Source organism: Paraburkholderia sp. FT54, assembly GCF_031585635.1.
Lineage (GTDB): Bacteria > Pseudomonadota > Gammaproteobacteria > Burkholderiales > Burkholderiaceae > Paraburkholderia.
The window spans coordinates 1,143,879-1,201,549 of the sequence record NZ_CP134195.1 but is presented as its reverse complement, the minus strand read 5'-3'; the positions used below and the strand labels follow the sequence as shown (position 1 = coordinate 1,201,549).

50 protein-coding genes, 3 tRNA genes and 1 pseudogene are annotated in these 57,671 nt (G+C 62.1%); 20 read left to right on the top strand and 34 right to left on the bottom strand.

Features of this window, described 5'->3' with window-relative positions; genetic code table 11:
* Positions 1-241: 241 nt before the first annotated feature.
* Complete coding sequence (locus RI103_RS05630) at positions 242-625, top strand: DUF427 domain-containing protein (RefSeq protein ID WP_310814389.1); 384 nt, start codon at positions 242-244, stop codon at positions 623-625.
* Positions 626-741: 116 nt separating this feature from the next.
* Here RI103_RS05630 and RI103_RS05625 read toward each other — a convergent pair.
* The 6 genes and pseudogenes from RI103_RS05625 to RI103_RS05600 form a co-directional block, all read right to left on the bottom strand.
* Positions 742-958, bottom strand: a pseudogene (locus tag RI103_RS05625) (IS5/IS1182 family transposase); the annotation flags it as partial.
* Between the two features lie 37 nt (positions 959-995).
* A complete protein-coding gene (locus RI103_RS05620; protein ID WP_310814388.1) occupies positions 996-3,095 on the bottom strand; it encodes a hypothetical protein in 2,100 nt (699 codons plus the stop codon).
* A gap of 12 nt (positions 3,096-3,107) precedes the next feature.
* Entirely contained in the window at positions 3,108-4,379 is a 1,272-nt protein-coding gene (locus RI103_RS05615) for a phosphatase PAP2 family protein (RefSeq protein ID WP_310814387.1), read from the bottom strand.
* 113 nt (positions 4,380-4,492) lie between these two features.
* Positions 4,493-6,253, bottom strand: a complete 1,761-nt coding sequence (locus RI103_RS05610) for a tetratricopeptide repeat protein (protein ID WP_310814386.1) — start codon at positions 6,251-6,253, stop codon at positions 4,493-4,495.
* A 349-nt stretch (positions 6,254-6,602) separates the two neighbouring features.
* The gene (locus RI103_RS05605; protein WP_310814385.1) at positions 6,603-6,839 is read right to left on the bottom strand and encodes a hypothetical protein; all 237 of its coding nucleotides are present in this window, start codon (positions 6,837-6,839) and stop codon (positions 6,603-6,605) included.
* An 8-nt stretch (positions 6,840-6,847) separates the two neighbouring features.
* Positions 6,848-7,039 carry a hypothetical protein gene (locus RI103_RS05600; RefSeq protein ID WP_310814384.1) on the bottom strand — a complete coding sequence of 64 codons (192 nt, stop codon included), beginning with the start codon at positions 7,037-7,039 and terminating at the stop codon, positions 6,848-6,850.
* A 556-nt stretch (positions 7,040-7,595) separates the two neighbouring features.
* On the opposite strand from RI103_RS05600, the gene RI103_RS05595 reads away from it, so the two are divergent.
* Positions 7,596-9,188, top strand: coding sequence for an ABC transporter substrate-binding protein (locus RI103_RS05595; protein ID WP_310814383.1), 1,593 nt, complete (start codon positions 7,596-7,598; stop codon positions 9,186-9,188).
* A 314-nt stretch (positions 9,189-9,502) separates the two neighbouring features.
* On the opposite strand, the gene RI103_RS05585 is transcribed toward RI103_RS05595, so the two are convergent.
* The 4 genes from RI103_RS05585 to RI103_RS05570 form a co-directional block, all read right to left on the bottom strand.
* Positions 9,503-10,639 carry a hypothetical protein gene (locus tag RI103_RS05585; protein WP_310815290.1) on the bottom strand — a complete coding sequence of 379 codons (1,137 nt, stop codon included), beginning with the start codon at positions 10,637-10,639 and terminating at the stop codon, positions 9,503-9,505.
* Positions 10,640-11,346: 707 nt separating this feature from the next.
* Positions 11,347-11,423: transfer RNA gene (locus tag RI103_RS05580), tRNA-Arg, on the bottom strand.
* Between the two features lie 288 nt (positions 11,424-11,711).
* Positions 11,712-12,542, bottom strand: a complete 831-nt coding sequence (locus RI103_RS05575) for an undecaprenyl-diphosphate phosphatase (RefSeq protein WP_310814382.1) — start codon at positions 12,540-12,542, stop codon at positions 11,712-11,714.
* 323 nt (positions 12,543-12,865) lie between these two features.
* Positions 12,866-13,201, bottom strand: coding sequence for a hypothetical protein (locus RI103_RS05570; RefSeq protein WP_310814381.1), 336 nt, complete (start codon positions 13,199-13,201; stop codon positions 12,866-12,868).
* On the opposite strand from RI103_RS05570, the gene RI103_RS05565 reads away from it, so the two are divergent.
* The 3 genes from RI103_RS05565 (at position 13,200) to RI103_RS05555 (ending at position 15,564) form a co-directional block, all read left to right on the top strand.
* A complete protein-coding gene (locus RI103_RS05565) occupies positions 13,200-14,108 on the top strand; it encodes an aldose epimerase (protein WP_310814380.1) in 909 nt (302 codons plus the stop codon). The two genes, RI103_RS05570 and RI103_RS05565, sit on opposite strands and share 2 nt — an antisense overlap.
* 206 nt (positions 14,109-14,314) lie before the next feature.
* Positions 14,315-15,025: a peptidoglycan DD-metalloendopeptidase family protein gene (locus RI103_RS05560; RefSeq protein WP_310814379.1), complete on the top strand. Its 711-nt coding sequence runs from the start codon at positions 14,315-14,317 to the stop codon at positions 15,023-15,025.
* 212 nt (positions 15,026-15,237) lie between these two features.
* Positions 15,238-15,564: a hypothetical protein gene (locus tag RI103_RS05555; RefSeq protein ID WP_310814378.1), complete on the top strand. Its 327-nt coding sequence runs from the start codon at positions 15,238-15,240 to the stop codon at positions 15,562-15,564.
* An 806-nt stretch (positions 15,565-16,370) separates the two neighbouring features.
* Here the strand turns inward: RI103_RS05555 and RI103_RS05550 are convergent.
* Positions 16,371-17,099 (bottom strand): pentapeptide repeat-containing protein, encoded by a 729-nt coding sequence (locus RI103_RS05550; protein ID WP_310814377.1) that lies wholly within the window; start codon positions 17,097-17,099, stop codon positions 16,371-16,373.
* 108 nt (positions 17,100-17,207) lie between these two features.
* Here RI103_RS05550 and RI103_RS05545 point away from each other — a divergent pair, with 108 nt between their 5' ends.
* Both RI103_RS05545 and RI103_RS05540 read left to right on the top strand, forming a co-directional pair.
* The gene (locus RI103_RS05545; protein ID WP_310814376.1) at positions 17,208-17,516 is read left to right on the top strand and encodes a DUF2288 domain-containing protein; all 309 of its coding nucleotides are present in this window, start codon (positions 17,208-17,210) and stop codon (positions 17,514-17,516) included.
* Positions 17,513-18,880: an MATE family efflux transporter gene (locus tag RI103_RS05540; protein ID WP_310814375.1), complete on the top strand. Its 1,368-nt coding sequence runs from the start codon at positions 17,513-17,515 to the stop codon at positions 18,878-18,880. Before RI103_RS05545 ends, RI103_RS05540 begins: the two co-directional genes overlap by 4 nt.
* A 327-nt stretch (positions 18,881-19,207) precedes the next feature.
* Here RI103_RS05540 and RI103_RS05535 read toward each other — a convergent pair whose 3' ends face one another.
* Positions 19,208-19,375, bottom strand: a complete 168-nt coding sequence (locus RI103_RS05535; protein WP_310814374.1) for a hypothetical protein — start codon at positions 19,373-19,375, stop codon at positions 19,208-19,210.
* A 180-nt stretch (positions 19,376-19,555) separates the two neighbouring features.
* Here RI103_RS05535 and RI103_RS05530 point away from each other — a divergent pair, with 180 nt between their 5' ends.
* The 5 genes from RI103_RS05530 to RI103_RS05510 all read left to right on the top strand — a co-directional run bounded on the left by RI103_RS05530 (position 19,556) and on the right by RI103_RS05510 (position 22,305).
* Entirely contained in the window at positions 19,556-19,729 is a 174-nt protein-coding gene (locus tag RI103_RS05530) for a hypothetical protein (RefSeq protein WP_310814373.1), read from the top strand.
* A 413-nt stretch (positions 19,730-20,142) separates the two neighbouring features.
* Positions 20,143-20,301 carry a DUF3309 family protein gene (locus RI103_RS05525; RefSeq protein WP_091792618.1) on the top strand — a complete coding sequence of 53 codons (159 nt, stop codon included), beginning with the start codon at positions 20,143-20,145 and terminating at the stop codon, positions 20,299-20,301.
* A 94-nt stretch (positions 20,302-20,395) separates the two neighbouring features.
* Positions 20,396-20,472: transfer RNA gene (locus RI103_RS05520), tRNA-Pro, on the top strand.
* 227 nt (positions 20,473-20,699) lie between these two features.
* The gene (gene sixA, locus RI103_RS05515; RefSeq protein ID WP_310814372.1) at positions 20,700-21,158 is read left to right on the top strand and encodes a phosphohistidine phosphatase SixA; all 459 of its coding nucleotides are present in this window, start codon (positions 20,700-20,702) and stop codon (positions 21,156-21,158) included.
* A gap of 334 nt (positions 21,159-21,492) precedes the next feature.
* Positions 21,493-22,305, top strand: coding sequence for a GNAT family N-acyltransferase (locus RI103_RS05510; RefSeq protein ID WP_310814371.1), 813 nt, complete (start codon positions 21,493-21,495; stop codon positions 22,303-22,305).
* 113 nt (positions 22,306-22,418) lie between these two features.
* Here the strand turns inward: RI103_RS05510 and ppx are convergent, their stop codons facing one another.
* Positions 22,419-24,044: an exopolyphosphatase gene (gene ppx, locus RI103_RS05505; RefSeq protein WP_310814370.1), complete on the bottom strand. Its 1,626-nt coding sequence runs from the start codon at positions 24,042-24,044 to the stop codon at positions 22,419-22,421.
* Positions 24,045-24,242: 198 nt separating this feature from the next.
* Here ppx and ppk1 point away from each other — a divergent pair, with 198 nt between their 5' ends.
* A complete protein-coding gene (gene ppk1 / locus RI103_RS05500) occupies positions 24,243-26,306 on the top strand; it encodes a polyphosphate kinase 1 (RefSeq protein ID WP_310814369.1) in 2,064 nt (687 codons plus the stop codon).
* Between the two features lie 92 nt (positions 26,307-26,398).
* Here the strand turns inward: ppk1 and phoR are convergent, their stop codons facing one another.
* The 11 genes from phoR to RI103_RS05445 form a co-directional block, all read right to left on the bottom strand.
* Positions 26,399-27,712: a phosphate regulon sensor histidine kinase PhoR gene (gene phoR / locus RI103_RS05495; RefSeq protein ID WP_310814368.1), complete on the bottom strand. Its 1,314-nt coding sequence runs from the start codon at positions 27,710-27,712 to the stop codon at positions 26,399-26,401.
* 116 nt (positions 27,713-27,828) lie between these two features.
* Entirely contained in the window at positions 27,829-28,530 is a 702-nt protein-coding gene (phoB, locus tag RI103_RS05490) for a phosphate regulon transcriptional regulator PhoB (RefSeq protein ID WP_006051991.1), read from the bottom strand.
* Positions 28,531-28,556: 26 nt separating this feature from the next.
* On the bottom strand, positions 28,557-29,261 hold the full coding sequence (phoU, locus tag RI103_RS05485; protein ID WP_106283720.1) for a phosphate signaling complex protein PhoU: 705 nt from the start codon (positions 29,259-29,261) through the stop codon (positions 28,557-28,559).
* Positions 29,262-29,290: 29 nt separating this feature from the next.
* Positions 29,291-30,139 (bottom strand): phosphate ABC transporter ATP-binding protein PstB, encoded by an 849-nt coding sequence (pstB, locus tag RI103_RS05480; RefSeq protein WP_310814366.1) that lies wholly within the window; start codon positions 30,137-30,139, stop codon positions 29,291-29,293.
* A 17-nt stretch (positions 30,140-30,156) separates the two neighbouring features.
* The gene (gene pstA / locus RI103_RS05475) at positions 30,157-31,053 is read right to left on the bottom strand and encodes a phosphate ABC transporter permease PstA (protein ID WP_310814365.1); all 897 of its coding nucleotides are present in this window, start codon (positions 31,051-31,053) and stop codon (positions 30,157-30,159) included.
* The gene (gene pstC / locus RI103_RS05470) at positions 31,050-32,051 is read right to left on the bottom strand and encodes a phosphate ABC transporter permease PstC (RefSeq protein ID WP_310814364.1); all 1,002 of its coding nucleotides are present in this window, start codon (positions 32,049-32,051) and stop codon (positions 31,050-31,052) included. The genes pstA and pstC overlap by 4 nt, the downstream gene beginning before the upstream one ends.
* Before the next feature lie 148 nt (positions 32,052-32,199).
* The gene (gene pstS / locus RI103_RS05465; protein ID WP_310814363.1) at positions 32,200-33,231 is read right to left on the bottom strand and encodes a phosphate ABC transporter substrate-binding protein PstS; all 1,032 of its coding nucleotides are present in this window, start codon (positions 33,229-33,231) and stop codon (positions 32,200-32,202) included.
* A gap of 320 nt (positions 33,232-33,551) precedes the next feature.
* Positions 33,552-34,910, bottom strand: coding sequence for a phosphoglucosamine mutase (gene glmM / locus RI103_RS05460; RefSeq protein WP_310814362.1), 1,359 nt, complete (start codon positions 34,908-34,910; stop codon positions 33,552-33,554).
* Between the two features lie 28 nt (positions 34,911-34,938).
* Positions 34,939-35,751, bottom strand: coding sequence for a dihydropteroate synthase (gene folP, locus RI103_RS05455; RefSeq protein ID WP_409076974.1), 813 nt, complete (start codon positions 35,749-35,751; stop codon positions 34,939-34,941).
* 170 nt (positions 35,752-35,921) lie between these two features.
* Entirely contained in the window at positions 35,922-37,811 is a 1,890-nt protein-coding gene (gene ftsH, locus RI103_RS05450) for an ATP-dependent zinc metalloprotease FtsH (RefSeq protein WP_006051983.1), read from the bottom strand.
* Positions 37,812-38,000: 189 nt separating this feature from the next.
* Positions 38,001-38,663 (bottom strand): RlmE family RNA methyltransferase, encoded by a 663-nt coding sequence (locus tag RI103_RS05445; RefSeq protein WP_310814360.1) that lies wholly within the window; start codon positions 38,661-38,663, stop codon positions 38,001-38,003.
* A 202-nt stretch (positions 38,664-38,865) separates the two neighbouring features.
* Here RI103_RS05445 and RI103_RS05440 point away from each other — a divergent pair, with 202 nt between their 5' ends.
* Positions 38,866-39,393 (top strand): YhbY family RNA-binding protein, encoded by a 528-nt coding sequence (locus RI103_RS05440; protein ID WP_310814359.1) that lies wholly within the window; start codon positions 38,866-38,868, stop codon positions 39,391-39,393.
* Between the two features lie 144 nt (positions 39,394-39,537).
* Here RI103_RS05440 and RI103_RS05435 read toward each other — a convergent pair whose 3' ends face one another.
* From RI103_RS05435 to RI103_RS05415, 5 genes are all read right to left on the bottom strand, one after another.
* Positions 39,538-40,047 (bottom strand): DUF4149 domain-containing protein, encoded by a 510-nt coding sequence (locus RI103_RS05435; RefSeq protein ID WP_310814358.1) that lies wholly within the window; start codon positions 40,045-40,047, stop codon positions 39,538-39,540.
* Positions 40,048-40,067: 20 nt separating this feature from the next.
* Positions 40,068-40,544, bottom strand: coding sequence for a transcription elongation factor GreA (greA, locus tag RI103_RS05430; RefSeq protein WP_012433846.1), 477 nt, complete (start codon positions 40,542-40,544; stop codon positions 40,068-40,070).
* A 151-nt stretch (positions 40,545-40,695) separates the two neighbouring features.
* Positions 40,696-43,950, bottom strand: a complete 3,255-nt coding sequence (carB, locus tag RI103_RS05425; protein ID WP_310814357.1) for a carbamoyl-phosphate synthase large subunit — start codon at positions 43,948-43,950, stop codon at positions 40,696-40,698.
* A 173-nt stretch (positions 43,951-44,123) separates the two neighbouring features.
* On the bottom strand, positions 44,124-45,278 hold the full coding sequence (carA, locus tag RI103_RS05420; protein WP_310814356.1) for a glutamine-hydrolyzing carbamoyl-phosphate synthase small subunit: 1,155 nt from the start codon (positions 45,276-45,278) through the stop codon (positions 44,124-44,126).
* Between the two features lie 444 nt (positions 45,279-45,722).
* The gene (locus RI103_RS05415) at positions 45,723-46,964 is read right to left on the bottom strand and encodes an MFS transporter (protein ID WP_310814355.1); all 1,242 of its coding nucleotides are present in this window, start codon (positions 46,962-46,964) and stop codon (positions 45,723-45,725) included.
* Here RI103_RS05415 and RI103_RS05410 point away from each other — a divergent pair.
* Complete coding sequence (locus RI103_RS05410) at positions 46,963-47,109, top strand: hypothetical protein (protein ID WP_310814354.1); 147 nt, start codon at positions 46,963-46,965, stop codon at positions 47,107-47,109. The genes RI103_RS05415 and RI103_RS05410 overlap by 2 nt on opposite strands.
* 67 nt (positions 47,110-47,176) lie before the next feature.
* Here the strand turns inward: RI103_RS05410 and RI103_RS05405 are convergent, their stop codons facing one another.
* Entirely contained in the window at positions 47,177-48,871 is a 1,695-nt protein-coding gene (locus RI103_RS05405) for a transglycosylase SLT domain-containing protein (protein WP_310814353.1), read from the bottom strand.
* A 156-nt stretch (positions 48,872-49,027) separates the two neighbouring features.
* A complete protein-coding gene (gloB, locus tag RI103_RS05400; RefSeq protein ID WP_310814352.1) occupies positions 49,028-49,819 on the bottom strand; it encodes a hydroxyacylglutathione hydrolase in 792 nt (263 codons plus the stop codon).
* A gap of 19 nt (positions 49,820-49,838) precedes the next feature.
* On the opposite strand from gloB, the gene RI103_RS05395 reads away from it, so the two are divergent.
* The 5 genes from RI103_RS05395 (at position 49,839) to RI103_RS05375 (ending at position 54,487) form a co-directional block, all read left to right on the top strand.
* Positions 49,839-50,705: a class I SAM-dependent methyltransferase gene (locus tag RI103_RS05395; protein ID WP_310814351.1), complete on the top strand. Its 867-nt coding sequence runs from the start codon at positions 49,839-49,841 to the stop codon at positions 50,703-50,705.
* Entirely contained in the window at positions 50,702-51,148 is a 447-nt protein-coding gene (rnhA, locus tag RI103_RS05390) for a ribonuclease HI (protein WP_310814350.1), read from the top strand. The genes RI103_RS05395 and rnhA overlap by 4 nt, the downstream gene beginning before the upstream one ends.
* A gap of 85 nt (positions 51,149-51,233) precedes the next feature.
* Complete coding sequence (gene dnaQ / locus RI103_RS05385) at positions 51,234-51,968, top strand: DNA polymerase III subunit epsilon (protein WP_310814349.1); 735 nt, start codon at positions 51,234-51,236, stop codon at positions 51,966-51,968.
* 48 nt (positions 51,969-52,016) lie between these two features.
* Positions 52,017-52,091 (top strand) — tRNA-Val (locus tag RI103_RS05380).
* Positions 52,092-52,609: 518 nt separating this feature from the next.
* Complete coding sequence (locus RI103_RS05375; protein ID WP_310814348.1) at positions 52,610-54,487, top strand: ABC transporter ATP-binding protein; 1,878 nt, start codon at positions 52,610-52,612, stop codon at positions 54,485-54,487.
* A 155-nt stretch (positions 54,488-54,642) separates the two neighbouring features.
* On the opposite strand, the gene RI103_RS05370 is transcribed toward RI103_RS05375, so the two are convergent.
* From RI103_RS05370 to RI103_RS05360, 3 genes are all read right to left on the bottom strand, one after another.
* A complete protein-coding gene (locus RI103_RS05370; protein ID WP_310814347.1) occupies positions 54,643-55,107 on the bottom strand; it encodes a DUF2214 family protein in 465 nt (154 codons plus the stop codon).
* Positions 55,108-55,257: 150 nt separating this feature from the next.
* Positions 55,258-56,112: a hypothetical protein gene (locus RI103_RS05365; protein WP_310814346.1), complete on the bottom strand. Its 855-nt coding sequence runs from the start codon at positions 56,110-56,112 to the stop codon at positions 55,258-55,260.
* A 241-nt stretch (positions 56,113-56,353) separates the two neighbouring features.
* On the bottom strand, positions 56,354-57,418 hold the full coding sequence (locus RI103_RS05360) for a glycosyltransferase family 4 protein (protein ID WP_310814345.1): 1,065 nt from the start codon (positions 57,416-57,418) through the stop codon (positions 56,354-56,356).
* Positions 57,419-57,671: the final 253 nt, after the last annotated feature.

Genomic DNA, 57,671 nt, shown 5'->3' with positions numbered 1-57,671 from the left:
GCGAAAGGCGAATCTCGTTCGAGATCGGACGGAAGACGTTAAGCGGTAAGCAACGGTTCGCCTGAGGGCGAGACTTTGACGGGACAGCTTCGGCTGCCCTTTTTTATGTCTGCCCTGGAGTCCGACGCGTTTTCATGAGCGGCGTATGCTTCGACCCATGACGCGATCGTCTCGTCGATAGCGGCTCGATACTCTGCGCCACACGTTGCAGGTTTGTCCACTCATTCAGGAGTTCGACAGCATGACTGAAAAAACCATCAAGGTGCCCGGTCCCGATCATCCGATCACGGTCGAGGCGGCCAAAGCGCGCGTGGTCGTGACCGTCGCCGGCAAGGTGATTGCGGATACGGTCAAGGCGCTCATGCTGCGCGAAGCCTCGTATCCGCCGGTGTATTACATTCCGCGCAACGACGTCGAGATGTCGCTGCTGGAGCGCACCGATCACACGACGTACTGCCCGTACAAGGGCGATTGCGCGTACTACAGCATTCCCCTTGGCGGCGAGCGGACAGTTAATGCGGTGTGGACTTACGAGTCGCCGTATGCGGCGGTGAAGGAGATCGCGCAACATCTGGCGTTCTATCCGAACCGTGTGGACTCTATTGATGTGAAACCGGCCGAGTGACAATCGCATGGCACGGAGGAAGCAGTATGCGACCCGTGCCGCCGCACGCCGCGCCGCGTTGTGTTGCGCGGCGTGCGCTCGAGTTCACGCATCTGTTGGCGCAGGATGGCGATCTACTCAATACAGGCGCACGGTCTTCACATCGAAACCTGTTGGACTGGTCCGGTCAGCAGTTTCAATCAGGTCGGGATATCGTTGAACGCTTTCCTCAATCTGCTGCTGACGGTTGTCGAACTTGCCCGACGTGTAGCTCCTGTCACGGCTGTTTACGGCCTTGAACTTGCTGCCGTCGATGGCCACCATGTCGCCGGATAGCAGCTTCAGTCCGTGGAGCTTTCGCCAGGCAGCCTCACCACCAGCCGACGGGACCTCAACCGTCTTTGATTCTGGACGGGATCTTTCCGGCGCCGACGTTTCGGTTCGCGCTGCCACGGGCTAGTTCATCAGGAGTGAACGTCTTGTCGCGTATCGGTGCATTGCCTCCAACCCTTGGAGTGAGTGTCTGGGCGAGCGCTTTGACTGCGGCGCGCAGGCTCGGGGGTGACGAGACAACGTTCGATTTGAGGCCAGGCACGGGCATGTTCGCCGCCAGCATGCGCACGACCTGAGGCGAGGCGGCGCTGGTGCCTTCGAATGGAATCGCGCTACTGCTGCGTGTGCCGGCGGCAATGACGCCCATACGCACAACTGATCGCTCCGACACCGCATTCGCATCCGGCCCGACATGGTTTTTCAGGCCGGTCGTCGCGTCGGTTCCCGTTGCCGAGTACGGCGCAGTGGTGCCATCGCTCTTGCGCCATCCCCCGATCACAGCCGGTAACTCGCCCGTTGCAATCGAGTTGAGCGTGTTATTACGGCGAATCCAGCTCCGTGTTCCCGTTTCGTCGTAATCCTGCTCCGCCGTGAAACGGTTGAAGCGCGTGTAGTTGTCGTCGTCGAAACGTGACTGCCGTCCGCGAATCGGAAAACCCTCAGGCGTCTCGTTGCGTTGCACCCAGGCGTCGACAGTCAGCCCGCTGTTCTTCGATTTGTTCCGCAGCCCGATGTTCCAGTTGCCCGCTGGCGCGACCTTGCGGGTCGGCTGATGCGAAACGGTCGGCGCGACCGCGACCAGGATCATGTGTGCGTCGCCGCGCGCGCCGCGTCCGCGATGCACGACCGTGCACAGCGTGTCGCCGTCGAACGTCAGTTTGCCGACTCGCTTAAGGGGAATCCAGCCGCTCTTCGTACCGTCCGGCAGTTCGATGTTCACCTCCACGACTGGATCGCCCTGGGCCGCGTGCAGCCATATCTCGACGAAACTCGGCGTCAGGCAGTCCGGCATCACGCGCCAGCGCATTTTCTCTTCTTGTCCCGCAGCAATCGAAAGCGTGCCATGGCAGCGCGACAGATTGCTATTGCCGGCAGGAATGACGATCGAGCAGACCTTCGTATCCATCAGTTCGTCCATTGCACATTCAAGCAACGAACTACCGTCGTGCGGCCCCGCGATATAGCCGTAGCTCAGATTGACAAGCGCGTGACCTTTGGGGCCGACGATGTCAAGGGTACGCGACACGACGTAGCGGATAGCGTCGAGCGCCTGCACTTCGAGCCACAAGCCGGAGGTGTCGCGCATCGTGCGCCCGGGTAGCCTGAACTGCACGCCGATGAGCGGCCGCGCATATTCCGGCTCGCTGTCGCGCGCGGGTGGCCGCAGCAGCTGCACGCCGCAGGCAAGATCCATCACAGCGGTGCCGTGCGCCCAGCGGCGCGCGACCGCGTCGTAGTTCGCCATCCTGTACAGCACCTCCTCGTCGACGGCGCCCCCACGCCGCGCGTCCACCATGAATTGATTGATATCCGATCTGCGCAACTCGCGGCCGTAACCGAGACCGGGAGTCGAATTAGATGGATCGTCCTGATTCCAGAAGCATTCGAAACGTGTCTCTGTGCCCGCGCTATCTTGACGAAATCGCTGATGTGCAAACGCGATGCCGTCGTCGCACACGCCGATCACAACGGTGCCGACACCATCGTGCAACATCCCGGATGCGAGGGCTTGCGGGTCCGGTGAGATCTGGTCGTCACGCGGCGCGCCGCCTGAGACGATCGGCAAACCCAATGTAAAGCGCTCGATCAGCGTGCTCAAATCGCTCCACAGATGCCTGAAGAATTCGACTGTCACATGTGCCGTGCAAAAGCGCGTGTTTTTCAGAACGTCAGGCGGAAAGCGATAGAGCGACGATATCCAGATCCAGTCGCGCCAGCCGTTGGTGTCGATGAGTTCTCCCAGCGCCTTGGCAGTGTTGCCCATCTTCAGTTCGATCGCAATCGGAAACCGGCCTTGCGGAATGCCGCCGAGCTCGATGCATCCCGTTGCGCCCGCCCACACGATATAAGGGTCGAGGCGCGGCACCGGGTCGAATAGCGGGACGACATCAGGATGAAGCCAGCCGCTGGTTTCACCCACCTCCCAGTTCAGGCTCATGCGTGCTCTCCCTCAAGGAATACGCCCGGCGGCAATGCTCTTGCCGTTCCACTCGTTGATCGCCTGATTCCACATCCACGCGAGAATCCTCGACCCTGTGCCGGTCGCTTCTTCCGCATGAATCAGGATATGCGGATGGCTCAGCACAGTCGTCGTGGCACTGACGGGCGTGGAAATGCCAGCATCCGCTGCGGTGAGCGGTTCGTTCGGGTCGAAATCCTGGTCGCCGTCGTACTTCTCACCCTGGAAAGTGCGAGGAGTGTAGGTGCCCCGTGTCGCCGGGTCGACCTTGCAGCGATGGACGAAATACCCGGCGAGTGTCGTGCCGAGCACATGGCCGGCCGCGCTGTCGACCGGAAAGTGCACGCCCGCAATCGTGCGATTGAGCGCCACCCGTCGAGCCTGGGCCAGCAACTGGGTTTGCAGCGTCGTAGAATCCGTAAGTGCGCCGGAGGGTGTTTGAGGCGCTGCCTGGCGCACGGTGCGGAAGAATTCCCACATGACATACGCGATGATATAGGCCTGCGTCGAATGACCGCTCGGCAGAGACCCGTGTCCGGGAGTAGGGATATCCGGCTGCACCTGCGGCGAATAGTCGATGGCGCGCGAACAGGCGAGCGCGTGCTTGAAGCGCATTTCCACTGCAATCGCGAAGCGCACCACGGTGTCAAGCAGTTCGAGTGTCTTCGGCGTGCGGGCCGCGCTCAGGTACACGATGGAAGCCCAGTACGCGGTTTGCGGCCCCATTTGGATGATCGTTTCGTTTGCACGTTCAAGGCGCAGGTCGGAATAGCTATCCATGAACGTGAGCTGCTTGACGAAGGTGTCCTCGGTGGGACGATACATTTCGACGACCAGCTTCGGGTTCTCGAACGTCGGCTCCGTCTTCACCGGGTCCATGGTCGTCCCGCGGTGCCATAGCGACACACCCGCGTTGGCGCCCGGCGAGTACGTGAAGGCTAGATGGGAAATCAGCTCGAAGTCATAAACTGCCGCGCGCACCCACGGTTCCCAACGCCACAGCTGTGCGTTGTCGTCGATGTGACCGGCACCTGCGGAACCCGAGCCTATTGTTACCGCATTTTCTTCGGGCTGGATCGCGAGCCGCTTGTTCGTCCATGCTCCGACGATGCCGTCACGATGCGAGATGAGCGACTCGGCCAGCAACTCGTAGTCGCCTAGCCCGTCCGCCGCGCCGCCGGGTCCGCCCGCCCCACCTGCGCCGCCCGCTCCTCCGGCCCCTCCAGCCCCTCCGGCTCCTCCGGCTCCTCCTAATGCGCTCATTTTGTCTCCCTCTTCGCCGTTGGCTTAACCCGCATCGAAACAAGCTGAGCCGCAGTCAGGCGTTGTACATTGCATCGACGCGTCCCATAGTTGACCTCTCGATCGACTCACCGTTACTGCGCCGGCAGCCCTGCGCGTCCTAGTGCTTCTGACCAGATCCTGCCCGTCGCATACGCGGCGCTTGGCGATCGCTCCAGGTAATTGCGCATTGTGAGACCCGGCTCGATGGCAAGCACCTTGCGCACGGTCGTGCGGGCGGCATCCATCATTCCCAGCTCGGACTGCGCGATGGCAAGCGCACGCAGCGTAGACGTGTTGTTGCGCCCCACGCGCAGCGCGCGCTGCGCGAGCTCGATCGCGCGCTCGTACTGACCCGCCGACAGCGCCGCGGTCGCGCTGAGCGATTCGTAAAAGTTGCGTAGCGGGTCGAGTGGCGACAACGCGAGCGCATTTTCAGTCGAGTCGACTGCCTGCTGTCCCTCTCCCTTGAACGCGTGTAGGGTGCCCTTCAGAAGCCACGCGAGCGAGTCATTCGGATTGACCTGCAGCGCATGCTCGTAGAGCTCCTCGCCCTCGTCGAGCCGCTTAAGCAGATTTGTCTGCACAAAGCCTTCGACCGCCAGCGCCATCGACGACTCCGAGTCGGCATCGAGCGCGCGCTTCGCACAATCGAGCGCGTACTGCGCCTCGCCCAGGCGATCGCTAGTCCATCCGCGATTGAAACGCAACACATGCCATTTCGCGAGCCACGCGTTCGGCACCGCTTGTCTACGCCCGCGCTCGGCCAGCACTTCGAGCATCTGACCCGCACGCTCGAACTCGTCGCGCACGCCGCGATGCATCAACGCAATGGCGGCCAGAAGCAACGTCGAGCTTTCAAGCGTCGGCAGCGCATGCGAGCGCGCATGTTCCAGTTCGTTCGCGACGATCATGAAACCGATTGTTTGAATAATCTTGTCGACCATTTCGCTTTTGCCCGCAACGATCGAGTCGATGCTGTCGTAAAGCGTTTGCGCCCATACCACGCGATCGAGCCTGGCATCGGCAAGCTCTAACGACAACACGACCTTGCCGTTTCGCGTGTTGTAGCCACCCGACACGACGTAGCGCGCGTTAAGCAGCGCGCCCACTTCCTGTCCGGTCAGATGTTGTTCGCGCAGCGCAGTCGTCGACAGGCGCGAAATCACCCTCAAGTGCGACGAGCGGGACAGCGCGGCGATGATTTCATCGGCAATCAGTTCGCCCAGCACATAGTGCGTCGGCTCGATGGCGCGGGCAGCAAACGGAATGACCGCAATCGATGACCACAGCGGCGGCGCAAACGCCGTGTGCGGAGGGATCAGCGGACGCGGCCCCGCGCCGCCCAGGCGATATGCACGTACCGGTTTCGTGAGGTGCTTCAGATGACATTGGCCGAGGTCTTCGACGGCGTCCTCAAATCCCGCACCAAGCTGCGCGAAGATGCGCTCCGAAACGACGATCTCGCCGGGGCCCGCGAGGCTGTAAAGGCGCGCCGCGAGATTGACGCCGTGTCCGTATACGTCGCGTTCGTCGGCAAGCAGTTCGGTCTCGTGCAGGCTCATCCTTAACAGCAGCGCATCGCCGCCCGACCCAACGCCGCTCGCACTGTCAGACGCCGTGGACTGGCAGGCACGCTGAATCTCAAGTGCGCAGCGCGCAGCGGCCAGCACCTGCTCGAAGACAATCATCAACCCGTCGCCTTCTGTGCGGATCAGCCGGCCGCCGTGCCTCGGAACAATGCTATGTTCAATGGCCATGCGCAAGCCGCGCCAACGCGACGCCGTGCCCGCTTCATCGGTCTCTGCGAGGCAGCATGACTCGACCAGATCGGCAAACAAAATAGTGCGAACCATTCTGCGCAGGTTGTCGCCTGCAACAATGTCTTCCGCATTCATGTTATTCAATACCCGGACGATTCCCGCAGGTTATCCCAGCAGGCGTTAACCTGATGCCCTGGAGGCGACTACAAATGCGAGCTTGTCGAAAGAGACTGACTACCGGTTTTCCTTGCGATTGTTTGAATAATTTTTCCGATTTCGCCTATTACTCCGCTGCATTCGATGTGTCGTCGATCGAAGTGAGCGAACGAGTAGCTTTACATACCGTACTCATTGATCGTGCGAATGGCAAGCGGAGTTTGTATGACGTTCGCGCCAATACAGCAAACCGATCGCAAATGGCCGAAGGCTAGGCCGATCCATGCTACCCGCGCCGCTCCTTGTCGGCTTCGAGCCGTCCGGCGAGCAGCTGGATCAGGTACATCGCGAATTCCGATTCCTGATAGTAGAGGCGGGTTTCATCAGCAGCCGATACCGTGCGCAGTTCGCATTCGGTCTGGCAGATCGCAGTAGACGTGCGGCAGTGTTCCGGCGAAAACAGGCCGATCTCGCCGAGAACCGAGCCTTCACCAAGTTCGATTCCAGGATCGCTCAGGCGCACTTCTCCCCTCACGATGTAAAACAATTCGCCGCTTGGATCACCTTTCGAAACAGAACCTCGCCAGCGCGCACATGTCTGCTGTCCATATTCGCAAGCAGACGGCCGACCGATAGCCGGCCATTGATCGCTTTACTGAGTTGCTCGTCGCGTACCGCTTCGAGTTCGTCGCTGGCCTGACGCAGGCAGTCGCCGTCCATCACTACGCAATCGGGTTTGCGCTCGCCGCCAGTCCGACGTGAGGCAATTGCACGGACGCACTTCGGCCTCTAGTGCGAACTCACCAAGCAGACGCGCAATGCCTTCACGGAAAAGTAGCGCCGGCCCGGTAAGCAAAATGTACATAGTGATCCTCTGGCGCGTTGAGCAACGGAAGCAGCTGCGATCCACGTGTTCTTGTCATCCCATATCGGTACAGCTCGCATGCCATCGCCTGTACGCTTGCAGGACTTGCCGCGACGTTGTGCGCCAAAGTCGACTCGTCGGATCGTTCGTTAAACGCAGATCCAGGCACTGCACACTTTTAGGGCGCTACAGCGATAAATGAGCAGTGATGCAGAAGAAATCCTTAAGAACTTTTGAATTGTGAGCGCGAGGGTTGCTGCCTATACTGGTCTCGTCCTGCGCGACGTCCTGTCTCTCCCTTAGGGGCGTCGCTCAGCGCGAGATCTTCCTTGAAATGTCCATCAGTCGTCAGCGAACGGTGATGAGATGCACATACGACACACGCGGCGTTTTGGCAATTGGCCTCGAATGGCGATGCTATATCTCACTTTCGCTGGATGTTGTGCTTTGTCGAACACTCGCGCCGCTGACACTCTGCCGGATAAAACAATCGTCTATTGCTCTGAAGCGAGTCCCGCCGGTTTCGACCCGGCGCAATACACGACGAGTGTCGAGGCAAGCGCGGCCGCTTATACCTCCTATAACCGGCTCGTCGAATTCAAACGAGATGGCCCGGGAGTGGAACCAGGTCTTGCGGAAAGCTGGGACATCTCGCCCGATGGACGCCAATACACGTTCCATCTACGGCACGGCGTGAAGTTCCAGACCACGGCCTATTTCAAGCCGACGCGCGACTTCAATGCCGACGATGTCCTCTTCACCTATCAACGCATGCTCGATCCGGAACAGCCATTTCACAAGGCTTATCCTGTCGTGTTTCCGTATTTCCGTGATCTAGGCCTCGCCGCGAACATTACAAATATTGAAGCATCTGATCCCTACACCGTGCGTTTTACGCTTGCGAAAGTCGATGCACCGTTTCTGCAAAAAGTTGCGATGCCCTTCACGTCGATACTCTCGCGCGAATACGCGGATAGTCTTTTGGCTAACGGCAATGCACGCGACATCAACCAGTTTCCCGTTGGCACCGGGCCGTTTATTTTTCGCAGCTATACGAAGGACGCACAGATCCGCTTTGACGGCAATCCCGGCTACTGGCAGGCCGGCATCGTGCAGGTACGTAGGTTGATCTTCGCCATTACGGTCGACCCCGCCGTGCGACTGCAAAAATTGCGCAACGGAGAATGCCAGGTCATGAGCTATCCACGCCCTGCGGACATCGCCGGAATTCGCACCGATACCAATCTGCAGTTGCCGAGCCAGGTAGGCTTCAATCTTGGCTATCTTGCGTATAACACGACAAAGAAGCCACTTGACACGCTCGCAGTTCGCCGCGCGCTCGACATGACGATTAACAAGCGCGCCATTATTGAATCGGTGTATCAGGGCGGCGGGCGGCTCGCGACGAATCCAATGCCGCCGACTCAATGGGCCTACGCCAACAATTTAAAGGATGCCCCATATGATGCCGCGAAAGCGAAGGCGTTACTTGCCGAAGCGGGCTATCCTGATGGCTTTGAACTTGATCTATGGGCAATGCCGGTGCAGCGCCCCTATAACCCGAATGCCCGGCTGATGGCCGAAATGATCCAGGCGGACTGGGCCAAAATCGGCGTCAAGGCGCGCATCGTGACGTTCGAGTGGGGTGAGTACATTCGCCGCGCGCGAGCGGGCGAGCACGACGCGCTGCTTATCGGCTGGACGGGCGACTACGGTGATCCCGACGACTGGCTAGGCGTGCTGCTAGGCTGTGACGCTGTTCAGGGCAGCAACTTCGCTAAGTGGTGCTATCGGCCGTTCGACAACCTGATTAAACAGGCTCGTGCGACAACGGACGTCGAAGCTCGCACCGCCGACTATCTTCAGGCACAGGCGATTTTTAAGGACCAGGTACCTTTCACGCCGATTGCGCATTCGACTGTCTATCAACCGCTGTCGCGCGACATCACCGGTTTCAGGATCGATCCGTTCGGACCAACGAGGTTTTGGGGCGTCGGGCTGAAGTAACACATCACATTCTCGCATCAGCAATGTTGAAGCGAATGGCGAAACAGTCAATGCTCTTGCGGTGCAGAAGGAGCAGCATTCGAACCTGTTGCACGACGAACAGATGGTGCTCGCGGCAGTCGAGTTCGCGTTTGAAGATGGAGCACCGAACAATCAGACGGTGCCGAACATCCTGAGCCGGCTACTCGACAGACCGCCTGCGCCGCCGCTGCATACTCCGCAGGCCTTCCGCGCTGAAGGTCGAGCCACAGGGCAGCGTGAGCCACTACGACCGGCCAAGGGACCGGGCGGACAACGACAGCTTCCAGAAGCCTTCAGCCATCCGCATTGCCCATACAGGCTTGCAAGTCGGTTTCCGGAAGGCTCATCGCCATGAAGCACGCCAAGTCGTATATGCCATGCGCGTGCACAGAGCCGGATGGAAGGAGCGTCCTCCAGCTCCAGTTGTCACGGTAGCGGATGTCGATCCATGTCTGCCCCTGATTTCTTCGATCCCCTGGATTGCCGAAACGCACAAGGGAACGCAAGCTGGCGAGGATCTCGCCCCGGTTGTAGATCCGATAGATGGTGAGGCCATCAGCTTGCTCTGAAAAGTTCGGAGAGCTGCGCTTTCCCGAGACCGGCGAGGGATCGAAGGCGTAGACCTCTTTGACGGTTGGGACACCGCTGATTGCTCGCAACGAGTATGCGAACCGCTGTGAAAGCCCCCCGCCAAGAGAATGGCCAGTGGATACGACATGAGCGTCCTTAAGCCACGCCCATTCAGGATTTGCCTCGAGCCGCAGATACTCGGCGACGAATGTCGGCACAAAGGTGTCGGTCAATACGGTGTATTCGTCCTTGGAGTCGGATAACGCAAGGAACCATCTGAAGTTCGCCCTCCAGTCGTCCATGCTGCTGGCAGCCGTACCACCAAATGCAACGATAACCTGCTTCGTTTTATCATTCGACCATATCTCCGCCCTTAGGTGAACGTCGCGCATCTCCTCGGCTGCCGCCGCATACCCTTCTCCCGCACGCGGTTCGAGTGAAGGCATTTGCTTCCACTGCACCCACCCCCGTTGGGTAAGGAATGCGTGAGGCTCTGGACACGTTGCGCTCGTTTTCAGCGGCTGACGCTTGGGGTCGTCTGAATCCTGATACGCCGCAACCGCGGCCCAGGCGTAGGCCCAATGGATCTTGGAGGCTTCGGACACCGTTCTCCAAAATTCAAGCTTGCCACCGCTCTCGCGCCGATAGACGTCCGACTGCTTCTGGTCCATGCTTGCGCAGCCGGAAAGCATCGCGACATAGCCAGCCAAGATGCTGAAGGCCCCAGCGGTCCATATCCAGCGCATATGCGTTTCTTCGCGGAGTTTCTGAGGACTTGGAACGTCATCCAGAACGGTGTCCCAGAATTGTACTGCCGCCCGGTGCTTGGACATCAGAATTGCTACGATCGAACTGAGCACCGTTTCAATTCGTGAGTTCGCTCGCCCGGCATGCGTCGCCAGAGACGTTTACGGGTCGACGAGGGCCCGTCGGATACGCACTCTCTGCACGCAGACGCTCCCTCCGTAAGGGTATCGGATCCGCTGACGTCCGAGGTCTTCAGGGCGACCACATAGAAGGGCTTCCAGGCATGCGAGACCCAGCGGCGATGAGCAGTGGCTTAATGTCGTCCGGAACGTGGAGGCGGAAATAGAGAAGCGAGCTATTAGGCTTCTTCCAGCTATGTTTGAGTGCGACGGACATGATTGGGGAGATACGTAGCAAGGGCATGTGTGTGACCGTATGCGATAACGGTTGTGATAACCGACCACACGTGCCCCTGAGAACCCCGTCAGATTAGCCAGAGAAGACTTGGAGAATATTCGGCGATTGCCGGAAAGAGGAATCAAACCTCCGGCCTACGCATCACGAATGACCCGCTGGCAACGGAAACTGCTACGCGCAGTAACCGAATTCATTCACATGTCCGCTCAAGTAGCAGCCCTCAAATTCAACTTGCCCCGGATGAGGCAGCGGACGGCATTGCAGCGGTGGAGTCCATCGAGCGCTGGTTCGGGACTTGTGCGACAGAGGCAGTCGCGTATGCGGCAAAAACCTACACCTGCCTACATGAAAAATCAAACCCGAAATGAAAACGAAAAAAGTCAATGCAACTCATTGATTTTATTGGTACGGCAGGAGGGACTCGAACCCCCCACCCTCGGCTTAGAAGGCCGATGCTCTATCCAGCTGAGCTACTGCCGTATTGAAGTGAGGCGATGCAACCACCACAACGTGCATCGCCCGCAATGAGAACCCGCCCTCGGGCATCGGAACCTGTACACCAGCCGGCCACAGGGTTCGTGGAATACCGAAATTCTAACTGACCGTGCCGCGGACGGGAAATCCACGCTTGCACAGAAGAGACTGCCACGGGCCGGACCGGCCGTTGCCAGTCAGCAAACAAACGGGCCCGGCAGGTTGAGCCGGGCCCGGATTATAACCGATCGTTCCGTATCCACCAGCACGCGCTACCGGACACGGCGAACGTGATCAGACCGGTTGCGGATGCAGCATGAACCAGCCGAGGAACACGATGCCGGCGATCACGCAATACACGCCGAACGACGCCAGACGTCCGCGGCCTTCGAAATAGCGCATCAGGAAACGCACGCTGAGATACGCGGCGATCGCCGTCAGCACGCCGCCGAGCAACGCGTCGGCGAGTTGGCCCGGCGCATGGAACAGCTTCGGCAGCTCGAGCACGCCGGCCGCGAAAATGATCGGCGTGCCGAGCAGGAATGAGAACTCCGCCGACTTCTCCGCCGTCAGGCCGGCCGCATTGCCGGCGATCATGGTCAGACCGCTACGCGAGAAGCCTGGAATCAACGCGCCGATCTGCGCCAGACCGACGAAAAACGCCTGCCCGAAACTCAGCTTTTCCGGCGCCTGATGCGCGCGCGAACGCTGCAGGCGATCGCCGAACCACAGCAGCACACCGTTGACGATCAGCGCGATCGCGACGATCCGCAGATCGTGAAAAAGCCGTTCCAGCCGTTTTTCCAGCACCAGACCGACCAGACCTGCCGGAATCGTGCCGATGATGAGCGCCCACATCATGTGCGCGTCCTCGTTGCGACGGCCGCCAAACGACGCGAAGAAGCCACGCACCAGCGCGCACCAGCGCTTGCGGAAGTACCACAGCAGCGCGAGCGCCGTGCCCAGATGCAACGCGACGAGGAACGGCAGCAATTGCGGCGCGTGTTTGTCGATATGCATACCGAACAGTGCGGGAACGAGCAACGTATGGCCGAGGCTGCTCACCGGAAACAGTTCGGTGACGCCTTGCAGCACGCTCAGGAAAATGAGAAACGACAGGTTCACGCGGGCGTCCTTGTAAGGAAAATGTCGGGGACAAGCCCACCGGATAAGGAATCCGCGGGCGCTTCAAAGGCGCACCGATTATGCCTGGCTGCAATGTCAGCGCCAAGCGTTTGAACCGCATTCGGGGAAATATTGTGCGTCGCGTCACAACTCGAAACCGTTGTTACGCTACAGAAAAAGAAAGGGCCGCCGTGCATGGCCGCCCTGTGTGATAAGCAGAATGACGTGATGTGAAGAACTACGTGCAGTGTCCCGGCGGAAGAATCGTCAACCCGGAGGGACGCTCTTTGCCGAGCAGGCAAGGCGGTACGCGATGTCCCGGATCAGCGTTCGAGCTTGTAAAAGAAGTAGACCGTGCTTGCCGCGAACATGCCGAACAAAGCCACACCCATTGCCATTGCGAGATCCATGGAGCCTCCTGAGGCGGTCTCGCCCGGTCGTCGAAGTTGCCGAGCAGTCTGACGAATTATCAGCAAGGACGACCTTGCGGCGACACCCGCAATTTCCCCAGAAGGGTTTCCCCGTAGCGGAAAGCAGCGCAAAATCATTCTCTCGCGCAGCGCCGCGCAGGAAATTCCGACGCTCGCAGGCCAGGATGGCCCCGTCTCCGGGCCACCTGCATCTGCCTTCAACCTCTTACTCATCAGTCCATCGACCATGCCCCTCTCCCCGCAACAGGACATTCTCGAGATCGCCCAGGATGCCTCCGTGCTCCGCTTCGCGCCGCAAGCCGGCGGCCGTCTGATGTCGTGGACGATCGACGGCGAAGAAGTCATCCATTGGCCGGAGCAGGCCGACTGGAGCCAGCCGGCGCGCATTCGCGGTGGCAATCCGCTGCTGTTCCCGTTTCTCGGCCGGCATCGCGTCGACGGCAAGATCGGTTACTGGCGTGACGCTCAGGGCACGGTGCGCGAGCTGCCCATGCACGGCTTCGCCCGCGACCTGCCGTTCGAAGCCCACGCCGACGTGCATGGCGCCGGCCTGCGCATGATCCTGACCGACAGCGAGGCGACCCGCGGCGGCTATCCATTCGGCTTCCGTTTCGAGGCCGCGTACACCCTCGTGGATGCGCACACGCTCGACGTCACGTTCACCACCACCAACACCGGCGATGCGCGCCTGCCCTACTACGCCGGCCATCACTTCTATTTCACGTTGCCGCACACACAGCGCGGCGAGACCTCGCTGGAATTGCCGCGCACCGAGCGGTGCTATCAGCAGCAGGACGGTTCGATCAGCGCCGCCGAGCCGGGCGAAGCGCGCTACACGCTCGACGAGGCGCGCATCCACGATCGCTTCCATTGCCTCGTCGGCACGCCGGAGCAACCGGTGCGGCTCGTCGCGCCGGGTCTCGACCGGCTCGTCACCATCGACCTGCAACGGCCGGGCTCGGTGCCCTGGTACGCAGTGACGACCTGGACCGAAGCCGCGGAGTCGGACTTCTACTGTGTCGAACCGTGGCTCGGGCTGCCGGACGCGATTCACAACCGCAGGGGCCTGCGCTGGCTCGAACCGGGGCAGACCGAGGTCGCCGCGCTGCGTATCAGCGTCGCCAGGCTGGGTTGATTGCAGGGATTCAGACCGGGTCGCGCGGTCGGTTTTGAGGCGGAATTTGCGGCCAATTCGCTGCATTTCGCCGCATGCCGCCCCGCGAGGGGCCGCCGCGTTGTCCGCTTTTCGCGTGTTGCAGCGCAAAACCGTTAGAATCGAGCGCTTTGTATCTACCTGCCGCGTGATCGGGATCGGCGCGCGGCAGCGCTTTGCGAGGTCCAATGCTTAGCACAACAAGAATGATGAAGCGGCTTGCCTGCGCGTCGGTGGTGGCACTGCTCGCCGCGTGCGGGTCGGCGCCGGTGGGGCCGGGCTTTTATCGGGTGGAACGGGGCGATACGCTGTCGAAGATCGCGCGCAGTAACCGGCAGTCGATGCAAAGCATCGTGCGCTGGAACAATCTGACCAATCCGGACAGCATCGAGGTCGGCCAGGTGCTGCGCGTCGCGCCGCCGGGCGGCGCGCCATCGGCCAGTGGCGCGGTGCGCAGCAGCGGAGCCGGCAGCGCTTCGGCCACGCCGCGCCCGGCGCCCGCCGAAAGCGCGCCGGCCGCGGCGCCCGCTTCGACGATCTCGCTGGTATGGCCAGCCGACGGCACGGTCATCCGGCGTTTCGACGGCGGCAATTCGAAGGGCATCGATATTTCGGCGGCAGCGGGAACGCCCGTCATCGCCGCGGCGCCCGGCACGGTGGTGTACGCCGGCAACGGCTTGCGCGGCTACGGCAATCTGTTGATTCTCAAGCACAACGCCGAATATCTGACCGCCTACGCGCACAACCGCGCGCTGCTGGTGAAGGAAGGCCAATCGGTCACGCGCGGCGAGAAAATTGCCGAGATGGGCGACACGGATACCGACCGCGTCATGCTGCACTTCGAACTGCGCTATCAGGGCCGTTCCATCGATCCGTCGCGGGCGCTGCCGCCCCGCTAGGGGTGGCCAAGGGCATGCATCGGCGGTACCCGGCAGGCGCCTCCGATCCGCCTCGTGCCGTCCCGCCTGCTTCGCTGCCGCTCGCGCCGTCCCGTGTCGGGCACGCGCCTTGCTGCTGCGGCCCAGGGAACCCGGCATGTTATAAAACGCTCAATCAGGACACGACGTGGCTTCGCGTCACGTCTTCTTCCGTCTATCTGTAAGGAATCTGTATGAAGAGCGCATTTGCGTCCGTCGCGACGGCCGCCGCGATCGGTCTTGGCCTGTTGACGCTCGGCAGCCTCGGCGGCTGCTCCAGCACCACCACCATGACCTACCTACCGAACGGCGATACCGGCTTTGCGATCAACTGCAGCGGCAGCGACGCAAGCTCGAGCTGGGCCGAGTGCTACAAACGCGCGGGTGAAGTCTGCGGCAACTACGGCTACGACGTGGTGTCGAAAGACGTTGACAACGGCGCGACCTCGGGCGGAACGGTGGGCGGTATTTTCGGTGCGAACGTGAAGAACCGGTCGATGGTGGTCCGCTGCAAGCAATAACGACGACGCCACGCGCGCCGTCGCTCGGGCTAGCGGCGGCGCCAGCGTCCTGAGCGCGGATCGATGCGCGCGGCGAAGGCGATCAGCACGCCGAGCGCGACCGGCCAGATGCCGAGGAATATGATCAAGGTGGTCATGCTCTCATGATCCCCCGCATGTGTGAATCCGCAATGTCCCGGGCGTGAGCGCGGCGAAAAAAAGCCCGGCTCGAGGCCGGGCTAACGGGGGTTCGGCGCATATCGGCAAAGGACCGGTTCACCATGCGCCAGAACGAAATCTAACAACCCGCTTTTACAAGCGCAATATATTAATTTCGCAGGTAATGTGATGCGGCGCACGGATTCCGCGTTACGTGAACCAGAAAGTCGGAAATAAACAGGCTGAATGCGCCCGCCGTTTCGACGTGAAACGCCGGCAATGCCGCGATTCGAAACTTATGCATTCCCCGCCGGACCGCGCAATGCAGGCAGCCGGCTGAAATCGGGCGGAAAAGCCTGAGGAAAGGCCATTGGCCGATTTTGGCTAACCCATCCAGCATGATTCGGACGCTTTACGTACTGCGTAGCTTTAGTGCGCCACCGCACTCTTTCGCATTATTAACCGCTATTGACCGCCACTATTAATGTAGTCGATTTCTTCACAAGAAATTCGCGAATAGCGAAATATTAAAAAGATTCAAATCCACCGACGAATTGCGCCGCTGATAATCGGCCGGCTTATTGATTCTACAAATCGAATCATAAACATCGGCATCCAGTCGTTCAAGCTGGCCGAACGGCTAAAATCGCCCAGTCAGAAAACGACGTTCACATGACCCGCAAACCCAGTTCGGTGACGAGCACGGCCGCCTGGGCATGCGAGATCGTCGCGCCCTTGAAGAGCGCCGCGTCCACGAGCCGCACGCCGCTCAGGTCGGCTTCGCGCAGGTCCGCGCCGTCGAAGCGCGCGCCTTTCAGATGCGCGTCCTTCAGGCTGCCGCCAGCGAAGATCGCTTCACGGAAATCGACCCCCGCGAGATCGGCATCGGAGAAATCCAGCTGGTGCAGCATGGCTTTGCGAAACGACAGGCCGCGCAAGTGCGCGCCGACCAGCAACGTTTCGACGAAGCTCAAACCCAGCGCCGTGCACGCTTCGAAATTGGCGCCGGTCAGCTTGCAGCCGTGAAACGACGCCGAGGCGAGCTTGGCGCGCCACCAGCTGGTGTTGTTCAGATCGCTCGACTGAAACGCCGCGTCGACCAGATCGGCTGACGCGAAATCCGCCTCGCGCCCGCGGCAGCGGACCCAACGGGTATGCGAGAGCGTCGCGCCAAAAAACGAAGTCTCGACGATCGAGCAGCGATGAAACTCGGCGCCGCGCAGATCGAGTCGCGACAGGTCCGCGCCTTCGAAATCGCAGTCGGTGAAATGAAGCGGCGCCTTGTTGCCGGCGAGGCTCGCCGCGATCAGTCGCTCCATCTGGGCACGCGTGAGCGTGGTGTCGCTCACGCGGTGAGCTTGCGCGCTCGAAGCCGGCGCCGTTGAATCCAGTGACATGAAGGTTCAGAATGAATTTCGAAGGACCCATAGCCTACCGGAAGGCGCGCCGCGCAGGCGGCCCGCGCCGATGGTTTATAGTAACGGCCCCGTCAGAACCCGCTTACGATGACTTCCAACGACGCCACCCATAGCCCGCTGTACGCCAAGCTGCTCGCCGAAACCGCCAAAATCGGCTGGCCCGAACTCGAACGCTTCTTTGCACGCGGCATGCTGCTGCGCGTCGCGCGCGACCTCGATCTGGTGAGCGTTGCCGAAGCCATTGCCAGCGACGACACCACGCAGGTCACGCAATGGCTGTCCTCGGGGCTCGTCGAGCGCGTGCAGGCGGAAACCGCCGCCGACTTCGCCGCGCGTGACCCGGATCTGTGGGCGGTCGTCGTCTCGCCCTGGGTGTGCGTGCAGGAACGCAATTGAGCGACGCCGCGCACGACGCGCACACGTCGGCAGCGGCGCCCGCCGTCCCCGTGCGCTGGCACCGCCGGGTGCTGGCGTTGGCATTCCCCATCGTCCTCGCCAATCTGACGCAGCCGATTCTCGGCGCGGTCGACACCGCCGTCGCCGGCCATCTGAACGGCGCGTCGTATCTTGGGGGCGTGACGCTCGGCGGCCTCTTCTTCAACTTCGTGTTCTGGGGCTTCGGCTTCCTGCGCATGGGCACCACGGGTCTGGTCGCGCAATCGCACGGCGCGAACGACCATGCCGAACTGCGCAACAACGTCGTACGCGCGTTGTTGCTGGCGGCCGCGATCGGCGCCGTGGTGCTGGCCCTGCAAATGCCGCTGATCGACTACGCACTGCGCGTGATCGGCGGCAGCGACGCGGTGCAACGCAACGCGCTGCTCTACTGTCACGCACGCATCTGGGCCGCCCCACTCGCCTTGGGCAATTACGTCGTGCTCGGCTGGCTGCTCGGCACGCAGCAGGTGCGGCTGGCGCTGCTCTCGCAGGTCTTCATCAACAGCGTGAACATCGTGGCCGTGCTGCTGTATGTGTACGGATTCGATTGGGGCGTGGCCGGTATCGGCGCGGCGACGGCCACTGCCGATGCGCTCGGCTTCGTGCTCGGCGCCTTCTTGCTATGGCAGGGAAGACCGCGCGGCCTGCCCGCGCTGAACCGCACGGCTTTGTTCGACGCGGCGGCGCTGAAGCGGCTCGTCGTGCTCAATCGAGACATCTTCGTGCGCACCTTGTGCCTGCTCTCGTCGTTCGGCTGGTTTGCGCATCTGGGCGCGAAACAAGGCGACGCCACGCTCGCCGCCAACGCGCTGCTGCTCAATTTTCAGACCTTCATGGCCTACGGACTCGACGGCTTCGCGCACGCCGCCGAAGCGCTGGTCGGCGCGGCGATCGGCGCGCGCGACCGGCACGCGTTCACGCAGGCGATCAAAGTGACGGCGTTGTGGTCCACGCTCGGCGCGCTGGGCTTCTCGCTGGTGTATTGGGGTGCGGGTTCGTGGATCGTCGAACGCCTGACCAATCAGGCCGCCGTGCGCGCCACCGCTGAACTGTATCTGCCGTGGGCCGCACTCTCGCCGGTGGTTTCCGTGTGGGGCTTTCTGCTTGATGGCGTCTTCATCGGCGCCACCCGCACGCGGGAACTCATGATGTCGATGGTGGTGTCGTTCGCGCTGTTCGTGGCCGCGTCGTGGTCCTTGCTGGCGCTGTATGGCAATCACGGCTTGTGGGCCGCGATGCTGCTCTTCATGGCTTTGCGTGGTCTCACGCTGGCGCGCTATGTGCCGGGCGTCGTGCGCGGCATGGCGGGCGCGGCAGGCTAGGCGGCCGTTCATTTCGCCATGGGCGTGCGCTACGTGTCTCGCTGCGCGCACCTCTCGCACCCACCCTCTCTTCGCGCCGATGTAACCAGTTCGCCGCCCGTCCCCGGCAATGTGAGCACGAACCACCGCGCGCCCATTTCGCATCGCGGCACCCGGTTACGCTTTGAAACAAGCGCACACAAGTTGCGTGCAACGTGAGCCCTAGAATGAGTTCAGCCCGCACTCTCCGCACTAAAAGTCTGCGCGGGTCAGAAGCGCCGGTGTGCCCGCGCCGGCGCTTCGCTTCCGCTATTCGTCCCCGTTGCCGAATCGATTGTCAGCCGACGCTCAAGGCGTGACCGGCGCGGGCACCATCGCCGGTGGACGGCTGTCGGTGGGCACGCCGTGATAGTCGGCGGGATCTTGCGGCGGGCTGCCGTGATGGCCTGATGGACCAGTCGCACAACCGGCAACGCCGGCAATCAGCAGCAACGCAAGCATCGGAATGCGGATCATAAACAGGAGTCTCCCGAGGCAGAATGAAAGAGCGATTGTCCGGCGGTGGCCGGCAAGCGCGAGCGCCGAGAGTCTACCCGTAAAGCGCATTCCACGGCGCCACGACAAGCGGCATGCCCCTCCCATTTCGTTGCGCGTGACCTACTATGAAGTCACAGCCGCATGTCATAGGAGACTGCCATGGACGCTGAAACGATCGCGGGTCTGATCGGACTCGCAATAGGTCTGCTCGTGCTCCTCGTGTTGTCGGTTTATGAATCGAGGACCTATCGGCGCGAACACGACGGCGAAGGCATGGTGCACCACTGGCTGACCCATCAGCACATGCCGCACTGGATGCGTCGCCGGCACTGAACGGATGTCGGGCTGCCGGGCGAGCCTCGCGCATTTTGAATCATTGAACGGTGCCGCCCGGCGATGACGCAGACAGCGACCTGACTTGCGGCGCGTGGATTTTCGATCTTGCCCGCGCACAGCAGACAAACGCCGCGCTCGCCCATTGACTACTTGCGTGGTGACGGCCGTCTTCGCACCCAGCGTCGCCGCGCAAGTCTTTCCTGACTGCCATTTCCCCTTCGACGCATTGCCTCGCCACGGCTGACGCGCTCAGCCGCCAGCCCTCCCTGCGCTCCTTCACTTTCCGTTCAGGCACATGCCTTGCTCCGTGTAAGCCTGCAAGGAGCGCGCAGCTTGCGCGTCGAGCGTCCCGGCGTCAATGCGCCGAACCCACCAGACCAATTGGCTCAGGCCAGACAGGGAGAACTCGAATGACCATCGGAACCATCCTGCTTATCGTGCTCATTCTTCTGCTGATCGGCGCGTTGCCGAGTTGGCCGTACAGCAGCGGCTGGGGTTATCGCCCGACCGGCCTTGTGGGCGTCGTGCTGATCATCGTGATCGTCTTGCTGCTGATGGGACGCATATAAACGCGGCCGAACCGCGCATTTGAGCCTCCGTTTCGCACCGACGCAATTCGTGATTGACTCTGGCACCCAATGCCACGTAGAATCTCGGATTCGTCGGAGCGTAGCGCAGCCTGGTAGCGCATCTGATTTGGGATCAGAGGGTCGTAGGTTCGAATCCTATCGCTCCGACCACGAAAAGCAGCACGAAACCCGCGTAGCCTCCGGCTTCGCGGGTTTTTGCTTTTGGGGCCGCGCTTGCGCTATCGCGGAGCGATACAGCGGCGCGCTTGTATGGCCCCCCGAGCGGGTCCGCACGAATCATCGCCTTGCGGCCTCACGGCCCCGCATGCGACAGTGATTGAAACCCGACGCATGCCTGATCAGACTCAAGCGCCGCAACCAGAGTCAAGGAGACACCCATGGATCTGATTCTCTGGCGTCACGCCGAAGCCGAAGAGATCGCCACCACCGACCTCGCGCGAGCGCTCACCACCCGAGGCCGCAAGCAGGCGCAAAACGTCGCCAAATGGCTGCGCACCCGGCTGCCCGACGACGCCGTGGTGCTCGCCAGCCCTGCCGTGCGCACCATCCAGACCGCCGAGACCTTGAGCGATCAATATCGCGTGGTGCGCGAACTCGCGCCCAACGCGAGCGCGGACGACGTGCTCAACGCGGCCGGCTGGCCCAAAGGCATCGCGCAGACAGTGGTGATAGTCGGCCATCAACCGACGCTCGGCCACGTCGCCGCGCGTCTGCTCGGCAGTAGCGACGCAAGCTGGCCGCTGAAGAAAGCCGGCGTATGGTGGATCGCAAGCCGTGAGCGCGACGGCGACGACCAGGCGGTGCTGCGCGCCGCCATGAGTCCTGATCTGGTCTGATCCGGATTCGGACTCGGACTCGCTTGAACCGAGCCTGCTCCCAATAAAACTCACGCGGCGCCCAAACGCCGCCGACCGCTCGCATCCATCACACGCTTCACCCACAGCGCCGGGATCGCACCGTCCCGGCTTTCGCATCGCTCCCGCACAGGCCTCAATTTCCCCATCTTTCGCGCGGAAACAACAGTCGCCCGCCTTACTCGCGACATTACAAGCCGCGCGCACGCAGCTTACGGGCAGTCATCCAATCGTCATGGCTTTGCCATGCGAGCGTCACCAGCCATTACTACATTGGCGAAAAAAGAAATCTCCCTTTTTTCGACCAGGACCCCCCATGCGAGAACTGCCGACGCCTACCCTGCCCCTCGCTTCGATCTTCGAGTCGCGCCGTCTGCCGCGCGCCGAGGAAACGGTCACCGCCCAGCATCGCCTGCAGGTCACGTGGGCGCGCACCGACGAGGAACTGCGCGAAGCCCAGCGTCTGCGCTACCGCGTGTTCGCCGACGAAATGGGCGCGCGTCTGACGGGCCCCGCGGGTCTCGACGTCGATTCGTTCGATGCCTACTGCGATCACCTGCTGGTGCGCGATCTCGACACGTTGAAAGTGGTCGGCACGTATCGCGCGTTGCCGCCGCATCAGGCCGCGCGTATCGGCCGCCTGTATGCGGAAAGCGAATTCGACGTGTCGCGTCTGACGCACCTGCGCGCCAAGATGGTCGAAGTGGGCCGCTCGTGCGTGCATCCCGACTATCGCAGCGGCTCGGTGATCATGTCGCTGTGGGCGGGCCTGGCCGCCTACATGAAGCACAACGGCTACGAGACGATGCTCGGCTGCGCGAGCGTCGCGATGGTCGACGGCGGCCACTACGCGGCGAATCTGTATTGCTCGCTGCGCGACAACGCGCTGACCGCGCCGGAATATCGCGCGTTTGCGCACACGCCGCTGCCGGTCGATGAATTGCAAACGGGCGCCGAGGTGGCACCGCCGCCGCTGGTGAAAGGTTATCTGCGTCTCGGCGCGAAAATTTGCGGCGCGCCGGCGTGGGATCCCGACTTCAATACCGCGGACTTTCTGACGCTGTTCCGCTTGTCCGATATCAATGCTCGCTACGCTCGCCACTTCCTCGGCGATGCGTTGCCGCGCTGAACGGCTTCGCTCGCGTGACGCGCTGTGATGCGCGTCGGCGAAGCAAAAACAAACGGTCACAAAAAAGCCCGGCAACATGCCGGGCTTTCTCATTCCTGCGCCAAGCGCACGCTTCAATCGTCCGTATAGACCACACGATACGGGATGCCGACCTTCTCCCACTCCGCGGCCTCCTGAATCAGGCTGTAGTCGGTCAGCGGATTGTTGGCCACCCACTCGTTCGGCAAGCGCACCTCGTAACCGCCATTGACCTGCGTCACCGCAATGCCCGGCAAGCCGACGTCCGCACGCCGACGGCACAACAGCGCGGCGAGTCGCAGACAGAACAACAGCGGCCACTCCACTTCGCGCGTTTGCGACAGCTTGCCGAGTTTGCCCGCGTGACCGAGCACGAGCGCGGCGAGCCGTGCCTGGTCGGTGCGCGAAAAGCCCGGCATGTCCGCGTTGCTCGCGATGTAGGCCGAATGCTTGTGATAAGCGCTGTGCGAGATCGACAGACCGATTTCATGCAGCGCCGCCGCCCAGCCGAGGAACATGCGGTTTTCCACGCGGCGTTCTTCGTCGGGTTCTGCGAACTGGTCGTAGAAGCGCACCGCGAGTTCGCCGATGCGCCCCGCCTGCGCGCGATCCACGCCATAGCGGCGCATGAAGCCTTCCGCCGTCACCGTGCGCATGTCCTCGTGCTGCGAACGGCCCAGCAGGTCATACAGCACGCCGAGGCGCAGCGCGCCGTCCGTGGTATCGACGTAATCGACGCCCAGTTCGTCGAACACCGCGATCATGATCGACAGACCGCCGGCCAGCACTGGAATGCGATCGCTCTTCAACGCGACGAGCTTCAGCCGATTGACGTTCTCCGCCTTGATCAGCACGCGCTTGAGCCGTTCGAGCCCACCGCGCGAGATGCCGTGCGTGACGCCCGCGTCGTTGAAGCCGTTCGCCTCGACCAGTTCGGCCAGCGCACGCGCGGTGCCCGATGAGCCGATCGCCTGCTCCCAGCCGGTTTTCTTGTACTCGGCGGAAATGATCTGGATTTCGCGGCGCGCGGCGAGTTCAGCCTGGCGCATGGTGTAGTCGTCGACGTTGCCGGCTGGGAAAAACGCCCGGCTATGGCTCACGCAGCCGATATACAGGCTCTCCATCTTGATTGGCGTGTAATGCGAACCGATGATGAATTCCGTCGAGCCGCCGCCGATGTCGACCACGAGCCGTTTGCCCGGGCTGGCGGGCACGGAGTGTGCTGCCCCCGCGTAGATCAGGCGCGCTTCTTCACGCCCGGCGATCACTTCAATCGGGAAACCGAGCGCGGCTTGTGCCTCGCCGAGAAATTCGCCGGCATTCTTCGCGATGCGCAGCGTATTGGTGGCGACCGCGCGAACGTGATCAGGATGGAAGTCGCGAAGCCGCTCGCCGAAACGCTTGAGCGCGTCCCAGCCGCGCACCTGCGAAGCGCGGTCGAGCATCTTGTCGCGCGACAGACCGGCGGCAAGACGCACCGGCTCGCGCAACGCGTCGACCTGATAAATCTGGCTGCCCGCGTCGGTTTCCTCAACGCGGCCCACGATCAGCCGGAAGCTGTTCGAGCCGAGATCGACGGCAGCGAGGAGTTGCGGAGTATTGACCATCGGGTAAGCGTGCTCCATGCGCGCGAGCGCGGCAGCGTTGGATGCGAAGGGCGCCGCGTATCCACCTGGCGCCTTGGGCGCCTTATGGCCGGCCGCGCTGTTCAAAGACGCCATTCTAAGCGTACCGGGCCTCACGATGTCACCTCGCAGTAATGGGCGTGCCCCATGGTCCCATACAGACTGCGTCATATTGACGACACGTGGCGATTACGGCGTAGAATAAAATCAAATGTGTCACAACAACGTCATCATACTGTGAGAATTTCCGAGCGTCTTTTTGCCTCTCTTCCTGACATTCCATTCTCGCTGCCGATGTCCATCCGCTACCCCTTATTGAATCGCGAGCTGGGCATCCTGGGTTTCAACGAGCGTGTGTTGGCGCAAGCTGCCGACCCAGCCGTCCCTTTGCTCGAACGCCTGCGTTTCATCTGCATCACCAGTAGCAATCTCGATGAATTCTTCGAGGTCCGCATGGCTGGACTGCAGGAACAGATGCGCGACAACCCCGGCGCGCTGTCGCCGGACGGCATGTCGCTGCAGCACGTGTACGACCTCGTGGTCGAGCGCGCACAGAAGCTCGTGCACCGCCAATACACCATGCTGCACGACACGGTGCTCACCGCGCTCGAAGCAGAAGGCATCTATTTTCACGGCACCGAAGCATGGAACGAAGCGCAGACCGAATGGGCGCGCAACTACTTCTTCGACGAACTCCTGCCGGTGCTCACGCCGATCGGCCTCGATCCGGCCCATCCGTTTCCACGCGTGCTCAACAAGAGCCTGAACTTCGTCGTCGAACTGGAAGGCAAGGACGCGTTCGGCCGCCAGGCGATGATGGGCATCGTGCAGGCGCCGCGCGCGCTGCCGCGGCTCGTGCGCATGCCGCAAGACCTGTCGGGCTATCCGCATGGCTTCGTGCTGCTGAGCTCGCTATTGCAACGCTTTGTCGGCGAGCTGTTTCCGAACCTCGTGGTACGCAGTTGCAATCAGTTCCGCATCACGCGCAATAGCGAACTGTTCGTCGACGAAGATGAAATCACCAACCTGCGTGTCGCGTTGCAGGGCGAATTGCCGGCGCGGCATCTGGGCAACGCGGTGCGGCTCGAAGTGTCGGCGGAAACGCCCACCCATGTCGTGCGGCGCCTGCTCGACGAAAGCGGTCTCTCCAACAAAGATTGCTATTACGTAGACGGCCCCGTGAATCTGGTGCGGCTGATGCAATTGCCGGAGATGGTGGACCGCCCCGATCTGAAGTTCGTGCCGCACATTCCCGCGATTCCGCAGCAGATCGCCAACAGCGCCAACATGTTCGACGTGATCGACCAGGGCGACGTGCTGCTGCATCATCCGTACGAGAGCTTTCAGCCGGTGCTCGAACTGCTGTTGCAGGCGGCCAAAGATCCCAACGTCGTGGCCATCAAGCAGACCATCTATCGCACCGGCACCGATTCGCCACTGATGGACGCGTTGATGCAGGCCGCGCGCAACGGCAAGGAAGTCACGGTGGTGGTCGAACTGCTCGCCCGCTTCGATGAAGAAACCAACATCAACTGGGCCTCGCAGCTCGAAGCGGTGGGCGCGCACGTGGTGTACGGCGTGGTGGGCCATAAGTGCCACGCGAAGATGATGCTGATCGTGCGGCGCGTGTCGGTCGGCGGCAAGACCACGCTCAAGCGCTATGTGCACCTAGGCACCGGCAACTACCATCCGCGCACGGCGCGTCTTTACACCGACTTCGGCCTGATGACGGCGGATCAGAAAATCTGCGAAGACGTACATCATGTGTTCCAGCAGTTGACCGGCATCGGCGGAGAACTGAAACTGCACGAGTTGTGGCAATCGCCGTTCACGCTGCATCCGAAACTCGTCGATGCGATTCGCGCCGAAGCCGAACATGCGCGCGCCGGCAAGAAAGCGCGCATCGTCGCGAAAATGAACGCGCTGCTCGAACCCACGGTGATCGCCGAGTTGTATGAAGCCGCGAAGGCCGGCGTGAAAATCGATCTGATCGTGCGCGGCGTGTGTTCGCTGCAGCCGGGTGTCGCGGGGCTTTCGGAGAACATCACCGTGCGCTCCATCGTCGGGCGCTTTCTCGAACACCATCGCATCTTCTACTTCTATGACGGCGGCAAGGAGCAGGTCTATCTGTCGAGTGCCGACTGGATGGACCGCAATTTCTTCCGGCGCGTCGAAGTGGCGTTCCCGGTCAACAACCGCCGTTTGAAGCGGCGCGTGATCGCCGAAGGTCTGTCGGCATTTCTCGGCGACAATCAGTCCGCATGGCTGATGCAAAGCGACGGCCATTATCGACGCCGTCGGCCGGGCAAGTCCTCGCGCAACGCGCAGATGAGCCTGCTGGGGAAATTCTGTTCGTGACGTTAGTGATTGCGCTCGCTTCGGCGAGCCCGCGATACGCGTAAAAAAGCCCGCTACGTGCGGGCTTTATTTCTTGGTCGATGCGCTTACGTTCAAACCGGCGCCGGTTGCCGACGCGCCGTGCGATACACCGGAAAGCGCACGGTGAATGTGCTGCCACGCCCCTCTTCGCTCTTCACATCGAGCTGCGCATCGTGACGCTGCAGCACATGCTTGACGATCGCGAGGCCGAGGCCCGTGCCGCCGGTATCGCGTGAACGGCTGCGATCGACGCGATAGAAGCGCTCGGTGAGCCGCGGAATGTCCGCAGCAGGAATGCCCAGTCCACTGTCCGTCACGGAAAACACCGCATTGCCGCCTTGCGCGTGCCAAACCACCTTGATCGCACCGCCGTCCGGCGTGTAGCGAATCGCGTTCGTGACGAGATTGCCGAACGCGCTGAGAATTTCCGTCTCGACGCCGGTGACGGTGAGCCCTTCGTCGGCATCGAAAATGATCTTGTGATGGTCGCTGGACAAGCTCCCGGCGTCGTCGCGCAGATGCCGCAACACCGCGCGCATATCGATCATCTGATCGCTCGGCGGCTTGTTGTCGCCCTCGAGTTTGGCAAGCACCAGCAGGTCGCTGACGATATGGCGCATGCGCGAAGCCTGCTGCTCCATCAGCTCGAGATAGCGTGAACGCTCGGCTTCGCTCAGCGGCAACTCGCGCATGGTCTCCAGAAAACCGGAAAGCACCGTGAGCGGCGTCTTCAACTCATGCGAAACATTGGCGACGAAGTCGCGCCGCATCGCGTCGGTCCGCTCGAGTTCGGTGATGTCTTGCGAGAGCACCAGCTTGCGATTTTCGCCGTACGGAAACACCTGTACCGAGAGCACGTTCTGCCGTTTCTCGCCCATGCCGCGCATGATCAGCATCTCTTCGTACCGGTGCGAATTCAGGTAACGGACGAAATCAGGCTGACGCACCAGATGCGTGATGTGCTGACGCAGATCGCGCTTCGCGTCCAGACCGAAATGGAGTTCGGAGATCGCGTTGCACCACTCGATCTGATCGTGGTCGTCGAGCATCGCCACACCGTTCGGCGAGGCTTGAATCGCCTGGATGAAACGCGAATGCTGCTGCTCGACCTGACGCACCTGAGCGTGCCAACGCTTCGCGAGTTTGTGCAGACGGTAGTAGATTTCGCCCCAGATGCCGGGGGCGCTCGGCACTTCGCCATAAACCGGCGCGTCGAGCAAACGCCACAGACGCTGTTTATGAAAAGTGCTGAAAAGGCTCTGCGCGAGCAGCATGACAATCGCAAGGACGAGCGCAGCCTTGACGTTCACGAGTGCGCCGACCACCACGCACAGAACAGCCAGCAGCACGACCGACACGATGGAGCGCGCCCAGATGATGTTCATGGTCTAGCGATCGAAGAGAAAAGCCTATGCGCCGGAATCGAAAGCGCGGCGCCTATGGTTGCAAAGATGACGTAGCCAACGCGGGCGGCTCAGCTACCGCCGCCGGCGAATGAGCGTCAGGCGCTCTTCGCGAGCCGGTAGCCGCTGCCGCGTACCGTCTCAATCATAGCATCGCACCCGGCCGGCTTGAGGGCCGCGCGCAGGCGCTTGATATGCACGTCCACCGTGCGCTCTTCGACGAACACGTGATCGCCCCACACCTGATCGAGCAGTTGCGTGCGGCTATGCACGCGCTCCGGGTGCGTCATGAAAAAGTGCAGCAGACGGAATTCCGTCGGGCCGAGATCGAGCTTGATCTCGCTGCCTTCGGCATGCGCCGCCACACGGTGCGTCGCCGGATCGAGCTTGAGACCGTTGATCGCGACCACGTCTTCCGTCAACTGCGGCGCGCGGCGGCGCAACACCGCCTTGATGCGCGCCATCAGTTCTTTCGGCGAGAACGGTTTGGTGACGTAGTCGTCGGCGCCGATTTCGAGGCCGAGCACCTTGTCCTGCTCGTCGCCGCGCGCGGTCAGCATGATGATCGGAATATGCTTCGTGCGCTCGTTGTTGCGCAGATCGCGAGCGAACGCGATGCCCGATTTTCCCGGCAACATCCAGTCGAGCAGGACGAGGTCGGGCAATACGTCGCTGATCAGGTTCTGAGCCTGCTCCGCGTTGTACGCGCGAATCGGGCAGTGTCCGGCGTGTTGAAGATTCACCGAAATCAGTTCGGAAATGGCGGGCTCATCTTCAATGACGAGAATGCTGCTGGGCATCGGCACCTCTGGTCCTTATATCTGGATTAACTGAGCGCTTCGCGTTCGAGCGCGTCGCGCGACTTGTGACGTACGTCTGTGCCCTTGACGATGTAAATGATGAACTCAGCGATGTTCTTCGCGTGGTCGCCGATCCGCTCGATCGCCTTGGCGATGAAGAGGAAGTCGAGGCCCACCGAGATCGAACGCGGATCTTCCGTCATGTACGAAATCAGCTTGCGCACGAAGGCGCGGAATTCTTCGTCGATCGCTTTATCGTCGCGGACGATCTGCGCGGCGGCGACCGTGTCGAGGCGCGCGAACGCGTCGAGTGCGCGGCGCAGAATCGACACCGCCATCTCGCCCGATAACTTGATTTCCGCGATGTTGATAGTGCGCGAGGCGCCGTCTTCCATCAAACGCTTGGTGCGCTTGGCGATTTTTTCGGCTTCGTCGCCGGCGCGCTCGAGGTTCGTGATGGTCTTCGAAATCGCGATCAGGAGGCGCAGGTCACGCGCGGCCGGCTGACGGCGCGCGATGATATTGCTGCACTCTTCGTCGATGTCCACTTCCATCTTGTTCAGGCGCTCTTCCGCGGCGATCACCTGTTCGGCGATGTCGAGATCGAATTCGTTGAGCGCCTGCATGGCCTTGACAATCTGCGATTCGACCAGGCCACCCATTTCGAGCACCTTGGAGGAAACCAGATTCAGGTCGGCGTCGAACTGGCTGGACAGGTGTTTGTCGGACATGTCGTACTCCCTTGTTTTGCTCGGCGTTGTTAGCCGAAGCGGCCAGTGATGTAGTCCTCGGTTTCCTTGCGGACCGGCTTGATGAAGATCTTTTCGGTATCGCCGAACTCGATCAACTCGCCGAGGTACATGTACGCAGTGTAGTCCGAACAGCGGGCCGCCTGTTGCATGTTGTGCGTGACGATCACCACCGTATAGTCGCTCTTCAATTCGGCAATCAGCTCTTCGATGCGGCCCGTCGAAATCGGGTCCAAAGCCGAACACGGCTCGTCGAGCAGCAGCACTTCCGGACGGATCGCGATACCGCGCGCAATACACAGACGCTGCTGCTGGCCGCCCGACAAACCGTAGCCGCTCTGGCCGAGCTTGTCCTTCACTTCGTTCCACAGCGCGGCCTTGGTCAGCGCCCACTCGACGCGGTCGTCCATCTCCGAGCGCGGCAGCGTTTCGAACATCTTCACGCCGAACGCGATGTTGTCGTAGATCGACATCGGAAACGGCGTCGGCTTCTGGAACACCATGCCGATCCGCGCGCGCAGCAGCGAGATATCGCGCTTGGAGGTCAGCAGATTCTCGCCGTCCATCAGGATCTCGCCTTCGGCGCGTTGTTCCGGATAGAGCGCGTACATCTTGTTGAAAGTGCGCAGCAAGGTGGACTTGCCGCAGCCCGACGGGCCGATGAACGCGGTCACCTTGCCTTCGGGAATCTGAAGATTGATGTTCTTCAGCGCGTGATACTTGCCGTAGAAGAAGTTCAAGTCGTTGACTTCGATCTTCGGGCGCGACGGCGCTTGCGACTGGCCGCTCTGGGCGGGATCGAAACCGGCGGGCGCCGTGGAACGTGCGATCGGATTGAGTTGAGTTTCTGCCATATTCATCGGATTACACTCCGCCCTTACTTGTTCGAGAAGATCGTGCGCGCGAGGATGTTCAGTCCCAGCACCGCGAGCGTGATCAGGAAGACGCCGGCCCACGCGAGCGATTGCCACTGCGCGAACGGGCTCATCGCAAACTTGTAGATCGTGACCGGCAGGTTCGCGACCGGCTGGCCCATGTCCATCGAAAAGAACTGATTCGACAGCGCCGTGAAGAGCAGCGGCGCGGTTTCGCCTGCGATACGCGCGACGCCGAGCAATACGCCGGTGACGATACCGGCGACCGACGCCTTCAGCGTGATCGACAGCACCATCTTCCACTTCGGCGTGCCGAGTGCGAACGCCGCTTCACGCAATGCGTTCGGCACCAGCTTCAGCATGTTTTCCGTGGTGCGGATCACAATCGGAATCTGCAGCAAGGCGAGCGCGAATACACCGGCCCAGCCGCTGAAGTGGCCCATCTTCGCGACGACCAGCGCGTAGACGAACAGGCCGACCACGATCGAAGGCGCCGACAACAGAATATCGTTGATGAAACGCGTCACGCTCGCGAGCCAGCCCTTCTGGCCGTATTCGGCGAGATAGACGCCGGCCAGAATACCGATCGGCGTGCCGACGAAAGTCGCGAGTCCGACCAGCATCAGACTGCCGACGATCGCGTTCGCGAGACCGCCGCCATCGGTGTTCGGCGGCGGCGTCGATTGCGTGAACAACTCGACCGACAAGCCGCCGATACCGAGGCGCAAGGTCGTGTACAGAATCCAGATCAGCCACACCAGACCGAACGCCATCGCGGCGAGCGACATGGTCAGCGCGACCGCGTTCTTCAAACGGCGACGGCGTTGCAAACGCACGCGCATCGCTTCGAGCGTGGCGGCGTCGTGCGAACCCGGCATATTCAAAGTGGGCTGGCTCATTTCGCGCCCTCCCCTTTTTCGAGGCGAAGCAGCATGATCTTCGAGATCGACAGTACCACGAAAGTAATCACGAACAGAATGAGGCCGAGTTCCATCAACGCCGACGTGTGCAGGCCCGGATCCGCTTCGGCGAATTCGTTGGCGAGCGCCGACGTAATACTGTTGCCCGGCGAAAACAGCGACACGTTATCGAGCAGATTGGTGTTGCCGATCACGAACGTCACGGCCATCGTTTCGCCGAGCGCGCGGCCCAGACCCAGCATGACGCCGCCGATCACGCCGCTCTTGGTGAAGGGCAGCACGATCTTCCACATCACTTCCCACGTCGTGCAGCCGATGCCGTACGCCGATTCCTTCAGCAGGACCGGCGTGACTTCGAACACGTCGCGCATCACCGAAGCGATGTACGGAATGATCATGATCGCGAGAATCACGCCCGCGCACAGGATGCCGATGCCGATCGGCGCGCCCTGAAACAGCGCCCCGACGACCGGAATGCCGCCGAGCACCGCGCCGAGCGGCTTTTCGAACCACGTCGCGAAGATCGGTGCGAACACCAGCAAACCCCACATGCCGTACACGATCGACGGAATCGCGGCGAGCAGTTCGATCGCGATGCCGAGCGGCCGGCGCAGCCACGCGGGCGCGAGTTCGGTCAGGAAAAGCGCGATGCCGAAGCTGACGGGCACCGCGATGATGAGTGCAATGATCGAGGTGGCGATCGTGCCGTAAATCGGCACGAGGGCGCCGAATTGCTTGCTGGGTGGATCCCAGTCGGCGGTCCACAGGAAGCTGAGGCCGAACTGCTTGATCGACGGCAGGGACGCGACGATCAGGGAAACGATGATGCCGCCGAGCAGCAACAGGGTGATGAGGGCGGCGAGGCGCGCGAGGCCGCCGAAGACCACGTCGCCGACGCGGCTGGGCGCTTTCTGCTGCGACGCGCTGCCGGGCGGGGTCGACCTGCTCGAGCCGGACGCTAATTGGATATCGGACATGAGAGCCTGATTGACCTGTTTCCAGTTGCCGTATGACACGTGTCGTGCGGCCGGTAATGCCGGAGGTTAAAGCCGTTGGCCGTCCTCGCATGAGGACGGCCAACGTGTTACGTGCTGCGCATACTGAACGCTTTGCTTATTGCTTCACTTACTCGGCGACTGCCTTGCCCGAAGCGTCCTTCACCTTCGCCTTCCATTGCGTGCGGATTTCCGCCACGACCGAATCCGGCAGCGAGATGTAGTCCAGATCGTTCGCGGCTTGCGTGCCGTTCTTGAATGCCCAGTCGAAGAACTTCAGCGTTTCGGTGCCTTGCGGCGCCTTTTCCTGCGTCGTGTGAACCAGCACGAACGTCGCGCCGACGATCGGCCATGCGTTCTTGCCCGGCTCGTTCGTCAGGATCTGGTAGAACGACTTCGACCAGTCCGCGCCTGCTGCCGCTGCCTTGAAGGTGTCCGTCTTCGGCTCGACCACGGCGCCCGACGAGTTCTTCAGCGCGACATACGTCATGTGGTTCTGCTTCGCGTACGCCCATTCCACATAGCCGATTGCGCCCGGCAGACGTTGCACGAAGGCTGCGACGCCGTCGTTGCCCTTGCCGCCCGTGCCCGTCGGCCAGTTGACCGTCGAACCTTCACCGACCTTCGACTTCCAGTCCGCGTTGACCTTCGACAGATAGTTCGTCCAGATGAAGCTGGTGCCCGAACCATCGGCGCGGCGAACCACGGCGATGTCGGTATCCGGCAGCTTGGCTTTCGGGTTCAGCGCAACGATCGCCGGATCGTTCCACTTCTTGATCTTGCCCAGGTAGATGTCGCCGAGCACTTCGCCCGACAGCGTCAGTTCAGCCGGCTTCACGCCCGGCACATTGACGACCGGCACCACGCCGCCGACCACCGTCGGGAACTGGAACAGGCCTTCCTTGGCGAGTTCGTCGTCCTTCAGCGGAGCGTCCGAACCGGCGAAGTCGACCGTCTTCGCGACGATCTGCTTCACGCCGCCCGACGAACCGATGCCTTGATAGTTGACCTTGCCGCCGCCGGACTTCTGATACGAGTCGGCCCACTTCGTGTAAATCGGTGCTGCGAAGGTGCTGCCCGCGCCGGTGATGTCTGCGGCTTGCGCTGCGATCGCGAAAAGCGCGCCAGCGACGCCAGCGAACACGGTTTGCATCAATTTCATGAGACCTCCAAAGGTGTGAGCGGTGTGAGCGAGTAACACGAACACCGCGAAGCTTAGGGTCTCTTTGTGACAGTAACGTGACTTACCGTGAAGCGGATGTGACAATTAGATTACTGAGGTGAAAGGCGTTGGAACGGAACAATTGACGGCTTCGCGGCTTCGGGGGCACCGCTCTACAGATTAGGCGAAAAAGATGGGGCGCGAACGTTTGCGTGCGCTCGCCTGTGGGAGAGAAGCGAGGTTGGTGGTGCGGCAATGGGTGGCCGGCGGCGGGACGTTATTGCTATCGTCCCGCCGCGCAGCGCCGTCAGGCAGGTGGCTTACGCCGTTACCTCTTTCACCGCTCCGGCAATCGACTCCGCATGGTGAACCGCGTCGGCGACATTTTCCGCTTCCACCATCACGCGCAGCACCGGTTCGGTACCGGACGCGCGGATCAGCACACGGCCGCGGCCCTTCAGCGCGCTCTCGGCCTTGGCGATAGCGCGGCGGATCACGTCACTGCTCTTCCAGTCCGAGTCAGGCTTCATACGCACGTTGATCAGCTTCTGCGGGAACAGCGTGACGCCGTCGAGCAGGTCGGCGAGCGTTTTATCGCTGCGCTTCATGGCCGCGAGCACCAGCAACGCGGAGACGATGCCGTCGCCCGTGGAATGGCGGTCAAGCGAGAGAATATGGCCGGAGCCTTCGGCCCCGAGTTGCCAGCCGTGTTCGCGCAGCTGCTCGAGTACATAGCGGTCGCCCACCGCCGCACGGACGAACTTCACGCCGGCTTCCTGCAGCGCCACTTCCACCGCCATATTGGTCATCAAGGTGCCGACCGCGCCGTCCACCTTGCCGTCGGTCGCGACACGGTCCTTGACCAGGACATACAGCAGTTCGTCGCCGTTATACAGACGCCCCGCGGCGTCGACCACCTGCAAGCGGTCGGCGTCGCCATCGAGCGCGATGCCGAGGTCGGCATGATTCGCGCGCACGGCGCGCACCAGCGCATCCGGTGCGGTCGCGCCGACACCGTCGTTGATGTTGAAGCCGTTCGGCGCGACGCCGATCGGAATCACATCGGCGCCGAGTTCGTGGAACACGTGCGGTGCGATGTCATACGCGGCGCCGTGCGCGCAATCGACGACCAGCTTCAGACCGCGCAGATCGAACGCGGCCGGAAAGGTGCTCTTGCAGAACTCGATATAGCGGCCCGCCGCGTCGTCGAGGCGCCGCGCCTTGCCGAGTTGCTCGGATGCCGCGCAGGCGAGCGGCAAATCGAGTTGCTCTTCGATCTGCGCTTCCACTTCATCTGGCAGCTTGTTGCCGTCGGCGGAGAAAAATTTAATGCCGTTGTCGTAGTACGGATTGTGCGACGCGCTGATGACCACGCCCGCGGCAAGCCGCAATGCGCGTGTCAGATAGGCGATGCCGGGAGTCGGCATCGGGCCGGCCAGCATCACATCCACACCGGCTGCCGAGAAGCCCGATTCGAGCGCCGCTTCGAGCATGTAGCCCGACACCCGCGTGTCCTTGCCGATCAACACGGTTGGCCGTGTGCCTGTTCTCGCCCAGCGGTCCGCGCCTGCCAGCACCTTGCCGGCCGCGTAGCCAAGCCGCAATACGAACTCCGGCGTGATAGGTCCTTCGCCGACTTTGCCCCGAATGCCGTCCGTTCCGAAATAACGACGTGCCATGTTTTATCTTCCTCCTTGGCTTGCGGGTTCAGCCGCGCGCGCGGCCGTGCTTCGCCGCTTCGTGCATGGCTGCCCATACTTTCAATGCATCTACTGTTTGCGCGACGTCGTGCACGCGCAGAATCGAAGCGCCCCGTTCAGCGGCGCACACCGCCGCCGCAATACTGCCCGCAACGCGTTCCGACGCCGGGCGTCCCACTACCGCGCCGACCATCGACTTACGCGACATGCCGGCAAGAATCGGGTACGGCGGCTCGGCTCGCGGCGCCGTTTCCGGCAGGTGCGCGAGCAGCGCGTAATTATGCTCGACTACAGCCTTGCCGAAGCCAAAACCTGGGTCCACGCTGATACGAGCACGTACGATGCCCGCCTGTTCGAGCGCCACGACACGCTCCTCGAGAAAATTGCGAACTGCGCTCACCACGTCATCGTAGACGGGCTCGCCGAGCTGCATGGTCTGCGGCTCACCAAGCATGTGCATGACGCACAGGCCGCAGTCACTGTCGCGTACAGCGTCGATTGCGCCGGGCATCCGGAAACCCCAGATGTCGTTGATCAGATCCGCGCCCGCGGCCAACGTGTGGCGCATCACTTCAGGCTTGTACGTGTCGATCGACAACGGCACATTCGCGCCGCGCAGTTGCTCGACGAGCGGGATCACCCGCTCCAGTTCTTCGTCGAGCGGCACCGGCGGTGCGCCGGGACGCGTCGACTCGCCGCCGATATCGATGATGTCCGCGCCGTCGAGCATCATACGCTCGGCCTGGCGCAACGCATCGCCGCACATCGCGTATTTGCCGCCGTCGGAAAAAGAATCGGGTGTGACGTTCAGGATGCCCATGACCAGCGGGCGTTCAAAGGTCAACTTGAAGCGGCCACACTGGAGCGGCTCGGGAATAGGCAAAGAAGGGAATTCGACTTTCGACACGTGGTGGTGCTTCACGCAAAACGGATAAATGCAAAACGGGCCGGTGTGAAACACACCGGCCCGCACTTTCTACTGGTCGTCTATCAGGCCGGCGCGGTTGCGCTGCCCGGCTTGACCTCGGTGCCCGGGCTGCCGCCCGACGAGGCGTCGCTTGCCGACGGCGGCGAACTCTTCGGCGAACGCGGCGGACGGCCTGCCATGATGTCGTTGATCTGATCGGCGTCGATCGTTTCCCACTCCATCAGCGCGGCGGTCATCGCTTCGACCTTGTCGCGGTTCTCGTCCAGCAGGCGCTTCGCGAGGTTGTATTGCTCGTCCAGCACGCGGCGGATTTCGGCGTCGACCTTCTGCTGCGTCGCTTCCGAAATGGTGCGCGTGAAACCACGGCCAAACGGCGTGGCGTCATTTTCGTCGTCGACGTAGACCATCGGTCCGAGTGCGTCCGTCATACCGAAGCGAGCCACCATGGCGCGCGCCGTTTGCGTCGCCTTGTTGAAGTCGTCCGATGCGCCGGTGCTGATCAGGTTCAGGAACAGCTCTTCCGCGACTCGGCCACCGAACAGGATCGCCAGACGATCCAGCAGGTAGTCCTTGGAATACGTTTCGTTGTCATGCTCCGGCAACTGCCACGTCACGCCCAGCGCGCGGCCACGCGGAATGATCGTGACCTTGTGCACCGGATCAGCCTTCGGCAACAGCTTGGCGATCACTGCATGGCCCGACTCGTGGTACGCCGTGGCACGCTTCGATTCTTCGCGGATCACGGCCGACTTACGCTCCGGACCCATGAAGATCTTGTCCTTCGCGTCTTCGAAGTCCGTCATTTCAACAATGCGCTTGCCACGGCGAGCCGCGAACAAGGCCGCTTCGTTCACGAGGTTCGCGAGGTCTGCACCCGAGAAGCCCGGCGTGCCGCGTGCGATCACCGCTGCGTCGACGTCGTTCGAAATCGGCACCTTGCGCAGGTGAACCTTCATGATGTGCTCACGGCCGCGAATATCCGGCAGACCGACATACACCTGGCGGTCGAAACGGCCAGGGCGCAGCAGCGCCTTGTCGAGCACGTCCGAACGGTTCGTTGCAGCGATCACGATCACACCCGAGTTCGCTTCGAAGCCGTCCATCTCCACCAGCATCTGGTTCAAGGTCTGTTCGCGTTCGTCGTTACCGCCGCCCATGCCGGCGCCGCGGTGACGCCCGACCGCGTCGATTTCGTCGATGAACACGATACACGGCGCATGCTTCTTGGCCTGTTCGAACATGTCGCGCACGCGAGCCGCGCCGACACCGACGAACATTTCCACGAAGTCCGAACCCGAGATACTGAAGAACGGCACTTTCGCCTCGCCGGCGATAGCGCGCGCCAGCAGCGTCTTACCGGTCCCCGGCGGCCCGACCAGCAGCACGCCGCGTGGAATACGCCCACCCAGCTTCTGGAACTTCTGCGGATCGCGCAGGAAGTCGACCAGTTCGGAGACTTCTTCCTTGGCTTCGTCGCAACCGGCGACGTCGGTGAAATTGATTGCGTTGTTGTTTTCGTCGATCAGACGTGCACGGGATTTACCGAACGAGAACGCACCACCTTTCCCGCCCCCCTGCATCTGTCGCATCATGTAGAACCAGAAACCGATGATCAGGATCGTCGGCCCGAGGTAGTACAGCGCGGACACCAGCGCATTGGGTTCGTCATCAGCCTTGCCGCTCACCTGAACGCCATACTTCATCAGATCGCCAACCATCCAGATGTCGCCGGGCGACACGATCTGGTACTTCTGGCCGTCTGCTGGAGTGACCGTGAGGTTCCGCCCCTGGACAATGACGTTCTTGACTTTGCCGTTCTTCGCGTCGTCCATGAACTGCGAATAGGAAACGCCTTCCTGGACACGGGGCTTGTCGAACTGCTTGAACACCGTAAATAGCACCAGTGCGATAACCAGCCACACTGCTGCTTTCGAAAACATATTGTTGTTCAAAGCACCACTCCTTCACTTAGACGGGCGCCTACATTTGCCTTGCGGCACCACGAAAGCATTCTAATCCAGTCCGCAGACCCCTGCCATAAGGTTTCACTACCGCAGAAATAGCGCAGCGAGCCATTGCCGCACCCGTTTCCGAGGCCATGATCGCATTATCGGCAGATGCGGAACCGTCCTGCAGCGCCTCTATGCGGGGCGCTTGAGATGCTTACCCAAAATAAACGTTTCTGACGACTTGTCCCGCGAAGCTTTCGGCTTGCGGGCCGCCACCACCTTAAATTGATGCTTGAACTTTTCGACAATCTGGCTGTAACCGCTGCCGTGAAAACATTTGACTAAAAGGGCACCATCCGACTTCAGGTGATTTTGTGAGAATTCCAGCGCGAGATCGCATAAATGCTCGATTCGCGCCGCATCCGCCACCGCCACCCCCGACAGGTTGGGCGCCATATCCGAAATTACAAGATCAACCTGGCGTTCTCCGACCAATTCTTCGAGTTGCAGCAAAACCGAGTCTTCGCGGAAGTCACCCTGAATGAAATGGACGTCGGCGACCGGTTCCATCGGCAGGAGATCAAGCGCGATGATCGTGCCGTCGATGCCGCCTTCACGCTCAGCGTCGCGCTGGGAGCCTTTGGCGAGTTTGTTGCGGGCGTACTGACTCCAACTGCCCGGCGTCGAGCCGAGGTCGACGATGACCTGCCCCGGGCGGATCAGCTTGTCCTGCTCGTCGATTTCCTTGAGCTTGTAGGCTGCGCGGGCGCGATAGCCCTCCCGCTGCGCCATTTTCACGTACGGATCGTTGATGTGGTCATGCAGCCACGCCGTGTTGAACTTGTTTTTTGCCATTAAAGGTTGAACTCTTGCTGCGTGATGTGGCGCTTTAGGGGATAATACGCGGTTATTTCGCGCGGACACCGCCAAAACTGGCAGTCATCCGCGATCCTGTTGTTCTGACGCGCCGCCCTGCCGAATCACCCAATCGACCAAAACATCGGCCAACCGGTTGGAAACGCAGGTGCCGCCATTTTAGTCGAGTCTCACACTTTCCATGCCCGCCCTCAAAGTCTCTTCCGACCAACGCGCCGAGTTGCGCTCACAGGCACATGCGCTCAAACCGGTCGTGCTCGTCGGCGCCGAAGGTTTGACCGACGCCGTGCTCTCCGAGATCAAGGTCCACCTTGGCGCTCATCAGTTGATCAAAATCCGCGTGTTCGGCGACGAACGCGAAGAACGCATCGCGATCTATGAAGAAATCTGCGACAAGCTGAACGCGGCGCCGATCCAGCATATCGGCAAGCTGCTGGTGATCTGGAAGCCGGAAGCCGCACAGCCGGCGGTGAAGGCCAAGCGCGGCGCCTTGCCGAGCGCCCGCGAAGCCGCGGTGGAAGCCAAACCGGGTAAGGGCCGCGCGCCGCGCGTCGTGACGGTGGTGAAGCCCAGTGAAATCCCGATGCGCAAACCGAAGGCCAAAGCCGTCGTGGTGCGCGGCAATGAACGCGTGACGCAAGGCGGCAACATCAAGCGCGCCAAGAAGCGTCAAACCAGTGCGAAGCGCTCGCATCAGTCGTCGAAATAAGCGAATGATGAGCGGTGCGGGCGGTGTCCGCACCCTGGCGTGGGCTGCTTGAGCAACGCCTGGACGAAACTCAGAGTTGCTCCGCAAGCTCGCCGCGCCCGGTTTGTACACTCGAGCGCCGGAAAGCGGCCTCGGCTGGTTGTGTCAGCCTGCGATCTTCCCCGCCGTATTGCGAGTACCCTGCTCCGCCGCCACAACGCCTGCGCCCGCAGGCAGTTTCCACACCAGCGCCACGCCCAGCAGACTTTCAATCAGATAGAACAGACTCGACACGCCATGCAGAATGCCGAAGCGCGTCGCATAAGCTGAATGTCCGACATCACTGCCCGCTTCGAGCGCGGCAATGCGCATTGCATTCATGAATGGTTGCAACGCGAAGTAACCGACCAGCACGCACACCAGCATGCCGACGATCAGCCAGCGCAAACGACGATAGGCATGGTTGCCGCGTCGAACCAGTAGGTTCGCGAGACCGAGCAGCAATATGCCGCACACCGCACCCAGCACGCCTTCGATGCGAAACAGTTGCGCCGCCACCGCGCCCGCCGTCATCCGGTCGAGTGAGGTAAACAGCACGGGAGCGACGGCATAGCCGATAGTCAGCAGACTACCGACCCACACCACCGTCAGTAACCGGAAAAATCGATGCGGCATCAGGGACACCGGAGCCGCCTTCAAACGTAACTAACCGCGATGATTTCGTATTCGCGCACGCCGCCCGGTGCCTGCACCGATGCAACGTCGCCTTCCGACTTGCCGATCAGGGCGCGCGCGATCGGCGAGCTGATCGAGATCAGACCATGGTCGATATCCGCTTCGTCGTCGCCGACGATCTGATATTTGACAGACGCACCGGAATCCAGATCTTCCAGTTCCACCGTCGCGCCGAATACCACGCGGCCGTCGGCTTCCACCGCCGCCGGGTCGATCACCTGCGCGCCGGCCAGCTTCGATTCGATTTCGGCGATCCGGCCTTCGATAAAGCCCTGCTTCTCCTTCGCCGCGTCGTATTCCGCGTTTTCCGACAGATCGCCCTGGGCACGCGCTTCCGCGATCGAATTGATCACCGAAGGACGCTCAACCGATTTCAGGCGCTGCAATTCATCGCGCAACATTTCCGCGCCGCGCTTCGTCAATGGAACAGTGCTCATAAACAACTCTATGCAAAAAACAGCCGTAAAAAAAATCACCGCGGTTAAGTGCATTCCGCCGGGGCCAGAGCGCCAGGCAAAGCCCGGCGCCAAGCACCTGCGGAACGCCGCTTAACCGCGGCACTTACATCTTGGACAGGTATTCGAAGCCTTAGTTTAGGCGAGCGTGGAGGCCTTGTAAATCATAGACTTCCAGGTCCTTCAAATAGCGCAAACCTTCGACGGCGGCACGCGCGCCCGACATGGTCGTGTAGTACGTGACCTTGTTCGCCTGCGCGCTCATGCGGATCGAACGCGAGTCGGCGATCGCGGCGCGGGTTTCGTCGACGGTCGTGAAAACCAGCGCGATTTCGCCGTTCTTGATCATATCGACGATGTGCGGACGCCCGTCCTTCACCTTGTTGACGACCTTCACCGGCACGCCGGCCGCTTCGATCGCGGCGGCCGTACCCTTGGTCGCGACGATCGGATAACCGAGTTCGTGCAGCATGCGCGCAACTTCGACGGCCTTCGGCTTGTCGGCGTCCATCACAGTCAGCAGCACCGTGCCCGACTCCGGCAGACGCGAACCCGCCGCGAGTTGCGACTTGAACAGTGCTTCGCCGAACGTCTGACCCACGCCCATCACTTCGCCGGTCGAACGCATTTCCGGTCCGAGCACCGGATCGACTGCCGGGAACTTGACGAACGGGAACACGGCTTCCTTCACGCTGAAGTACGGCGGGTCGATTTCCTTCGTCACGCCTTGTTGCGCGAGCGTCTGGCCGACCATGGCGCGCGCCGCGATCTTGGCGAGCGGCAGGCTGGTCGCCTTCGACACGTACGGCACGGTACGCGAGGCGCGCGGATTCACTTCGAGCACGTAGATGACGTCCTCTTTCGAGCCGTCGGCCTGCGGCACTTGCTGGATCGCGAACTGCACGTTCATCAGGCCGATCACGTTCAGCGCCTTTGCCATCGCGCCGGTTTGACGCTTCAACTCAGCCACGGTTTCCTTCGACAGCGAATACGGCGGCAGCGAGCAAGCCGAGTCGCCCGAGTGCACACCCGCCTGTTCGATATGCTCCATCACGCCGCCGATGAACACGGCTTCGCCATCGGAGATGCAGTCCACGTCGCATTCGATCGCATCGTTCAGGAAGCGGTCGAGCAGCACCGGCGAGTCGTTCGACACCTTCACGGCCTCGCGCATATAGCGCTCGAGGTCGCGCGGCTCGTGGACGATTTCCATCGCGCGGCCGCCGAGCACGTACGACGGACGCACCACCAGCGGATAGCCGATTTCGTCGGCGAGCTTGAGTGCTTCGTCTTCGGCGCGTGCGGTGCGGTTCGGCGGTTGACGCAGGCCGAGGTCCTGCAGCAGTTTCTGGAAACGCTCGCGGTCTTCCGCGGCATCGATCATGTCCGGCGACGTGCCGACGATCGGCACACCGTTCGCTTCGAGATCCAGCGCGAGCTTCAACGGCGTTTGACCGCCGTATTGCACGATCACGCCGACCGGCTTTTCCTTGTCGACGATTTCGAGCACGTCTTCGAGCGTCAGCGATTCGAAGTACAGACGATCGGACGTGTCGTAGTCGGTCGAAACGGTTTCAGGGTTGCAGTTGACCATGATCGTTTCGTAGCCGTCTTCGCGCATGGCGAGCGCGGCGTGCACGCAGCAGTAGTCGAACTCGATGCCCTGGCCGATCCGGTTCGGGCCGCCGCCCAGCACCATGATCTTCTTGTTGTTCGTGGGGTTCGCTTCGCACTCTTCCTCGTAGGTCGAGTACATGTAGGCGGTTTTCGTGGCGAACTCGGCCGCGCACGTGTCGACGCGCTTGTACACCGGGCGCACGTTCAACTCGATACGACGTTGACGCACTTCCGCAGGCTTCGCGCCGAGCAGTTTGGCCAGACGGCGGTCCGAGAAGCCGCTTTGCTTCAGATACTTCAGTTCTTCCTTCGAGAGGCTCGCGAGCGTGCGGCCTGCCAACGCCTTTTCCTTCAGGATGATCTGTTCGATCTGCGCGAGGAACCACGGGTCGATCGAGGTCTCTTCGAAAATTTCCTGAGCCGTCATGCCGATACGGAACGCGTCGCCCACGTACCAGATGCGATCCGGACCGGCTTCGCCGATCTCGCGGATGATCTCGTCGCGGTTATCGGTCTTTTCGTCCAGACCGTCGACGCCGACTTCCAGACCGCGAAGGGCCTTCTGAAACGACTCCTGGAACGTGCGGCCGATGGCCATCACTTCGCCGACCGACTTCATCTGCGTGGTCAGGCGTGAATCGGCTTCACGGAATTTTTCGAACGCGAAACGCGGGATCTTGGTGACGACGTAGTCGATGGTCGGTTCGAACGATGCCGGGGTCTGGCCGCCGGTAATTTCGTTCTTGAGTTCGTCGAGCGAGTAGCCGACCGCCAGCTTCGCCGCGATCTTTGCGATCGGGAAACCGGTCGCCTTCGAGGCCAATGCCGACGAGCGCGACACACGCGGATTCATTTCGATCACGACCATCCGGCCGTCTTTCGGATTGATCGAGAACTGCACGTTCGAACCGCCGGTGTCGACGCCGATCTCGCGCAGCACCGCGAGCGATGCGTTACGCAGGATCTGATATTCCTTGTCGGTGAGCGTTTGCGCCGGCGCGACGGTGATCGAGTCGCCGGTGTGGATGCCCATCGGGTCAAGATTTTCGATCGAGCAAACGATGATGCAGTTGTCCTTTTTGTCGCGGACCACTTCCATCTCGTACTCTTTCCAGCCGAGCAGCGACTCTTCGATCAGCAACTCGCGCGTCGGCGACAGATCGAGACCGCGCTTGCAGATCTCTTCGAACTCGTCGCGGTTATACGCGATGCCGCCGCCCGAGCCGCCCAGCGTGAACGACGGACGAATCACGACCGGATAGCCACCGCTGCCGGTTTGCGAAGCAATGTCCGCTTGCACTGCCAGCGCTTCGTCCATGGAATGCGCGGTGCCCGACTTGGCCGAACCGAGGCCGATCTTGGTCATCGCGTCCTTGAACTTCTGGCGGTCTTCCGCCTTGTCGATGGCTTCGGGCGACGCGCCGATCAGCTCGACCTTGTACTTTTCCAGCACGCCGTGCGCGTGCAGGTCGAGCGCGCAGTTCAGCGCGGTCTGGCCGCCCATTGTCGGCAGGATCGCGTCCGGGCGCTCCTTCGCGATGATGCGCTCGACTACTTCCCACGTGATCGGCTCGATGTAGGTCACGTCGGCCGTGTTCGGGTCGGTCATGATCGTCGCCGGATTGCTGTTGACGAGAATGACCTTGTAGCCTTCCTCACGCAGCGCCTTGCATGCCTGCGCGCCCGAGTAATCGAACTCGCACGCCTGACCGATGATGATCGGACCCGCGCCGATGATGAGGATGCTCTTGATGTCTGTCCGCTTGGGCATAACGCTCTCGCTAATGTATTCCTGAATTCTTTCCGTCGGCGCGCGCCGCCGTGGCGTTGCGCGCGCTGCTCTGTCTGGTGCGGCTCGCCGCGCGTGCGCCATGTGCGCGTCGCGCCTGCGCCGATGACGCGCGGCGCGGCGCGAGCCGTGCGCCGCCGAGACTTGTTGCCGCTTTATGCCGCTGCGGTCTTGCTGGCCTTCTTCGTATCCATCAACGCAGTGAAGCGATCGAACAGATAGGCGATGTCGTGCGGGCCGGGCGACGCTTCCGGGTGGCCCTGGAAGCAGAACGCCGGCTTGTCGGTCAACGCGAAGCCCTGCAGCGTACCGTCGAACAGCGAGACGTGCGTGGCGCGGGCGTTGGCGGGCAGCGTGTCGGCATCGACCGCGAAACCGTGGTTCTGCGACGTGATCACCACGCGGCCATCGTCCAGATCCTTCACCGGATGATTGGCGCCGTGATGGCCCGTCTTCATCTTCATGGTTTTGGCGCCGACCGCGAGGCCCATGATCTGATGGCCGAGGCAGATGCCGAAGGTCGGAATGCCGCGCTCGATCAGTTCCTTGGTGGCCGTGATCGCGTAGTCGCACGGCTCCGGATCGCCGGGGCCGTTCGACAGGAAGATGCCGTCCGGATTGAGCGCGAGCGCGTCAGCGGCGCTGGCTTGCGCCGGCAGCACGGTGACGTGGCAGCCGCGTTCGGCCAGCATGCGCAGGATGTTGTACTTGACGCCGTAGTCGAACGCCACGACGCGGTACTTCGGCGCCTTCTGCGTGCCGTAGCCTTCGCCCAGACGCCATTCGGTCTGGGTCCACTCGTAGGTTTCCTTCGTCGACACAACCTTCGCGAGGTCCATGCCCGAAAGGCCCGGGAACGAGCGGGCGAGTTCGATCGCCTTGGCTTCGTCGTCCGAACCGGCGAGAATCGCGCCGTTCTGCGCGCCCTTGTCGCGCAGAACGCGCGTCAACATGCGGGTATCGAGACCGGCGATGGCGACCACGCCTTCATCTTTCAGGTATTGCGGGAGCGTGCGCTCCATGCGGAAGTTCGACGCGAGAACCGGCAGGTCGCGAATGATCAGGCCGGCGGCATGGACTTTCGTAGCTTCGACGTCTTCGGCGTTCACGCCGACGTTACCGATATGCGGATACGTGAGGGTCACGATCTGGCGCGCGTAGCTCGGGTCAGTCAGGATTTCCTGATAGCCGGTGATAGCGGTGTTGAACACGACTTCGCCGATGGTATGCCCGGGGGCGCCGATCGAGTAACCACGAAAGACCGTGCCGTCGGCGAGCGCGAGCAGAGCGGGAGAAAATGACGGCAACACGGGAGACTCCTTGGGGAACACCCTGTTGCCGACCTGTCTATCCGACTGCGAGCCGCAGCGAAACGCATCAGGAATGCGCGCGCAGACTCGCTCGCGAACTGCCGTTGACGTTGCAAGGGGCGCGATGGGTCCATTGTGTGGACGGATCGGCTGGGAACTGGGCCTTGAGCCCTGCTTGCTACGCCGGTGGCGCGCGGCGGATGAACGGTATGGGAGAGGTAGGCGCTAGGGTGCGGGTTGATAAGCTCAAACCTTGGAATTATAGCGTGAAATTGCCCTTCCTTCCAAATCCGAGATAGCGTGGACGCTCAGCACAGCCCAGTTCGAAATCGCTCAAAGCCTTGCTGAGGCTGGCGCGGACGATGCTCTGCGGCTTTTCCGCGGGCGCGAATCGGGATAGTGCCGACGGATGGGGGGCGATGGCGAAGCGTCGTGCCAGGCGGCTCAAGCGTCCTGTTCGGCGTGCATTTCGGCCGGACGAACCAGCTTGCGGCCCGGCAATAGGTACCAGATCGCGCTCAACACCTGCAGCCCGACCAGAATGCCCCACGCGGTCAAATGCGCAGCCGCCGGATAATGGCCGCCGCTCGCCGGCCAATGCGACAGCACCGCGCCGACGCCAATCTGGAAACCGAAAATCAGCAGGAAGATGATCAGCGTCAGCGTGGTATTCACGCGACCGATCATCTGCGCCGGAAAGTGCCGGGCCATGACCGCGTAGCTGAGAATGCCGGTGCCGCCGAAAATTCCGTACGCCGCCCACAAGAGACCCGCCGGCAGCGGCGCCTTGAACATGATCAGCAACTGCGTCAGAACGTACAGCGCCATGCCGGTGCCGCAAAACGCATAGAGTGAGATGCCGCGCCGCTCGAGACTGCGCGCCGCCGCGCCGAACCCTACGCAGCCGGCCATCATCGCGAAGCCGAGAATCGACACGAGCGCGGCGGCCTCGCGCGGCTCGAAGCCTTGCACGTCACGCAGCCACGCGCCGACCCAGAGCGACTGCATCGCGTAGAAGACGCCTTGCGTGACGACCGAAAACGACGCGATCTTCCAGAACGCCGCGCTGCGCAGAATATGCAGCGTGCCTTTGAACTGGGCGCCGATGCCGGCCTGGTGATGCGTCTCCTTCGTGTCCGGCGCGAGCGTCCACTGCGCCAGCGCGACGAGCACAGTCAGCAAACCCAGCCCGATGCAGACCGCGCGCCAGCTGGCGAATGTCAGGACCCACGTCAGCGGCGAGCCGACCATCACGCCGCCGAAACCGCCGATCGCCATCACCAGTCCGTTCATCAGCGGCAGGCGTGCCGCGGCGAAGTGCTGCGCCAATGCCTTGAATGCGGCGCCAAGGCACACGGAGACGCCGACGCCGATCAGCAGGCGCCCCACCATCATCACGCCGACGCCGTGCGCGGCGCCGAACACCCAGATGCCGAGCGCGGCAAACAGCAGCGTGACGGCGGTGACGCGCCGCGCGCCGTAGTGGTCCAGCAGCACGCCAGCCGGAATCTGGGCACCCGCGAAGCCGAGGAAATAGAGACTGGTGAGCAAGCCCAGATCGGCGGCCGACAAACCGAGATCGCGCGTGATGAACGGCGCAAAGCCGAGGTTGACGCCGCGGAACACGTAGGAAACGAAATACCCCGCGGAGAACAGCAAAAAGACGCGCAACTGGGTCGACGACATGAGTTTTGAATTGGGCGGCTGGCCGAATGGGTTTGAGCGAAGCACGAAAGATAAAGGAAAAGCGCCGCCTTTGCCCAAAATGATCAGCACAATGAAAAACGCCGTCACCACAGGTGACGGCGTTGGAAAAAAGCACGGTGCGTGATCGGAGCGCAATTGATGCGCTGCCCCCCGCAACGCATGTGGTCACTACCGTGTGAGCCGCTATTGGTCTACTTACCCTTCTTCGCGTTGGCCACGGTCTTCGGGTGGCTCTCTGCCGCAGCCTTCGACGCCTTGCTGGACGTGGATGCCGACACCTTGGTCACCTTGCCCTTGTTGGCGCTGGATGCCGTCGGCTTGCTGACCTTGCCCACCGGTTCGGAGACCTTCACCACCTCTGCCCGGCCACGACCCTTCTTCTTTTCGTAGCGCGATTCGCTTCTGGTGTCTCCGACGCGCGTGCCGATCTTCTCGACGCCGCCGCCTTGCACGTCGGTCGCGATGCGTTCCGGACCCGGCTCGCTCGGCATGGCTTTGCCGACCGGCACGTGCAGCACGATCACCTGACCGCGCGACACGCTGTCGCGATGCGTGCGGTTCCACGCCTTCAACTGGCCAACCGACACGCCGTAACGCACGGCAATGGCCGCCATCGACTGATTGCGGCGCACCCGGATCAGCATCTTGCGCGTATCGGGGACGTCGGGCTCCATCGCCAGTACGGCGCTTTCAGCGACGTCGGCGCTGATGTCTTCGTCGTCGTCCGAACCGCGCGGCACCACAATCGTGGAACCGGGTTTCAAACGCATGCCGACCGGAATCTTGTTCACTTCCATCAGCGTGTCGGCGTCGACACTGATCTTCTGTGCGATCGCCGCGGGCGTCGCACGCTCGGTAACCGTGTACGTGGTCCACGACGACAGCGAGCCGGAGTAAGTCTTCAGATTGCGCTCGAAGGCGCTGGCGTTGTCGAACGGCAGCAGGATCTGCGGTTGCGTGGCGCCGAGAATCACCGGTTTCCTGAACGACGGGTTCAGCGAACGGAATTCGTCCGCGGACAGGTTCGAGAGCTTGGCGGCCATGTCCACGTCGATATCGTGCGAGGTGGTCACCGTCACGAAATACGGGTGGTTCGGAATGGACGGCAGCGTGAGCCCGTACATTTGCGGGTTCATCACGATGTTCTTCACCGCCTGTAGCTTCGGCACGTAGTTGCGCGTCTCGTTCGGCATGCGCAGACTGAGGTAGTCGGTGGGGAGGCCCGCCGCTTCGTTGCGGGCGATCGCGCGCTGCACATTGCCCTCGCCCCAGTTGTACGCCGCGAGCGCCAGCTGCCAATCGCCGAACATGTCATGCAGACGCGACAGATAGTCGAGCGCGGCGCTGGTCGACGCCAGCACGTCGCGGCGCTCGTCCTGCCACATGTTCTGCTTGAGGTTGTAGGTGCGGCCCGTGCCCGGCATGAACTGCCACATGCCGGCCGCCTTCGCCACCGACAAAGCCTGCGGGCTGTACGCCGATTCGATGAATGGCAGCAACGCGAGCTCGGTCGGCATATGGCGCGCCTCGAGCTCTTCGACGATGTGGTACAGGTACTTCTGCGAGCGCTCGGTCATGCGCTGCACGTAATCAGGACGCTGCGCATACCAGTTGACCTGCATGTCGACGAGGTCGGTTTGCAGGTCCGGCATCTGGAAACCACGGCGAATACGGCCCCAAAGGTCGGCGTCGGCACTCGTCAACTGAGTGACGGAGCCCTGATCGACGTTGATCGTCTCTTTGGCGGTGGCTGACTTGCGAAGGGCGTCTGCTACGGCTTGCTGGCTGGCGGGATTGGTTGCGGTGTTCGGAATACTCGTCGTCGGTCCCTGGCTCGCGCAAGCGGCGAGCGTCAGGACCAGCAACGCACTAAAGATAAATCGCATGAACGTCTCGGCTTCCACAAGGGCTGGAATTTGCAGCCGATAGTACGAAACGGCAACGTTTACGTCAATCGGAAAATTGCGAAAAAATCAAGTAAATCTTGGGCTTGGCGAATTTTTCCGATTCTTCGCGTGAGGAATACCCTTCCTGGGATCAGGTCAACGGAAGCGGTTTTTCCATTCGCGCATCAAAGTAAAGGCCGTCAGTCGATCCGGCACCTTCTCGTGCAACTGTTCCTGCAAGCTCGCTTGCACCACCGGATCGCCGGCGCGCAAAAACGGATTCACCGCGCGTTCGTGTGCGATCGTGGTGGGCAGCGTGGGCACGTCGCGCGCGCGCAGCTCGCTCGCTTTGTCCCGCCAGGCTTGCAGTTCGACGTTGCCCGGCTCGCAGGCGAGCGCGAAGCGGATATTCGACAGCGTGTACTCGTGCGCGCAGTGAACCTCGGTCGCGCCGGGCAAGGCGGCCAGCGCATCCAGCGAGGCGAGCATCTGCTTGGGCGTGCCTTCGAACAGCCGGCCGCAACCGCAGGCGAACAGCGTGTCGCCGCAAAACACATGCGGCGTGCCCTGCGGGTCGGCCGCCTGGAAATAAGCGATGTGGCCGCTCGTGTGACCCGGCACATCCAGTACGCTCAATTCGAGCGCGGGCGCCGCGATCGACACATGATCGCCATTTTTCAGACGGCTCGTGAGATGCTCGATCGCTTCACCGGCGGGGCCGTAGACGGGCACGGCCTGGCCATTCAGCAGATCGGCCACCCCGCCGACGTGGTCTTGATGATGGTGCGTGAGTAAAATAGCGCTCAGCCGCCAACCCCGTTTCGCCAGATAGGCTTTGACGGGGGCGGCCTCACCCGGATCGACGACCGCCGCGTGGTGTCCGTCGGAAACGACCCAGATGTAATTGTCATCAAACGCCGGGACCGGTACGTACTCGAGCGCATTCATAGGCGACGCATTCTCTGATATGACTGATCGAGCGATTATAGACTGGCCCGCCTGGACCGACTCGCCACCTGGCCGATACGTGCTCGAGTGGGAGCAAACCCAGCTCGACCGTGTGGTGTCGGACGTGTTCGGTTACCATGCGCTGCAACTCGGCCTGCCGCAGCTCGACGCCCTGCGCGAGAACCGCATGCCGTGCCGCGGGCTCGTGCTCGACGCCGCCAGCGGAGCGAGCGCGCCGTACGCGTATCCGCGCGGCGCGGGGCGTGCCGGCGGCAATGGCGCTCGCAACGGTTCGAGCAACGGCGCCGCTCAAGGCGGACTGATCGGCCTGCCAGCTCCGGCCGGACGCAGCGCCGTATGGTGCGACCTGCTGGACCTGCCGTTCGAAGCACAAAGCGTCGATCTGATCGTCATGCCGCACACGCTGGAATTCACGAGCGACCCGCACCGTCTGCTGCGCGAAGCCGAGCGCGTGCTGATGCCCGAAGGTCAGCTGATCATTCTCGGCTTCAATTCGCTCTCGTTATGGGGCGCGCGGCAATCGGTCGGCAAGATGACCGGGCGGCCTTTCGTGCCGGCCGCCGTCGATCTGATCGCCTTCACGCGCCTGAAAGACTGGATCAAGCTGCTGGGCTTCGACCTTGAACGCGGGCGCTTCGGCTGTTATCGTCCGCCGCTTGCGAGCGAACAATGGCTGTCCCGCTACGGCTTCATGGAAGCCGCCGGCGACCGCTGGTGGCCGATTTTCGGCGCCACCTACATGATCAAGGCGATCAAGCGCGTGCGCGGCATGCGTCTCGTCGGCCCGTTGAAAGTGAAGAAACCCGTCCTCGCCGCGGGCCTCGCGCCCGCCGCCACACCGAATACACGCAACCACACTCAATGACTTCCGATCTCATCGATATTTATACCGACGGTGCCTGCAAGGGCAACCCCGGCCCCGGCGGCTGGGGCGCGCTGCTGCGCTTCGGCGACCAGGAAAAAGAACTGTTCGGCGGCGAAGCCAACACCACCAACAATCGCATGGAGCTAATGGGCGTGATCGCCGCGCTCGAAGCGCTGAAGCGCCCCTGCAAGGCGGTCGTGCACACCGACTCGCAATACGTGCAAAAAGGCATCAGCGAGTGGATCCACGGCTGGAAGAAAAAAGGCTGGATCACCGCCGCGAAGCAGCCGGTCAAGAACGCCGATTTGTGGAAGCGGCTCGATGCGCTCGTCGCGCAACACGAAATCGAATGGCGCTGGGTGCGCGGGCACAACGGGCACCCGGAGAATGAGCGCGCGGATCAGCTGGCCAATCGCGGCGTCGCGTCACTCGCGCAGATCTAGTTCTGCTGCGACAGCCGCGCCGCGCCGGCTAACCGCGCGCGCGCCATCTTTTTTGCTGCAATTATCTTAGGCAGGCTATTCCGACATGCGTCAACTCATCCTCGATACCGAAACCACCGGCCTGAATGCCCGCACCGGCGACCGGATTCTCGAACTCGGCTGTGTCGAGCTGGTGAACCGCCGGCTCACCGGCAACAACCTGCACTTCTATATCAACCCGGAACGCGACAGCGATCCGGGCGCATTGGCCGTTCACGGCCTCACCACCGAATTCCTCAGCGACAAGCCGAAGTTCGGCGAGATCGCCGACCAGTTCCGCGACTTCATCCAGGGCGCGGACCTGATCATTCACAATGCACCGTTCGATATCGGCTTTCTCGATGCCGAGTTCGCGTTGCTGGGTTTGCCGCAGGTGAGCACCTACTGCGGCGAAATCATCGACACGCTGGCGCGCGCCAAGCAGATGTTCCCCGGCAAGCGCAATTCACTCGACGCGCTGTGCGACCGCTTTGGCATCAGCAACGCGCACCGTACGCTGCACGGCGCCCTGCTCGACTCGGAACTGCTCGCCGAAGTCTATCTGGCAATGACGCGCGGCCAGGAAAGCCTCGTCATCGACATGCTCGGCGAGTCGCACGCCGGCGGCGATGCGCGCGCGCCGCGCGTCGCGATCAGTTCGCTGGATCTGATCGTGATCGCCGCCAGTGACGACGAGCTCGCCGCGCACCAGGCGGTGCTCGACGGCCTCGACAAGGCGGTCAAGGGCACGAGCGTGTGGCGCCTCGAACCCGCCCCGACCGCGGATGAGCAAACCGCTTAAAAAGGACTGGACGAGCCTGAAAATCCCTGACATAATTCGGCTCTCTTCGGGTGGTTAGCTCAGCGGTAGAGCACTGCCTTCACACGGCAGGGGTCACTGGTTCGATCCCAGTACTACCCACCAGAATTTTGGTGTGTCGATCACCGAAGACTAAAGGGCTTACGTAGAAATGCGTGAGCCCTTTTTCATTTCCTGTGTCGGCGTATGGAAACCGTACGGAATGCCAGGTAGATTCCGGTGCCCACTGGAACGCTTGGGCATTCGACGCGGCCGTAACATCGGGCTTGCTCGTCAACCCCGAATCTTCGTACGTTTGCGGACGCCAAATACTGCTGATATAGTTTGCGCTCGGGCGTTCGCCCGTCCATTTTCTTCACCTCATCCGACCATAGGGAGGCGCCACATGTTTGCAATGCGTTCCGCCGCCCCCGGCATGGTCTCGCGGGCGTTTTCGCGACCTTAATCCGTCCGATCAGGTCGCCGAATCGCTGCTCACGCGGTCCCGCCTGAATAGGCGCCCCGCGCAATTCCCAGACAGTCCGCAGTTCCATCGCCGATGCATGTCGGCGCGTTTTGACTGTCTTGTCCTCCCGCTTCTGACTGGAACCTCGGTGCGCTCATGCGCCACCGGGTCGTCGCAAATGACCAGAAAAAAACTCGACTTTCGCGGACAAGCCTTCAAGGACGTCCTGGGCTTTACCTTCCATCACTGGGCGCAACAGCCCTGGCGCATCCTCGTCATCACCGCGCTGGTGCTGCTCTCGGCATTGGCCGACGTGCTCACGCCGATGTTCGCGGGACGCCTCGTCGACGCCATTGCATCCGGCGCGGCCAGCAACGCCGTCGCCTGGCATGCGGCGCTCACGGCCTTCTGCGTGCTGGGCGCGCTCGGCCTCGGCGCCACGTTGCTGCGGCAAGGCGTGTACTTCAACATCATCCGGCTCACGCTCAGGATGATGAGCGAGATCGCCGCCAACGCGTTTCATCGCGTGCAACGCTTTTCGACCGACTGGCACGCCAACAGCTTCGCCGGTTCCACGGTGCGCAAGATCACGCGCGGCATGTGGGCGCTCGACCTGCTCAACGACACACTGCTGATCGCGCTGTTCCCCTCGCTCGTCATGCTGGTCGGCGCGACGGTCCTGCTCGGCTGGCGCTGGCCGATGATGGGCGCGGTCGTCGGTATCGGCTCCGTCGTGTATATCGCGGTGACGGTGGCCATGTCGCTCGGCTTCGTGGCGCCGGCCGCGCGCCTCGCGAATGCATGGGACACGCGCATGGGCGGCGCACTCGCCGACGCGGTCAGCTGCAACGGTGTCGTCAAGGCGTTCGGCGCGGAAGAGCGCGAAGAAGTGCTGTTGTCGCGCGTGATCGGCAAGTGGCGGCACCGCACACGCCGCACGTGGATGCGCGGCACGATCAACGGCGGCGTCCAGGGCGGCATGCTGGTGGCGATCCAGGCCGCCATTCTCGGCGCGGCGCTGCTGTTGTGGGCACGCGGCGAGGCGGGCGTCGGCGACATCACGTTCGCGCTGACCATGTTCTTCATGCTGCAAGGCTATCTGCGCGACGTGGGCATGCACATCCGCAACCTGCAACGCTCGGTCAACGACATGGAGGAACTGGTGTCGCTGGAGAGCCAGCCGCTCGGTATCGAAGACCGCCCCGGCGCGGGTCCGATCACGATCGGCAAAGGCGAGATCCGCTTCGAACACGTCACTTTCCACTACGGAACGAATGGCCAGCCGCTTTACGACAACTTCTCCGTGCGCATCGCGCCGGGCGAGCGCGTCGGGCTGGTCGGGCATTCGGGCTCGGGGAAGACCACGTTCATCAAGCTGATCCAGCGGCTCTATGACATTTCGGAAGGCCGGATCACGATCGACGGTCAGGACATTGCGCAAGCGCGGCAGGCGTCGTTGCGCAGCCAGATCGCAATCGTTCAGCAGGAGCCGGTGCTGTTCCACCGCTCGCTCGCCGAGAACATCGCGTATGCGCGGCCCGGCGCGAGCCGTGTCGAGATCGAGCGCGCCGCGAAGCTCGCGAGCGCGCACGACTTCATCGCCGCGCTGCCCAATGGCTATGACACGCTGGTCGGTGAACGCGGTGTCAAGCTCTCGGGCGGCGAACGTCAGCGCGTCGCCATCGCGCGGGCGTTTCTCGCCGACGCGCCGATCCTGATTCTGGACGAAGCGACGTCGAGCCTCGACAGCGAAAGCGAAGTGCTGATCCAGCAGGCCATGGAGCGGCTGATGATGGGCCGCACCACGCTGGTGGTGGCGCACCGCCTTTCCACAGTGCGTGCGCTGGACCGGCTGCTGGTGCTGGATAAGGGCAAGGTGATCGAGGAAGGCAGCCACGAGGCGCTGATCAAACTCGAGAACGGCCTGTACCGGCGGTTGTTCGAGCGTCAGGCGCTTGAGTTGATCAAGGGGCTGGCCGAGCCGGAATTCACGACTCGAACCACGCGGCCAGGCGTGAACCAGATGGACGATGCCAGCTTGCTGGTCGAGAAGTAAATTGCAGGGGCGTGTGGGACGTCAGCAGGAAGTCGCCGGTATGCGCCGGCGCTTTCGGGTATCGTTCCACCGCCCGTTTTTTATGAGCGCGAGTGTAGGCTCGAGCGCGCAAGCGCTCACCGGGGTGAACCGTCCAGGCGACCCGCCGCTGCGAGTTACACCACGCCCGCGGGCAACCCTACGCCGCGCGCCATCCCGGTCGCCGCAAACACCATCAGCACCATCAATATCGTCTGGATCACGCTAAAGCGCGCATAGGAGCGCGCTTTGTGCAGATCCGGCGCGGCGCCTTTCCTGATCGCGGCGCGCCAGCGCATCAGCGCGAGCATCGACGGAACTTCGAGGATGACAATGATCACGAGCAGCGTCATCTTGAGGTGAAAGAGCGGCTCGTGGAGGTAGTAGTCGGCGCCCTTTTCGAAACCGCCGAAAGCGCGCATCAGCCCGGTGACGATCAGCACCAATGCCGAGATGCCCCAGCCAGTATCCGCGCGGAACACGGAGCGCAGCGCAGCAGGCACGGTGGCGCGGCGTAGCGCCCACGTGCGCCGCAGAATCGACGCGAGCGCGAAGCCATAAGCAAGCAGATGGATGGCGGCAAGCAACCAGCGAACCAGCATAGCGACTCCTGCAAAGGACGCGACACGATCGTTGTATGTCTCACTCGCCCGCGCTGAAGCGCCGGGCGCCATGACTTCATTATCGACTACGGCTCAATCTACAGCGCCTGCTTCGGCCACAGGGTGTGGCCGACTGCACAAACCGCCAATTCAGATCTGCTGCAAGGTTGTGTCAAGCGCGCGGGCGGCGACCCGATCGCCTTCGGTCGTCAGCGCGGTGCGGAACACGGTTTGCCGGTTGTGACCCGCGGCAGCCGGCGAATCCCACAGTAACTCGATCTTCGGACGGCGCCCGAACGTGCCGCGCGCGAGCGACGGCGCGGCGGCCGACCCCAGCGGCGCGCCGGGCCTACCCGGCTCGCCCACGGCGCCGAACACCACGGCGGGAGTGGGCGTCGGCGTCGTTCGCGCGCCCTGCCCGGCCGCCCAGCGCACGGACAGTTCGCGCGCGTCGTACTGCCCGACCTTACGGCGCTCCGCCCACACGACGACCGTCCGCGTGACCGGATCGAGCGCGACCGCATAACGGCCGATCGCGAAGCGGCGCGCGGCGATATTGGTGCGCCACAGCGCGCGCGGCCGGCAGATCCACAGCACGGCCGCGTACAGCGCCGGCGCCGCCAGCAACCATCCGTTGGAGGCCGCCACCGCGTTGGCGGCACGCCGCCAACCGGCGCTCGCCGCGAACGCCCCGATCGACCAGACCGCAAACAGGAACCCGAGAAAAGCGAACAGGCGCAGCGCTTGCCGCAGCCATTGCGGCAGCGGATGAAACGGCCGCTCGGCCACGGCTCGTGCGCCCGGAAGGAAAATCAGCAGGAACAGGAAGACGAAGTTGATGCACGCCCACGGCGAGGACAGCATGGCCAGCAGCGACGCGCCCGCATCCATGTCCGCCATCGAAAAAAGCCAGCGAGCAAGGATCACGAGACCGATGGCGCGCAACGCGAAAATCGTTCCGGCGCCAGGCGCCGCGTTCGCACGCGTCTCTTTCGTTCTCGCCAAGGCATCCTCCTGTCGTCGGCGGCGCCGCAGCCAAATTTGCGGCAGGGCCATTATAGGGATATTACGGAGAGTGGCTCATTCTTACCGGCCGAAACCCGCACTTTCGTCCGTTGATTAAGAAAAACGCGGCGCGCTTGCAACAACGCCCCGTGGGCAAGTGCCGTACGGGGCGTTGCTGGCGGCCGCCGGAGCGCGTAGAAGCGTTCCTTGAGCCGATTTTCGACTTTTTATCTGTTGCGCATTAGCTGGCGTTGACTTCGCGCAGCACCGTGCGGTGTTTCTGACGCAGCAGTTCTTCGTAGGTGGCGACGTAGTTTTTCGCCATCACCTTCGACGAGAAACGCGACTCGAACGCCTTGCGCACACCCGCGCGCGGCAGTGTGTGCAGACGCTTGACTGCGGCGACCGCGCTGATTTCGTCTTCGACGACGAAGCCCGACACGCCGTTTTCGATCACTTCCGGCACCGAACCGCGATTGAACGCGATCACCGGCGTGCCGCACGCCATGGCTTCGATCATGACCAGACCGAACGGCTCCGGCCAGTCGATCGGGAACACCAATGCATGCGCGTTGCCGAGGAACTCACGCTTTTCGGCTTCGCCGATTTCGCCGATGTACTCGACGTGCGGGAGCGCCATCAGCGGCTTGATCACTTCTTCGTAATAGGCGCGGTCGGCCTTGTCGATCTTGGCGGCGACCTTGAGCTTCATGCCTGCCTGGCCGGCGATGCGGATCGCGCGGTCGAGGCCCTTCTCCGGCGAGACGCGGCCGAGGAAAGCGAGGTAGCCCGGCTCGACATTGGAGATCGGCGTGAGCACGTTTTCCGGCAGGCCGTGATACACGGTTTGCAGCCAGTTCGCCTGTTGCAGCGGAATACGCTGGTTGTCCGAAATCGACACGACCGGTACGTCGCTGAACGTATTGAAGATCGGCTGCAGTTCCGGCAGATCGAGACGGCCGTGCAGCGTGGTCAGGAACGGCACCGGCTGGCGGGCGAACAGCGAGAACGGGTAGTAGTCGATGTGGAAATGCAGCACGTCGAATTCGTCCGCGCGGCGGCGCACTTCTTCGAGCAGCAGCATGTGCGGCGCCATCACGTCGCGAATGGTCGGGTCGAGGCGCAGCGCCTGCGGCCAGAAAGCTTCGAGTTTCGCCGAGGTCTGCGAATCGCCGCTCGCAAAGAGCGTGACGTCGTGGCCTTGCTCGACCAAAGCTTCAGTCAGATAGGACACCACGCGTTCCGTACCACCGTACAGCTTGGGAGGAACCGCCTCGTGCAACGGAGCGATTTGAGCGATTCGCATATGAAGAACTCCTCGTAAAAAATCAGGCAAAGGTACTGCGTTTGGTAAAAGCGACTCGCTTGCTCGCCAGGGCAGTCTGGCCGGACATGCCGGCGCGGGCCTGATTCTTTCGAGAAAATCCTGCGATGGATCGCTTGGGTAGTGAGCCCAGACCAGTGATCAACGTCTGCGCATGTGCCGGTAAACGCACACATGAGACCTACGTTGACAAACTGTCAGAAAATTCGATGGGCCTACGAAGCATGCATTATCA

Bases quoted from the DNA above. Each gene is read 5' to 3' on its own strand.
- RI103_RS05630 (WP_310814389.1), top strand. From the start codon at position 242: ATGACTGAAAAAACCATCAAGGTGCCCGGTCCCGATCATCCGATCACG.
- RI103_RS05620 (WP_310814388.1), bottom strand. From the start codon at position 3,095: ATGAGCCTGAACTGGGAGGTGGGTGAAACCAGCGGCTGGCTTCATCCT.
- RI103_RS05615 (WP_310814387.1), bottom strand. From the start codon at position 4,379: ATGAGCGCATTAGGAGGAGCCGGAGGAGCCGGAGGGGCTGGAGGGGCC.
- RI103_RS05610 (WP_310814386.1), bottom strand. From the start codon at position 6,253: ATGGTTCGCACTATTTTGTTTGCCGATCTGGTCGAGTCATGCTGCCTC.
- RI103_RS05595 (WP_310814383.1), top strand. From the start codon at position 7,596: ATGCTATATCTCACTTTCGCTGGATGTTGTGCTTTGTCGAACACTCGC.
- RI103_RS05565 (WP_310814380.1), top strand. From the start codon at position 13,200: ATGCCCCTCTCCCCGCAACAGGACATTCTCGAGATCGCCCAGGATGCC.
- RI103_RS05570 (WP_310814381.1), bottom strand. From the start codon at position 13,201: ATGGTCGATGGACTGATGAGTAAGAGGTTGAAGGCAGATGCAGGTGGC.
- RI103_RS05560 (WP_310814379.1), top strand. From the start codon at position 14,315: ATGCTTAGCACAACAAGAATGATGAAGCGGCTTGCCTGCGCGTCGGTG.
- RI103_RS05555 (WP_310814378.1), top strand. From the start codon at position 15,238: ATGAAGAGCGCATTTGCGTCCGTCGCGACGGCCGCCGCGATCGGTCTT.
- RI103_RS05550 (WP_310814377.1), bottom strand. From the start codon at position 17,099: ATGTCACTGGATTCAACGGCGCCGGCTTCGAGCGCGCAAGCTCACCGC.
- RI103_RS05545 (WP_310814376.1), top strand. From the start codon at position 17,208: ATGACTTCCAACGACGCCACCCATAGCCCGCTGTACGCCAAGCTGCTC.
- RI103_RS05535 (WP_310814374.1), bottom strand. From the start codon at position 19,375: ATGATCCGCATTCCGATGCTTGCGTTGCTGCTGATTGCCGGCGTTGCC.
- RI103_RS05530 (WP_310814373.1), top strand. From the start codon at position 19,556: ATGGACGCTGAAACGATCGCGGGTCTGATCGGACTCGCAATAGGTCTG.
- RI103_RS05525 (WP_091792618.1), top strand. From the start codon at position 20,143: ATGACCATCGGAACCATCCTGCTTATCGTGCTCATTCTTCTGCTGATC.
- sixA (WP_310814372.1), top strand. From the start codon at position 20,700: ATGGATCTGATTCTCTGGCGTCACGCCGAAGCCGAAGAGATCGCCACC.
- RI103_RS05510 (WP_310814371.1), top strand. From the start codon at position 21,493: ATGCGAGAACTGCCGACGCCTACCCTGCCCCTCGCTTCGATCTTCGAG.
- ppx (WP_310814370.1), bottom strand. From the start codon at position 24,044: ATGGCGTCTTTGAACAGCGCGGCCGGCCATAAGGCGCCCAAGGCGCCA.
- ppk1 (WP_310814369.1), top strand. From the start codon at position 24,243: ATGTCCATCCGCTACCCCTTATTGAATCGCGAGCTGGGCATCCTGGGT.
- phoR (WP_310814368.1), bottom strand. From the start codon at position 27,712: ATGAACATCATCTGGGCGCGCTCCATCGTGTCGGTCGTGCTGCTGGCT.
- phoB (WP_006051991.1), bottom strand. From the start codon at position 28,530: ATGCCCAGCAGCATTCTCGTCATTGAAGATGAGCCCGCCATTTCCGAA.
- phoU (WP_106283720.1), bottom strand. From the start codon at position 29,261: ATGTCCGACAAACACCTGTCCAGCCAGTTCGACGCCGACCTGAATCTG.
- pstB (WP_310814366.1), bottom strand. From the start codon at position 30,139: ATGAATATGGCAGAAACTCAACTCAATCCGATCGCACGTTCCACGGCG.
- pstA (WP_310814365.1), bottom strand. From the start codon at position 31,053: ATGAGCCAGCCCACTTTGAATATGCCGGGTTCGCACGACGCCGCCACG.
- pstC (WP_310814364.1), bottom strand. From the start codon at position 32,051: ATGTCCGATATCCAATTAGCGTCCGGCTCGAGCAGGTCGACCCCGCCC.
- pstS (WP_310814363.1), bottom strand. From the start codon at position 33,231: ATGAAATTGATGCAAACCGTGTTCGCTGGCGTCGCTGGCGCGCTTTTC.
- glmM (WP_310814362.1), bottom strand. From the start codon at position 34,910: ATGGCACGTCGTTATTTCGGAACGGACGGCATTCGGGGCAAAGTCGGC.
- folP (WP_409076974.1), bottom strand. From the start codon at position 35,751: ATGGGCATCCTGAACGTCACACCCGATTCTTTTTCCGACGGCGGCAAA.
- RI103_RS05445 (WP_310814360.1), bottom strand. From the start codon at position 38,663: ATGGCAAAAAACAAGTTCAACACGGCGTGGCTGCATGACCACATCAAC.
- RI103_RS05440 (WP_310814359.1), top strand. From the start codon at position 38,866: ATGCCCGCCCTCAAAGTCTCTTCCGACCAACGCGCCGAGTTGCGCTCA.
- RI103_RS05435 (WP_310814358.1), bottom strand. From the start codon at position 40,047: ATGCCGCATCGATTTTTCCGGTTACTGACGGTGGTGTGGGTCGGTAGT.
- greA (WP_012433846.1), bottom strand. From the start codon at position 40,544: ATGAGCACTGTTCCATTGACGAAGCGCGGCGCGGAAATGTTGCGCGAT.
- carB (WP_310814357.1), bottom strand. From the start codon at position 43,950: ATGCCCAAGCGGACAGACATCAAGAGCATCCTCATCATCGGCGCGGGT.
- RI103_RS05410 (WP_310814354.1), top strand. From the start codon at position 46,963: ATGAGTTTTGAATTGGGCGGCTGGCCGAATGGGTTTGAGCGAAGCACG.
- RI103_RS05415 (WP_310814355.1), bottom strand. From the start codon at position 46,964: ATGTCGTCGACCCAGTTGCGCGTCTTTTTGCTGTTCTCCGCGGGGTAT.
- RI103_RS05405 (WP_310814353.1), bottom strand. From the start codon at position 48,871: ATGCGATTTATCTTTAGTGCGTTGCTGGTCCTGACGCTCGCCGCTTGC.
- gloB (WP_310814352.1), bottom strand. From the start codon at position 49,819: ATGAATGCGCTCGAGTACGTACCGGTCCCGGCGTTTGATGACAATTAC.
- RI103_RS05395 (WP_310814351.1), top strand. From the start codon at position 49,839: ATGACTGATCGAGCGATTATAGACTGGCCCGCCTGGACCGACTCGCCA.
- rnhA (WP_310814350.1), top strand. From the start codon at position 50,702: ATGACTTCCGATCTCATCGATATTTATACCGACGGTGCCTGCAAGGGC.
- dnaQ (WP_310814349.1), top strand. From the start codon at position 51,234: ATGCGTCAACTCATCCTCGATACCGAAACCACCGGCCTGAATGCCCGC.
- RI103_RS05375 (WP_310814348.1), top strand. From the start codon at position 52,610: ATGACCAGAAAAAAACTCGACTTTCGCGGACAAGCCTTCAAGGACGTC.
- RI103_RS05370 (WP_310814347.1), bottom strand. From the start codon at position 55,107: ATGCTGGTTCGCTGGTTGCTTGCCGCCATCCATCTGCTTGCTTATGGC.
- RI103_RS05360 (WP_310814345.1), bottom strand. From the start codon at position 57,418: ATGCGAATCGCTCAAATCGCTCCGTTGCACGAGGCGGTTCCTCCCAAG.